Source organism: Lactobacillus sp. B3795 (assembly GCF_026535805.1).
GTDB classification, from domain to species: Bacteria; Bacillota; Bacilli; order Lactobacillales; family Lactobacillaceae; genus Apilactobacillus; species Apilactobacillus kunkeei_C.
The window spans coordinates 173,014-230,684 of the sequence record NZ_JAFNPE010000001.1 but is presented as its reverse complement, the minus strand read 5'-3'; the positions used below and the strand labels follow the sequence as shown (position 1 = coordinate 230,684).

Genomic DNA, 57,671 nt, shown 5'->3' with positions numbered 1-57,671 from the left:
TTAACCAACATTACTAATGAACAGGATCGTAATTCTGGTGATTACAACGCCTTTTGGAACAAGCGTAACTACCTAAACGCTGCTAAGAAGATAAAGGCCGACATGTTCTTCGTTCACGGTTTAAACGACGAAAACGTCAAACCAATTAATGTCGCTAACATCTGGCATGCCGTTGATTCATTAAACATCTCAAAGAAGATGATTTTACACCAAGGTCAACACATCTACATCAACGCATTCCAATCACTTGATTTCACTGACATGGTCAACCTATGGTTCACCAATAAGTTGATGGAAGTTGAAAACGACGCCGACAACCTAATCCCTAACATCTTGGTTCAAGACAATGCGACCGACCAAAACTGGTATGCAATCGATGAATTCGACGAAGATGAAAACCTAAAACGTTTTGAATTAGCTAAACCATCAGATGATTCTGAAGTTACTGACGACAAGGTTAGTTTCTCAGACTCACTAGATGAAAAGGCCTTTGAAGCATACTGCAATGACGTCAACAAGTGGGAAAACGACTTGGTAATTGGTGGAAGCGATGCTCCTATCAACGACAACCGTGTCATCTTTACCTTCGACAAACTTCTAAAGGATGTCACTATCAACGGTAAGGCTCACATCCACTTGACCGCATCATCATCAAAAGACTTCGGTATGCTAAGTGCTCAACTAATCGATTTAGGTGAAGACTTCAGATTAACCGCTCAACCAGAATCTGTTGACCACGCTAAGATTCAATTAGGCTATCTATGGCGTGAAGATACCCTTCGCGAATTCAAGATGAGTCGTAAGAAGACCACATTCAAGAAGATTGCTGAAGGTCACATCAACATGCAAAACAGAAACAATGCTTACCAAGTAAGCGATCTAAAAGCTGATGAATTCTACGAAGTTAACTTTGATTTACAACCAAACGTATACAAGGTTAAAGCCGGACATCAACTAGCTGTTGTCATCTACGCAACCGACTTCGACAAGTCAATTCGTGGTAACCAAGATGTGAAGTACACCATTGATTTATCAGACTCAGCGGTTGAACTACCCTTCAACAAGGACTAGTATTAATAATAATTTAGATTGAAACGAGGGATTGTCATGAAACAACAAACAAAAATTATCACTTTAGATAATGGATATCATTTATGGACCCACACTTCTGGTGAGGGTAAGATTAACTTACTTGCCCTACACGGTGGCCCTGGTGGAACCCACGAATACTGGGAAGACTCAGCTGACCAATTAAAGAAGCAAGGTCTAGATGTTGCCGTTACCTACTACGATCAATTAGGTTCATGGTATTCCGATACCCCTGATTTTTCAGACCCTAAGGTTGCTGACAAAATTTTAACTTACGATTACTACGTTGACGAAGTTGAAGAAGTTAGACAAAAATTAGGTCTAGATGACTTCTATTTAATCGGTCAATCTTGGGGTGGTGTGTTAGTTCAACTATACGCACAAAAATATGGTGACCACCTAAAAGGTGCCATCATCTCATCAATGGTCGATGACATTGACGATTACACTAAGCACTTAGACGAAATTCGTGAAAAGGAATTTGCTCCAGACGAATTAGCATTCATGAAGAAGTGTGAAGCCGAAAACGACTACGACAACGAACGTTACCAAAACGATGTTGACCAACTAAACAAGGGTTACATCGACCGTAAACAACCATCTAAGTTGGAACACTTAATCGGCGTATCCAACACTGATATTTACAACAAGTTCCAAGGTGACAACGAATTCGTTATCACTGGTAAATTAGGTGAATGGCACAACACTGATCACCTATCAGAAAACCATGTCCCTACCCTAGTTACCTTCGGTGAACATGAATCAATGCCTGTTGAAACTGGTAAGCGTATGGCTAAGATGATTCCAAACGCTAAGTTTGTATCAACTCCTAATGCTGGTCATCATCACATGATTGATAATGCTCCCGTTTACTACGATCACTTGGCTACTTTCATTCGTGAAGTAGAAAACGATACATTTAATAAGTAAGAACTCTCTGAAACTCTGAAGTTCTGAAAAAAGGCCCAAGGGGTTCTGAAAAAAAGACCTACGGGGTCTGAAAAAAGAACCCACGAGGTTCTGAAAAAAAGACCTACGGGGTCTGAAAAAAGAACCCACTGGGTTCTTTTTTTATATTATTTTTAATGTTTTCGTGGTATAACTATCTTTACTGAATTAAAGGAGTTCATCAAAATGCAAAACGTCTATAATATCGTGTTGAATCGAACCAACAGCAACAGTGTTGAACGATTCATCAACCTATTCAGAGAAGGCGCAATTATCCTTGTTGTCCTTGAAATCTTTGGATATCGAGTACCGTCTTTTCTAACTAATTCAATGAATAACTTCCTATTAAGTATCTTCTACTTAATTACTAGTTACAAAATTCCATTAATCTGTTTCATTCTATTGTGCGGATTATTCCTGGTATCAGAAGCTTCGATGCACCATCGCTATCTTGATAACTTGCATCACAACTTCTGGCGCCAACTAATCAAGCTATACAAATATGTGTGGATTATCGTCTTCACCGTTTGTTTGCTTGCTACTAACTTGGAAAGTCTAATCGACTTTAAGTTCATCGTCGAAGCCAGATCATTTGCGGCCGGTTCCAACTTCTGGCCAACCCTATTTAGAAACTGCTTCGCTTTATTCATGTTCTTCTTGAATATTTACTGGTTCTTAGTTTACTTCTGTAACAGCGATAACGCCCTTGCAGAAAAGCACCCCCGCCAAAATCAATTGAATTCCAAGGGATACATTAAGCTATCAAAACGTGAATTGGAATTCTCCAACCAACACGTTTACCTTCAAATATACGTAAGAAATAATGAATCACAGGCCCTAGATGATATTAAGGAATACTTCTTGGTCAAACAGGTCAACTATCGAAACGACAGACAACACAAAGAAGACATCACCATCATCAGTCAGTTTGCCTCATACAGTGACGCTAAGAACTTCATGAATGACTACGCTGACGAACCAAGTAACTTTATGTAAATAAAAAGAACCTACCATACTCTGGTAGGTTCTTTTTTGGTTTTAAAACAAACTAATTAAAATAAATAAAGCAAAACAGGCAGCTGTTATGACGCTGTATCTTGTATCAATTAATTGGCCATCGTCGATGTATAAATTTCGCCCACCAAAGAATAATACTAAGGCGATGAAAATAATTTTGACGGTTAACCATTCGATACATATAAGCGCCCAAATCAACATCATAATATCTGCGATGATTAGCCATACTTTTCGACTATTATAGATGTTGTCCGCCTCCTTATTGTAATTAGTTATTTACTTGTCCTTGTGCTTTCGCAATTTCGTCGGCATCCCTTAGACTTAGTTTTTCAACATCCAATACCTTGTCCACTAGTCCATTATAGAAGCTAGTTTCGTGAGATACGATAATTGCGTTTCCTGGGAAGTTGTTAATTGCGTGTTTTAGTGATTCCTTGGTTTCATCATCCAAGTGGTTAGTGGGTTCGTCCATGATCAAGAAGTTAGATGGAGTGAATTCCAACATCGCTAGCTTAACCTTGGTTTGTTCTCCCCCGGATAATTCACCGATTGGCTTAGAAGCATTTGCTGAATCCAAACCACACTTAGCAAGTTTTGTTCTGATTTCTTTTTGTTCCAACTTAGGGAACTTGTTTTGGATGATTTGCATTGGAGTTTCATTGTTGTTGCTCCATACCAAATCTTGGCTAAAGTAACTAACCTTAGCAGATGGTGAGAATGTTGCCTTTCCACCCTTTGGTTCTAGGATTCCTAGAATGGACTTGATTAGAGTTGACTTACCAACCCCGTTAAATCCTTGGAAACCAACCTTTTCATCAGTATTAACTGAGAAGCTAACTGGTTTTAGTAATGGTTTGTCATAACCAACTGATAGTTCGTCAACAACCAATGCATTTTGTGAGCCAGTGTCTTCGTATGGGAAGTTAAATGATGCGTGGATGTTAGTCGAAGGTGGATCAACCAATTCCATATGTGATAGCATCTTTTCTCTTGATTTAGCCATTGTTGATTTTGAACCGGCCTTGTTCTTTCTAATGAAGGCTTTGGCCTTTTCAATTTCAACTTGTTGCTTATCGTATTCTCTTTGTTGAACCATTTCACGTTCAGCCTTTTGACGCATGGCTGACTTGAAGTCACCACGGTACTTGGTAATCTTACCAAAAGCAATGTTTACGATACAGTTAGTAACGTTTTCCAAGAAGTCGTAATCATGGGAAATTACCATTACGGCACCGTCAAAACCATTGATGTAGTCTTCCAACCACGCAATGTGGGCAACGTCTAAGTAGTTAGTAGGTTCATCAAGTAAGATAACGTCTGGATCTTCTAGAATTAACTTAGCTAGGATAATCTTTGAACGTTGTCCACCTGACATGTTAGTGATTTGTTGATCACGTTTGACATCATCTAGACCTAAACCAGTGATTACTCGTTCAATTTCGGTCTCAATATCATAGAAGCGTTTTGCTTCTAGTTCTTCTTGAATTCTTCCCGCTTGTTCCAATAACTTGTCATCAAAGTTTTCCGCATATTGTTCATACAATTCTTGCATGTGCTTTGATTTATCGTATAAATCTTGGTAAGCCGTGTGTAGAAAATCAATCAATGTCATTCCTTCTGGAATATCAGCGTATTGGTCCAAGTAACCAACGCTCACATTGTTTTGCCACTTCACTGAACCTGAAATTGGCAATTCCACTCCGGTAATAATCTTAATCAAAGTAGACTTTCCTACCCCGTTTTGTCCAACAATTCCCATATGTTCACCCTTATTAAGGGTAAAACTTGCTTCATCGTATAGCTTTTTGTCGGCAAAACCCATACTGATATCTTTAACATCTAATAAAGCCACAGTCTTTTTCTCCTTTTTTCTATTCCGTACTTATATATAATTACAAAATTAACACATTTTAGGGCTAAACGTCAATTTTTCGGCGTTTTCAGCAACATTAAATCGTTCCAAATCCGTCGATAATGGTATAATTGAATGTGTAAAAATTTAAAAAAGGAATGATCATAATGAAGGTCAAAGATATTGACCATATTACAATCTTTGCCAATGATCTAAAGCTATGCATGCGTTTTTACCATGAAGTTTTAGATTTACCAATCATTAAATTCACAGATGACAGACTTGAATTTCAACTTGGCAAACAAAAACTAATCTTCCTTCAAAATGACAGTGACGATAATGTCCCGGAAAATCCTACGCCGGGTTCATCTAAATTCTGCATCATTGTGAAGGACTCATTAACGGACTTAAGTGCCCATTTAGCCAACTATGGTGTCACCATCATCGACGGCCCTAAAAAAGTTCATGGTTCAAATGGACCAATGAATTCACTTTTCATAAATGATCCAGAAAAAAATGTAATTGAGATTTGTGAATATTAATTAAGAATTATAATCAATATCACACTTTTTTTAATTATTTTTAAGTGCTAACAAACGTTATTATTATGCCCAATAAGCAGCAAAAACTGTGTCATGGTAGGTCTTTAAACATTTTACATGGACATGGATTTTTGTTAGTATACTCAAAGACCATGAAAGGAGTTTTATGAAAAAAAATAAGAAATCAAGAAAAGTAGGTTTATTTCAAATTGTAATGTTGGGACTTAGTTCCATTATTGGTTCAGGTTGGTTATTCGGTTCATGGGAAGCTTCCCGTGTTGCTGGTCCAGCCGCTATCATCTCATGGGTAATCGGTGCTATTGTTATCGGTGCTATCGCCTTTAACTACATCGAACTAGGTTCAATGTTCCCCGAAAGTGGTGGTATGAGTAAGTACGCTCAATACACCCACGGGTCTCTATTAGGTTTTATTGCTGCCTGGTCTAACTGGGTATCATTAGTTACCTTGATTCCAATCGAAGCCGTTGCCGCAACCCAATACATGGGTTCATGGCCATGGAAGTGGGCTCACTGGACTCACGGTTTTATAGTAAATGGAGAAATTTCTAATCTAGGTTTATTTGTCGTTTTTCTTTTCATATTAGTCTTCACGCTATTAAATTATTGGTCTGTTAATTTACTAGCTAAATTCACTAGTTTCATTTCCATTTTCAAACTAGGAATTCCGCTACTTACTATCATCATGTTACTCCTATCAGGATTCCATGGTGGAAACTTCGCATCACAAGGCTTCATGCCTTATGGTAGCGCCGCTATTTTCTCAGCTACAACAGCTTCAGGAATTATTTTCTCATACAATGCATTCCAAGTTGTTATTAACATGGGAAAAGAAATTAAGAACCCTAAACGTAATATCGCTTTAGGTATTACCATTTCATTGGCTATTAGTATTGTTATCTACGTTGCCCTACAATTTACATTCATTAGTGCCGTAGAACCATCAGTACTTGCCAAGGTAGGTTGGCATGGTATCAACTTTGAATCACCATTCGCCGACTTAGCAATCATGTTAGGTCTACACTGGCTTGCCGTATTGCTATACTTTGACGCATTCATTTCACCATTCGGTACAGGAGTTTCATTCGTTGCTCAAACAAGTCGTACTCTTGCTGCCATGGTACAAAATGAACACATGCCTAAGTTCTTAGGTAAAATGAATGAACGTTGGGGTGTCCCAAGAATCGCGATGGTTGTTAACATGATCATCTCTGTTCTATTAGTTTCTCTATTCAGAAGTTGGGGTACACTTGCTAGTGTTATCTCTACTTCAACTTTGATTGCTTACTTAACTGGTCCAGTTACAGTAACATCATTGAGAAAGATGGCACCTAATTTCAAACGTCCAATTAGAATGAGAATGCTACAATTCATGGCACCTTTCGCCTTTGTATTAGCTAGTTTAGCTGCATACTGGGCAATGTGGCCAACAACTGTTAAAGTTATTCTAGTTATTCTATTAGGTCTTCCATTCTACTTCTACTTCGAATGGAAAACTAACTGGAAGAAGACTAAGACCCAATTCACTGGTAGTTTCTGGATGATTGGTTACTTAGTATTCATCTCAGTAATGTCATACGTAGGTTCAACACCATTCGGTGGTCAAAACTGGATTCCATATCCATTGGACTTCGTTGTGATTATTATTGTTTCCCTAGCCTTCTACAGATGGGGAATTTCCAGTTCAATGGTAAGTACTGATCTTCATAATGCAAAAGTGGTCAATGACCAAATCAATCTAGACGCATATGAAGACGAACCAACTGACGAAAATAAAGAAGACAAATAAAGCATAAGAACACCATTTGGTGTTCTTTTTTATTTGCTCTGTGTTTTATTTCTTGACAATTGTAATTCTTAAACTTAAAATGAACTTAACTTAAATTGAGAGGAGAAAGAACCAATGAAGAATATTTTATCAACAAGTCTAAGTTCTCGTTGGCAAAGCTGGTGCCTATAGGTCGCATTACTAGTATAGATGCGACTTATGATGCAATCATTAAGCGCATCTGTACCGGCTTCTTTCTCACGAATAAATAAGCCTGTGCGGATATGATTCGAACACCACAGGCCATAAGAACGGGTAACCTGTAGTGTCTGGGTTGTCCGTTTTTTTATTGCATTTATTTACCATTTAAGCTTTATAACAAAAGGAGAATGAGTTATGAAAAGACTTTACACAGTCATCTTTGTCCTAGTCGTCTTACTAGGATTTGGTTTTTACCAAGAAAAACAACCACATAAGATCAGTCGTGATCACACCCCTACTGTTGGGATTTTACAACTTACAGAACATCCCGCTTTAGACGCTATTCATAAGGGAATTATTGATGGATTGAAGGAATCTGGCTACACCCCAGGAAAGAACATCAACATCGATTTTCAAAATGCCGAAGGTGATCAAGGAAACTTAAAGACAATGAGTTCTAAGTTTGCGACCGAAAACGTCGATATGTCAATCGGTATCACTACCCCATCAGCGCAAGTCCTAGCTAACACAGTTAAAAACGCCCCACTTATTCTTGGTGCAATTACTGATCCAAAGTCAGCTGGCTTGGTTGATTCAAACGAACACCCAGGACGCCAAGTTACCGGTGTTTCAGATTTTCCTCCAATGAAGGAAGAATTAAAACTAATCAAGGAAATTATGCCTAACTTACATACTCTAGGGGTAATTTACACATCAAGCGATGATTCAGCTACATCTCAATATCATCAATTCGTTGAACTATGCAAGAAGGAACACGTTAACGTTAAGGGCTACTCAATCTCAAACACTAACGACTTAAACCAAGTTGCTACTCAAATGGTGCAAAATGTTGACGCTGTCTACGTACCAAATGACAACACTGTTGCTTCAGCAATCCAAACACTAGTAAACGTTGCTAACACTAAGAACGTGCCAGTCTTCCCTACTGCTTCAACTGTTGTTAAGCAAGGTGCACTAGCTACCATTGGTTTGAACCAATACAAGCTAGGTGTGCAAACTGGTAAGATGGCCGCTCGTGTTCTAAAGGGTGCCAACCCAGCAGACATGCCAATCGAAAAGCTAAGTCATGGTGACCTAGCAATCAACTTAGGACAAGCTAAGAAACTTGGTATTAAGATTCCTCACTACCTAATTAAGGAAGCCAAAAGAAACGGAGTGATTTACAAATGAGTTTAATTATTTCAGCAATCGGACAAGGACTATTATGGTCCGTAATCGGAATTGGTCTTTACCTAACATTTAGAATTTTAGACTTCCCTGATATGACCGTTGAAGGAACTTTCCCAATGGGTGCTGCAACCGCCGTTACAGCAATCGCTCATGGTGTCAATCCTGTTTTAGCTACCATTCTAGCCTTCTTGGTTGGATGTGTCGCTGGTCTTGTTACCGGTCTTTTATACACTAAAGCAAAGATTCCAGTACTACTTGCCGGAATCTTGGTAATGACTGCTTCATACTCAATCGATCTTCGCATCATGGGTAAGCCTAACCAATCACTATTAGGTCTACCTACCTTACTAAGTGGTAAGTTCCTACAATCATTACCACCTTACTTCGATGGTGTCTTCGTTGGTTTCGTTGTCATCACCGTCGTAACTTTAATTTTGATTTACTTCCTACAAACTGATTTAGGCCAAGCCTTCATCGCCACTGGTGATAACGAAAACATGGCCGAATCACTAGGTATCAACACCGACAACATGAAAATCATGGGTGTGAGTGTATCTAACGGATTAATCGCCCTAGGTGGTGCTTTAGTTGCCCAAAACAATGGTTACTCAGACGTTAACATGGGTATCGGTATCATCGTTGTTGCCCTAGCATCAATCATCATTGGTGAAGTAATCTTTGGTGACTTAACTATGAACCAACGTCTAGTTGCCGTAATCGTCGGTAGTATTTTATACCGTTTAGTGTTACTACTAGTTCTACAACTTGGTTTCAACGCCAACGACTTGAACTTAATCTCATCAATCCTACTTGCGATTTTCATGGGTCTTCCCGCATTCGAAAGTCGTTTCCATCTAAAACATGTCTTGAAGAGGGGGCTAAAAAATGACTAAGACAATCTTTCAATTAAAAGACGTCGTAAAGACCGTTAACGAAGATACTCCAGAAGAATTAAACATCTTAGATCACGTTGACCTAGATATTCATGAAGGTGACTTCATCACTATCCTAGGTTCTAACGGTGCTGGTAAATCAACATTATTCAACACCATTGGTGGTAACCTTCGCCCTACTTCTGGCCAAGTTATCTACAAGGATAAAGACATCACTAACATGTCAGTTGTTAAACGCACATCATTTTTAAGCCGTGTCTTCCAAGACCCTAAGCTAGGAACCGCTCCTCGTATGACAGTTGCCGAAAACCTATTGCTTGCTGAAAAACGTGGTGGTCACCATCACCTTGTCCCTCGTAAGTTAAAGGGTGAAATGAAACGTTTCAAAGACATCACCGCTAAGATGAACAACAACTTAGATCATCGTTTAAACACCGCAACCGGTAGTTTATCTGGTGGTCAACGCCAAGCATTGAGTTTCTTAATGGCAACCATCAAAAAGCCCGGCATCTTACTACTAGATGAACATACCGCTGCATTAGATCCTAAGACATCCCAAAACCTAATGGACATCACTGATGAAACCATTAAGGAACAAAACCTAACCTGTCTTATGATTACCCACCACCTAGAAGATGCATTGAAGTATGGAAACCGACTATTGGTACTACACCAAGGAAAGATTTCATACGACATCTCTGGTGAAGACAAACAAAAACTAACCAAAGAAGAACTACTTACATTCTTCAATGATATTCAATAAAAAAAGAAGGCATCAATCGATGCCTTCTTTTTGTTTAGCTTATTTTTCGTAAATTTTGACAAGACCTTGGGTTCCGTCATCACCTAATTGATAATCGTTTACCATCTTATCATACAATTGTTTAGCTAGTTTAGTAGCTGGTAAATCAATGTGCATTTCTTCTGCACCTTGTAAAGCAATTCGTAAGTCCTTCAAGAAGTGCTTAGCTGAAAAGCCTGGCTTGAAGTCGCCCTTCAATACACGTGGACCGTAGTTTTCTAGACTCCAGTTGTCGGCACTTCCGCTTGAAACGGTGTCCATCATGGAAGCTAAGTCCAAACCAGCAGCTTTTCCGTATTCGTACATTTCGACCATTCCAGTCATAGTACCGGCAATCATGATTTGGTTTGCCATCTTAGTATGTTGACCTTTACCGGGACCACCAAATAGTTTTACTTGGCTGCCCATGGTATCTAGAATTGGTTTGACCTTATCAAAGGTATCTTGGTTACCACCGACCATGATGGTTAAGGTACCCTTTTTGGCACCGACGTCACCACCGGATACTGGTGCATCCAATGTTTCGATACCCTTCTTTTGGCCTTCAGCAAAGATTTCTTCGTCTAATTTTGGTGTTGAAGTAGTGGAATCAATCAAGATGGTGTCAGAATCGGCACCATTGAATAATCCGTTATCACCAAAGTAAATTTCTTTTACGTCATCAGGGAAACCAGCAATTGTGATCACAACATCTGAAGATTGAGCAATTTGTTCAGGCGTATCTAACCACTTTGCTCCGTTATCGATTACGCTTTGTGCGTGAGCCTTGGTACGGTTAAATACGTTGACCTCATATCCTGCTTTCAATAAATTATTAATCATTGAGGAACCCATTACACCGGTTCCGATAAATCCAATTGTCATGTTTCATCCCTCCTTGAATAAAACACTATAGCTATTTGTCGATATCTTCAAACATTTAGCTTAATTCCTATCGGGTCCAATATTTGTTATAATATAAATGCAAATCTTTTTTCCGAATGGAGGATTATTATTATGAATAATGGTGACAATGATAACCGTATTCGTAAATATACTTTCGATGATACATTTATGAACTCCGAAAATAATCAGTCAAACTCAAATCACATTTGGCCAATTATTATCTTTATCGTCGTTGTGGCAGCATTAATCTTAGGCGGAGTAAAGGCCGTTACCTACTTCACTAGCAGCCATGACAATCAAACCACTAAGATGACTCAATCAAGTAATCAAAGTAGTTCAAGTATGGATGAATCTAATACATCCGAACAAAGTAAGAATAACCAAACTAAGAGTAACTCATCAAACCAATCAAAGAAGAAAACCATGTTTGATGGTACTCATATCTTTAGTTCCGTTGCTGACGCGCAAAACTACGCTAAGGCAACACAAAGTCAGTGGATCCAGGCTGGTTATCAAACCTATACCGTTTCAGCCGATTCACAAGGTTATTACATCTTAAAATTCGTTAGATAGGAGACTTTTCATGAAAGTAAACGTTAAGTTAGACAACAACCGTCTACCAGACAAGTACACTCGTCATGCAGCTGAGGAATTTAAGCAAAACGATTTTCCTATCGTATCATTTCCCTTCTCAATTGAAGATGTTCCTGCCGACACCAAGGAAATCGCCTTTGCGCTAACCGATTTAGATTCAATTCCCGTGTGTGGTTTTGAATGGATTCACTGGTTAGTCGCTGGACTAGATGGTATGGACGTGGTTGTTCCTGAAAATGCCAGTCAAGAAAATCCATTTCACTGGACTCAAGGTAACAACAGTTCAGCCGGTCACATCTATAACCTAGGTGATCAACCTATCAGTCACAAGTACATGGGACCTAAGCCACCAAGTGGTGTTCATGATTACACATTGACCGTTTATGCGTTAGACCAAAAGCTAAACTTCAAGGATGGCTTCTGGTACAACGAACTACTTCATAACATCGAAGGTCATATTATCGAACAAGTAAAAGTCGATTTACCTGTTGAAAACTAATAAAAAAAGCGCTGCCAATTTGGCAACGCTTTTTATTTTTATAGTCGAGCAATTCGTTGGGCTTCGTCTTCTAGTCTAAAGCACAAGTCTAATGCGTCTTTTTTGAAGTCCTCAACAAAGCTTTCTCCATTTGATTTAAATTCAGCAATTTGACGACCACTGATACCAGTAACTGTGAAGGTTACTCCATCATCAGCTAGCTTAGAAGTGTCGTAGTGACCTTCTTCTGCTTCTTCTAGGTAATCTTGGAATAGATCAGCAACCGCTTGGAAGATTACTTCTTCTTCGGTTACCTTGTGTCCGTCGATTAGCATACGAGCCATCTTTAATTTTACTTCGTCCATGTTTTCTGGAATTAATTCACTCATTATTAACACCATCCTTAACTGCTATTTTATCATAATCCATAATCATTTTTAGAAAATAATGCGTTAAAAATGAAATCACTTTTTCAATCATGTTATTATCTTATTATAAAGGAGTGTTCGAAATGAAAATCGGAATTATCGGTGCAGGCCCTCGTGGTCTGTTAATGCTTAACAATTTGATTCAAAACTTTGAATCATCTGATCATGACAATTTAACAATTCATCTTTTCGATCGTGCCGTTGCAGGTGGCCGTGTCTGGAAAGTCAAACAACCAATTAGTCTAATTATGAATACCCCTGCCAATGAACTTTCATTATTCAATGATGGACAAGACGGTGCCCTATGCATTGCGCAATGGTGCCAATCAGATATCTCAAAAGAGTTTATCAACAGTCTAGATGTTGACAACAAGGACGAGTTACTAACAGCTGTTGATAAGATTAACGACAGAAGTTATGTACCTCGTGCCATTTGCGGTGCCTACTGCCAATGGTTCTTCCAACAATTAGTTGAACAAATCAAGGATAATGACAAGATCAATTTAGCTGTTCACTTCAATCAAAATGTGGATAACGTCGAAAAGGTCAAAGACGATTCTTTCGTCGTATCTGTGGGTGATGTGGATTACCCTGTTGATAAGCTAGTATTCAGTCTAGGTCAACAAGAAAATAAGTTAACCAATGACCAAGAATCACTGCAAAAATACGCTACGGACTACGATTTAACCTATATTTTACCTGGTGAAGCTGATGAAGCGGACTTATCAACAATCACCAGTGATCAAAATGTGATTATCCGTGGAATGGGCCTTAGTTTTAATGACTTCGTATCCCGTCTAACCGAAGGTCGTGGTGGATACTTTACCGACAACGGTGACGACACTTTAACCTACCACGCATCAGGTGATGAACCTACTATCTACGCTGGTTCTAGACGTGGGGTGCCTTACTATCCTAAGGCAATTAGCCAAAAGGCATTCAATGAAAACTATCCAGCTGTCTTTTTAACCAACGAAAATGTGGATAACCACCTAAAGGATGGTCACATCTCTTTTGAAGATTTCCACATGTTATTAAGATTGGACATCGAATATCGTTACTACAGTTTCTTATTCAGTCTAAAACATCCAGAAATCGATGTTGACGACTTCCAAAAGAAGTTCAAAGAAACCGACAACCACAACGCTTTAATCGGTAGTTACCACCTACCAACTGAAGAAGTCTTTGATTGGGATAGGATTTTAAATCCAGTCGCTGGTGTAAAGATATCCACACTGGATAACTATCAAGAACACATCAAGACTTGGTTAAAAGAAATGATTGACGACGCCCTACTAGGCTCTAAGACCGGTCCTGTTATCGGTTCACTAGAAATGCTACGTGATCTTCGTGACAACATCCGTTACGTGTTATCCAACCACTTATTCACAAACGATGATTTAGTGCATAAGTACCTAGGTCGTTTCTCTTCTGACATGAAGTTCCTATCACAAGGTGCTCCAGCAGTTCGAAGCCAAGAAATTTTAGCATTGATGGATGCCGGTATCGTTAAGATTATCGGCCCTCAAATGCAAGTCATCGGTGCCAACCACAAGTTCATCACCCGTTCAGCATTCTATGGTGAAGAAATTATCCACGGTGATGCTTTAATCGAAGCCCGTACCAACGCTCCTGTTACCAAGGTTTCCGCAAACCCTGTTATCACTAGTATGATGGACAAAGGCTTAATCAAGCCACTTCCAATCACCTTATCTGATGGTGAAACAGTGGATAACTCATCTGTGGATATCGATATTAAGACTGACCAAGTGGTCGGCCAACCAAACTTATACACATGGGGATTAAATACCGAAGGATTATACTTCGTTACCTCAGCTATCCCTCGTCCAGGTGTCAATGACTCAATCTTACGCGCCGGAGATGATATCGCTAAAGGACTATTAGACATCCCTGTTGAAAACCCAACCATTTACATGTAAACAAAAAAGCCATTCATTCGAATGGCTTTTTTTATTTTAGTTCTTCTTTTCTGTCGATGATGAACTTCGCAAAATGTTGGCTGGCGATTGGTAGTTCATCCTTACTCTTATACACAATTGCGACCGGTCTAGTCACGTTGGGCTCAACCGGTTTGCTGACGATGTTAAAGTCGGTGCGACGGTATACTAGTTCGGATAGGATGCTGACCCCTAGTCCCGCTTCGACCATCGCCATGATGGTGTAGTCATCTTGAATCTTATATTGCACGTTAGGTTTAACACCAGAGCGTTTAAATGCTTCAAGCGGTTCACTGTATCCACCACCCTCAACTAGGATGAATGGATCATCAGCAAGGGCTTCAATTGGCACAGCATCGGCGTTAGCATATGGATGGTCAACGGGAATAAATGCATTCATGTTGGTGTTGTGGACAATTGTCTTATTAAAGCCCTCTCCGTATTCAGCGGTCATGATGGCAAAATCAATTTGGTCGGTTTTCAACCAATCGATGATGGTTCCATAGTCACCCTGGTTTAAAACGAAATTAATCTGTGGATAAAGGGCCTTAAACTCCTTGAAGAGGTCTGGCAACCAGTAACAACTAACACTGGTAATAGCTCCGATTCTGACCGTTCCTGATTGAAGACCATTAATCGCGTTAGCGGTGTCGATTAATCCACGGTATTGACGTAGTGCTTGTCTGATATGTGGATAAAGTTTTTCCCCATCTGGTGTCAATTCGACTCCTGATCTGGAACGTTTTAGTATGTGCATGTTGAATTCTTTTTCCAGATTGGACATCATTTGACTGACTGAAGATTGGGTATAACCCAGTTGTTCGGCTGCTTTGGTAAAACTCTTATTCTGTAATACTGCTTCTAGTACAATAAATCGGTTCATCTTATATCATCTTTTCTTATGTAAATATTGAATTTATTAATTTTACTTATGTTGGTACTCATTATATAGTTAATAGTACAAATAAACAAGAAAAGGTGTTGATATCTATGCAAATTTTTAAAAAGGAATCGGTTAGCAATTATTTAGAGGCCGATTCACGATTATCCAAGTCTTTGACCACTAAAGACTTAATCGGCTTGGGTATCGGTGCCGTGATTGGTACCGGGATTTTCATCCTTCCTGGACATGAAGCAGCCAGTCATGCGGGTCCTGCCGTTGCGATTGCCTTTTTGATGGCAGCCATCGTTTCTGGATTAGTTGGTATGGCATACGCCGAATTTTCATCAGCCATGCCAATTGCCGGATCAGCTTATTCATTTGGTTCCGTTGTCTACGGTGAAATTGTTGGTTGGATTTTGGGTTGGGCCTTAATCCTTGAATACTTCTTGGCAGTATCGGCAGAAGCGACCGGATTTGCTGCTTACTTTAACAACAATATCTTAGCCGCCATCGGCATTCATTTACCAACTGCGCTACAAGCCAGTCCAATGGAAGGTGGCGTGATTAATATCTCAGCCGTTATCATTGTGGTGGTCATCGCCGGAATTCTTCTAATGGGTTCAGAAATGTCTAAACGTGTTGAAAACTTCGCCGTAATCGTCAAAGTCGCTATTATCATTATTTTCATCGTCATCGGTGCTTTCTACGTTAAGACAAGTAACTATGTTCCTTTCTACCCTGCTCAATTCCACTCAACTCCATTTGGTATGGGTGGTATCTTCACAGCAGCTGCCACTGTCTTCTTTGCTTTCATCGGTTTTGATGCATTAGCTTCTAACTCCGCTGAAACCATCGACCCAGGTAAGAACGTTATCAAGGGAATTATCGGAACTGTGGTTTTTGCCGTCGTTCTATACGTTGCATTTTCAATGGTACTTACTGGAATCGTTAACTACAAAGAACTAAACGTTGACGATCCCGCTGCTTACGCTCTTCAAATCATTCACTTGTCAGCATTCAACAAGCTAATTACTATCGGTGCTTTGTTTGGAATCTTTACCGCCATGGTGACTATGTTCATCGGTGGTTCTCGCCTAGTGTACGCACTTGGTAGAGATGGTCTTTTGCCTAAGTTCATCGGTCGCGTTAACGCCAAGCACTCAGTACCAAAGAATGCGATTATTATCGCAACCATCGTTCAAGCTGTCTTTGCTGGTTTGGTTCCATTGACTCAACTAGCATCATTGATTAACGCCGGAACATTGATTGCCTTTGCATTCATCTCATTTGGTGTTATCAAACTTCGTCGTAGAAAAGATATTAAAAACACAGGATTTAAGATGCCATGGTATCCATTCCTACCAATTGTAGCTGGAGTATTCAGCATCTTCTTTATCATCATGCTTCCAGACATTACCAAGATTTCCGTTGGTATCTGGATTGTGATTGGATTTATCTTCTACTTCGTTTACGGAGTTCACCATTCTAAACTACAAAAACAAGAATAAAAAAAAAAGACCAAGTCGAATCGACTTGGTCTTTTTTTATTTTTTATCTCGTGTTGTTAAGACAACCACGAATTGAATAATCATAATTATTAATAAGAATAGTAATGCGACCGCAAACCCAATCGTAGCAATACCCAAGTTTAGGTTGTCCACCTTGGTAATGATGGTGGCCACAATTACAGTTCCGATTGCTCCGGCAAACTGTTGAATTGTGGTTAGGATTGCATTCCCATCTGCTTGAATTTCGCTTTGTAAGAAACTCAATGCTTTCGTCATAATGTTTCCATATGATAAACCAATTCCAATCATGATTAGTGAATACAATGCTAAAAACATGCCATCACTAATATGACTTGATGCAAAAGTTAAAATCAACAATGAAATGATGATAAGTCCAGATCCGGAAAGAATTGGCTTCTTGGCACCTAGTTTATCAAGCAATGCACCGGATAACGGTGAAATAATTGCGCCCAAAATGGCACCTGGTAGCAGGATTAAACCAGCGACACTAGATGAACTATGGTTAATGATTTGCACGTAGTTTGGTACTATGAAAGCAAGGCCCAAGATAATTAATTGGTTAATGAAGAATGCTAATAAATACTTAGAATAAGCACCATTCTTCAAGATATTAACGTTTAATAATGGTTGGTGTTTTCTTGATTGGGTTATGATGAAGATCACCAAAGAGATGATACCAATCAAGATTGGCAATATTGTGTTCACACTAATAACGTCTGCAGTACTGATGTTGCTAATTCCGATAATCAAACCGAAGAATGTAATCACTACTAGAAGGAATCCACCGTAGTCAAAACGATTTTTGTATAAATCGCCCTGATTAATCTTAGGAATTGAATAAATTCCCAATGCCAAAGCAATCAATAGTACTGGAATTAAGAAAATAAAAATATAACGCCATCCCAGCGTATTTACGATAACTCCTCCAAAGGTTGGTCCGATGGCAGAGGCAGCCGCTGTGATTAACGATCCTACTCCCATCATAAATCCTAGTCGACTTATAGGGACGTTATCCAAAATGATGTTAAACATCAAAGGTAACGCAATCCCGGTTCCAATTCCTTGGATGATTCGACCTAACAATATAAACGCAAACGATGGTGCGGTGGCATCAACAATTAAACCAATCAAAAACATAATCCCGGAAAATACAAATAGTGATTTAACGGTATAACGTTCCTTTAAAAACTTAGAGATTGGAATAACACTTGATAGGACCAGTAGATAACTAGTTGTTATCCATTGAACCACATTCAAACCAATGTGGAACTCATTAATCAAGGTTGGGAATGTGATGTTCATGGAAGTCTCAACTGTGACCCCACCAAACGTCATCACACCAACGGCTAAAATCGATAATAATACACTTCTAGAAATTCTATCTTTCATTAAATAATCATTATATTTCTTCTCCTATAAAATTTGTATAAATGATAACGATTAAAAAGTATAATAGAAAAATTATAAAAAAGCAAACTTAAGACAAAAAAAAGCCCTGGTTGAAATCCAGCGGCTTTTTTTATTTTTCGTTATAAATAAATGAATTATCCGGAATTCGGATTAGAGTATAACTCTTGAACTTACGTCTTGCATGTAATCCGATTCCATTCCAAAAACTGTCTTTATACGTAACGGTTACGTCGGCAACCCACGCTCTTTGGTATTTCTTGTCTAGCGTCTTAGCTTCATTGTCATTCCATCTAACCGCTGACTTTTGAACATTAATTTCACTATTAGTACCAACTAGCACGCTTGATGCAGAACTTGATACTGATAGACGTTGTCCATTAACCAAATATGAGTAAGACTGATTCAAAGATGAATTATTCCCACTTTTGACCTTCACATAGTAAGAGCTGTTACCATTGGTATCCAAAATTAATGGCTTGAAGTCACGTGTTGTGACAACGTTTGATCCATTAACGTTTGGATAGAATGTCTCAAAAGACATAAATCCAATCCCAGCAAATAAAATGACGATTTGTAAAACCGTCTTTAAATGGTGAGTTAATGAAAAGTCGTAGTGCCCATTTATGATTAGCCTACTTCTTCTTACCCCGATGTTATGAATAATAAAAATTGCATAAATAACTAAAACTATCCAAAGAAGTAGGCCAACTATATTCCAGGCCGATTCCATAAATCTTCTCCTTTATACTAGTAATCAAAGATACTTTACTATTCTACACTATTTTCAGAAAAATACAAAATTCTTATGCTAACTATTATTATTTCAATGCTGAATCGTGGTTGTTAACCAATTTAATCAACTTGGCAGTGTCGGAAAATTCGGCATAGTCGTTAACCACAACGGTGATTACTCGATCTTTGCCAGGTTGTTGAGCAGTCGCAACTAGACATAGTCCAGCGGCAACAGTATAACCGGTCTTTAATCCATCGACGTGTAAACTCTCATCATAGAAAGGTCGACCGGGTAGTAAACTATTTTCATTGAATAAAGTTTGACCGTCAACTTTTTCATACACTTGTTTGGCATCATCGATTGCCTTTGGATAAATTGATAGGACGTGGTCGGCAATGACTGCAATACTCTTGGCTGAAATCATATTGGCGTCGTCCTTGCCACCGACTTGAGCGTAACCAAATTTTGCTAGATCGCTATTTTCAAGTCCTGATGATGACACAAAGGTAGCGTCTAGATGCCATGCCTTGGCTTGTTCATTCATCATCTTGATGAACTTCACATTAGATCCTGCCACCCATTGTCCCAATGCGATTGCCGCATTGTTGGATGATTGGACTAACGCAGCCTTATAAAGGTCTCGGACTGTGTATTTATGACCGTCTTTGAACTTAAATCCACCTAGTTCAACGTCGTCACCCAGTTTCTTTAGTCCCTTGTTACTGGTGTCGACAACTTGATTCCAGCCGTTGGTCTTTTCGGCCTTTTGAATCGCTAGGTATAATGTCATCAGTTTGGCTAATGATGCCACCTTAATCTTCTTGTCCCCGTTTTGTGAATAAACCACCTTATTCTTGGTAGCATCCAATGCCACAGCAGCACTCGCGTTCTTTACTTTATCCTGTGACACCTTAATTAAGTCGGTCTTATATGCTTGTGGATCTTGTTGGTAGTCTGGTTGATAACCATGTTTTGCATTTGTTATTTTGGTGTATTCTTCGCGAATAAATGAGAATGGATTATTAAATTGTTCGTATGCCCCTAATCCAATCGCCGCGACGAATATTATTGTTAGTCTTTTTACTGATTTCTTCATTCATTTTTACTTCCATTTATCATAATTTTACTATCTAAAGTTACCACGAAATCGCCGTTACGACAAGGTATCCAGATTTTTAAAAATGTTAATGAAAATATAAGCATTGCATTTAAATTTAATAAATAGTATAGTTAATTTAAATTGATAATTAATGTTTGGGGTGCCGGAATTCGGCTGAGATTCATACCCATAGTACCTGATTCAGGATAATCCCTGCGAAGGAAAACAACCCTTTTATTTTTTAATGCTTTACAAATTATAAAAATAAATTGGACTCCAAACACGTGTTGTTTGGGGTCCTTTTTTTCTGGAGGAAACTATGAAAAACACATGGTCACTTAGAAACATCATTTTACTTACATTAATCTCAATTATCTGTGGAATTATCTTTTTCGCCACAGGTTTTCTATACAACGCAGTAAGTCTTGCACTTACTCCTTATGGTCTAGCACCTCTTGCTAACGATCTACTACTTGGTCTTTGGGTAATGGCAGCTCCACTTGCTGGTTTTATCTTCAAACGTCCTGGTGCTCCATTCTTAGCTGAGGTCATCGGTGCCATCGTTGAAATGTTCTTAGGTGGACAATGGGGTGTCGAAACTATCATTGTTGGTATCGAACAAGGTATCGCAACTGAATTAGGTTTCGCTGCTACTAAATACAAGCACTTCGACTGGTTAGGTGTATTCGCTACTACCATCTCAACTACTGTCATCACATTTATCTATGACTGGTTCAAGAGTGGTTACAACGCATATGCTATCCACATGCTTATCATCTTATTCATCGTAAGATTCATTTCAATCTTCATCTTCGGTGGTGTGTTATCAAAACTAATCGCCAACATGTTGGAAAAGAGTCACGTTATCAAATAATAGGAGTGTCAATTTTTGAATAACTTATCAATTAACAATTTGACATACCAATATACTGGTACTTCGAAGCCGACTTTTAAAGGGGTTAGCCTGGCTTTCGAATCTAATCAAATGGCATTGATATACAGTCCTTCGGGTTCTGGTAAATCAACGCTTTTGAAAACAATCGCAGGATTTTATCCACAATATAACGACGGTACAATCGACGGCGTTATCAATTTTAATCACCAAGATATCTTGGAATTTTCAGAATGGGAATTGCGCGAAACTATTTCCATGATGTTCCAAGATCCAATGCAACAATTTTGTATGGCTACCGTAGAGGATGAATTTATCTTCACCCTAGAAAATCTTCAGATTGAACCTGATAAAATGGATCAAGTCATCGAAGATGCCCTTTCTTTCACTCATACCAATGACTTAAGAAAGCGCGAATTCAAAACTCTTTCCGGTGGTGAAAAACAAAAGGTTGCGCTAAGTATCATCGTAGCAATTAACGCTCCTGTTATTCTATTGGATGAACCATTTGCCAATGTCGATATCAAGTCTCGTCTGGAACTGATTAGTCTATTGAGCCAGCTAAAGGAATCAGGCAAGATTGTCATCGGTATCGATCATGATCTTATGGGCTACAAAAATCAAATCGACCAGTTAATCGGTTTTGATGAAGACAACACAACGTTTAAACCTTTAGATGATGCGGCAGTCAAAGAATTGTTCAATCAATTCAACGATTCCACAAATCGTCCACTATCAAACGAAGTTGTTGGAGAACCCATCGTTAACTGTTTTGATTTATCAATTGCCAACTACGACATGCAATTAATCAATCATTTAGATTTAGACTTGATGAAGCAAAAGACTACTTTAATTACCGGTCCCAATGGATGTGGTAAATCAAGTCTGTTTAAAACATTTATCAAGCAACATGATTTTGATGGAGAAATTAACTTCGACCACAAATCAATTCGCCAAATTCGTTTAAACAAGTACTTACAAAGCGTTGGAATGATTTTCCAAGAATCAACCAAGCAATTCATTAAAATCACCGTCGAAGACGAACTAGAACTATCCAAGAAGAATGCATTCAACAATTGGTTGGACGAAGCCCAAATCGCTGAATACACTCAAAAGCTTGGTCTAGATGAGCTATCCGATCGTGTCATCTACTCTTTAAGTGATGGCCAAAAAAAACGACTACAAATCCTAAGCATGGTCATGATGGGACACTCACTTCTTCTTCTGGACGAACCTTTTAATGGTATCAACATTGAATATGTTGCCGTGGTTGTTGATTTATTGAATCATGCAAAAGCTAAGGGACAAACCCAACTACTGATTTCTCACCAAACTCATGGTCTAGAGAACTTAGTTGATTACCATTTAGCATTTGATGATCACAAACTAACTTATCAGGAGGCCTTTTAATGAATCCCGTATTAAAACTACTGATGATGTTAGTGATTGCATTGGAGATTTCATTTACAACATCAGTTAGACTAAACCTAGTTATTTTCATTGTTAGTCTAATCTATCTAATATTCTTCGCTTCAGTTAAGCGAATTCTATACTTATTATTAGTTACCCTAATTCCTGCGGCCGGAATCTATTTCGCCCAAAAGATGAATGGTGACTATCAATACGGTATCTTATTGGTGACTCGTCTATACGCGTTTGTCACTCTAGGTGGAACTTACACTTGTAAGACCTCCATCGAGGATTTGGCTGGTAGTCTGGAACAAAACTTTCACGTGCCCAGCAAGTTTGCCTACGGAGTCATGGGTGCCTTTAACTTGATTGAAACCATCAAACAAGAGATTGTCGACATCAAGTTAGCTGCTAAAATGAGAAACGTCCACCTATCGTATGTTTCTCCAACCCTTTACTTCAAGTCAATCCTTGCTGCCATGAACTGGTCCACCCTACTTGCTCAGGGAATGAATTCACATTTATTCGTTGAAGGCAACAGTCGAACCCATTTCAAAAAGATCACAATCAAAGCAACAGATTATCTAATCTTTGTGGTTGTGGTTGTCGCTATCCAAATTATCCTAATTTTTTAGACTTTATTTTTCTACTTATACTAAAATAAGTTATAATGTAATTGTCGGATGGATTTTGTTAGGAGGGTTCTTATGAATCGTAAATTAAATAAGATTGCTGAAGAAATTGTTACTTATCAAAAGAATAATGATATGCCAGATACATTATTGGCTTATAACCTACATTTTAGTGTAGAGGAATTGCATGACATTAAGAGCATGCGCAGATCCCCAAATCAAGATGAAGTAGATATTATCAAACAAAAATTAGGCTAAGCAAAAAAGGAACCCGAAATATCGGGTTCTTTTTTTATTACATATCGCCTTTTCTTCTTAGACGTTGTTCGTCTAGATAAGCATAGATGTATTCAAAACCAACTTCAACGATGTCATTTAACGGAATCTTTTGTCCGTAAATGAAGAAGTTAACTGTTTCATCCAATAGACTGAACTTCATTGATTCAGGGCCAATCTTTTCCGGGTAACCCAAGAAGTTACTGCCGGACTTTAATTGCAAGCGAATCAATTGATGCTTGTTCATGGATTGCGTCAAGATGGCGTTTAAATTATCTTCGGTACTGTCGAATTCACGAGAATCGTTTAATACCGGTTGTGATGCATTATGATCTGCGATGTTTTGATCCTTCATTAGTTGAACCAATTCAAGATAATCGTTGCCAACGGTGACTCTTTGAATTCCATTCATTCGAATGAAGACATATCCACCGAATTGTCCTGGCATGTCGACCACCTTCAGGATGGCACCACTGTCGTTTAACATGATGACCTCACCGACATAGAAGAAGTGGTCATTGTATCGACAACGAACTTCGACTAGGTTGTGATGATGGAATGAATCGTTCAATAAATCGATGATGTTGTTGATTGATTCGGCGGTCTTGGCAATGTTTTGTTCCTTAACCTTGCCCATTACCTTACTCATGACACTTAGTTCACGACCTTGGAATTCAATGATCATGCTTTGGTTAAAGCCCATGGTGACCAATTCGTTTTGCATGAAGTCAAACTTGTTAATGCGTAAGAACTTAAAGGAATCATTGCTGATTTTCTTAACCATCCCTGTGTAGAAACGTTCCGCTTCATTGTCGTGAATTAGGATAACCTCTTGGTTTAAGTATGCTTGAATTAGAATTTGTGGGAACAAGTTGTTGTTGGAATCAAAGTGTAATTCGCTGGGTTTGGATTCCATTAATCCCTCGTCCTTTGCGATTAACATCTTTTCTTTGATGCTGTCTAGGTCTTCACTTTGGCGTTCCACACTCTCGATGATGGAAGTCTTCATTGCGACGTATCCATCGGCCAGACCACTGGATTCGTATGTGGCAATGATAACCTCGTCATCGTTATAAGTTTCAATATAGCCGGTGTAAAAAATATCACCAGTGTTTAGGTAGATATTCACCAGTTGTTTCTTGCTCATTGCTGCATTTAAATCTGCAATGATAGAGTTCATAAACATCCCTCACTCTATGATATTGCGTTACTCATAAATCTAGCTAACTCTTCACCAGACTTGTGCGCACTTAACGCAATGATTAATTTAATACGTGCTTTTTGGCCGTTTAGACCGTGACAGAATTCTAAGCCCATTTCTTCCAGTTGAATTCCTCCACCTTCGTAGGCGTAGATGTCTTGGGCAACCCCACTTAGACATCTGGAAACTAAAATGACTGGGATGTTTCTGTCGACTAAACGTTTTACTGAATCTAATGTTTCAGGAGGTAGGTTACCAGCACCTAGTCCTTCGATTACTAGACCGTTAGTTTGATCATTATCTAAAGCGTCAAACAAGGTGCCGTCCATGCCGGCAAAAGCCTTGATTAGATAAACGTGGTCCACTAGTGAATTAACGTTGACGACTTCACTTTGGATTAGTTCTTGGTAAAATGTTGGTTCATGTTTGGAAATAATTCCGATTGGACCAAATGTTGGTGTTCTAAAAGTCGCCACGTTGGTAGTGTGGGTCTTAGTAACGTATCTGGCGGTGTGAATTTCATCGTTCATCGCCACCAAAACACCCTTGTTCTTGGCTTGTGGGCTAGCAGCAGTTGCTGCAGCATTCAATAAGTTGTATAGACCATCTGAACCAATTTCGTTTGATGAACGCATGGCACCAGTTACGACAACTGGAAAATCATTGGCCAAAGTTAAGTCCAAGAAGTAGGCAGTTTCTTCTAGGGTATCGGTACCGTGGGTAACTACGACACCGTCGTATCCTTGCTTTCTTGCTTCCTTAATTCGATTAGCGATTTCAAGCATTCTATCAGGGGTCATATGTGGAGATGGTAAGTTAAAAATCTCCTCATTAGTAATATCGATTCCTTGATCTAATAAATTATCTTGTTGATTGGCGATTGGATTTTGTTCGTTTTGAACAACTTCCCCGCTTTCGTCTTGAGACATTGAAATAGTTCCACCAGTGTGAATTGCTAAAATATGCTTCAAGATTATCCCCCCTCGTTTCTATCAAATAGTACTTTCCATTGTACATTATAATCGTGAAAGTGAACAATTATATTCATTATAAGGATTGCTTTTTTTTCAAAATTCGTCTAATATTGAGTTACAAAATTAAATCAGTTATTGCCTATATATTTACCATAATAAGGTTGGTAAGTTTCTACCCGGAACCGTAAAGTTCGGACTATAAGCAAAAAGATGAAGGTCTCTTTGCTTTTTCTAGCATTGAGGCTTTTTTATTTTTCAGGGTAATAATTAAATATTAGGAGGAATTTTGTTTGGATAATCATGAAAGCAATTTGCAACAGGTATCCCAATTCAAGGCTGCCATTTTAGGTTTCCAACACTTATTAGCAATGTATTCAGGTGACGTTATCGTTCCATTGCTAATCGGTGCTTTCTTACACTTCAATGCAGCTCAAATGACTTACCTGGTTTCTGCAGATATTTTTATGTGTGGGATTGCCACACTATTACAACTTAAGAAGACCCCACTTACTGGGATTGGTCTTCCCGTTGTATTGGGATGTGCGGTACAAGTTATCACACCACTTGAAACTATCGGTGGTACTTTAGGTGTCGCATATATTTATGGAGCTATTATTTGTTCTGGTTTATTCGTATTTCTAATCTCAGGACTTTTCGCAAAACTACGTAAGTTCTTCCCACCAGTGGTTACTGGTTCACTAATTACCATCATTGGTTTCTCATTAGTACCAGTTGCCGTTCAAAACTTGGGTGGTGGAAATACTTCAGCAAAGAGTTTTGCCGACCCTCACGATTTAATCGTCGGTCTAATTACCATGGCCGTTATTATCTTGATTAACATCTTTGGAAAAGGTTTCTTCAGATCAATCTCTGTATTGGTTGGGATGGTAGTCGGAACTGTGATTGCTTATGCTCTTGGCATGATTTCATTTGCTTCAGTTGCTCAAGCTAGCTGGTTCCACTTCCCACAACCTTTCTACTTTGGTACACCACACTTCAGTTGGTCAGCTATTCTAACCATGATTTTAGTATCACTAACTACCATGGTGGAATCAACCGGTGTCTTCTTGGCACTTGCTGATTTAACTGGTCGTAAGCTAAGCGAAAAAGACCTAGCTAACGGTTACCGTGCTGAAGGTATCGCCGCTATGCTTGGTGGTGTCTTCAACACCTTCCCATACTCAACTTTCTCAGAAAACGTTGGTGTTGTTCAACTATCAGGTATTAAGACTAAACGCCCAATCTACTACGCCGGATTATTCCTATTAATCTTAGGTCTACTTCCTAAGGCTGGTGCTGTGGCAACCGTCATTCCAAGTTCAGTACTTGGTGGTGCCATGGTTGTAATGTTTGGTATGGTTGGGGTTCAAGGTATCCGTATTCTACAAAACGTTGACTTCAACAAGAATGCGAACCTATTAATTGTTGCCCTATCAGTTGGTACTGGTATTGGTGTAACAGTTTACCCACAAATCTTCAGATCACTTCCACAAGCTGCTCAAATCATCCTAGACAACGGTATCGTTGTTGGTGGTTTCCTAGCTGTCCTATTAAGTTTCTTATTCAGCTTAACTGGTCAAATTGAATTGGAAGACTAATCAATGTAAAATGATAACCATCATGTATAATATGCATGATGGTTATTTTTTTGGAGGCAATTATGGATAATAACGAAAGATTTTACGAACCCAAAAACTCAAAAGACGCAATGCGTTTTATCGAACGCCTATTCAACTCATACAAGGACTCTCCTTTGACCCAATCACTATTGGTCTACCACCAAAAGTTGATCAATCAATTGAGAGATAATATCGAACCAGCTGCTAAGACCGAAGGCATTGAAAGCCGAGTGAAAGCAGCGCAAAACATGCAACGAATCATGGCTGATTGGGTGCAAATCAAGATGGCTGGCAAACCTTACAACGGTCGTATGCACCACTTTGATTTCCAACCAGATTCAGCTCAACAAAAGTTCAAACGAAACAACATTAAACTTTCAAATAACGGTGGTCACCAATCAAGTCGCCACTAAAAAAAGCCGCTTTTAAAAGCGACTTTTTTATTTACTCTTTTTGTTTCTTACACATAACAAGATGTAGCAAAGAATTCCGGCAACGATAAAGATGAAACCATCTGTAACCGCCACGCTATCAATTCCTCGATAAAAGGCATTGTGGACAATCGATAACAATGATGAGTTATGCATCTTTTCAGCGATTTCACTTCCAGCAAATGGTCCAGCGTTTTGAAACACGTGCATCAATGAATCACCCATCTTAGATGTAACTAAGTGATCGTTATAAGTGTCGGTTAAGGCTAATCCTAATACGACTAGTCCTAGACTGGTTCCGAATTGCTTCCCAACGTTTAGTAATCCAGATGTCATCCCAATTTCCTTTGGTTCAACGGAACTAACGGCAATGTTAGATGATAGCGGATTAACGAACGCATTGGCCAAACCTAGTGTTACGAATGTAGGAATCAAACCGTACCAATGGTTTTGGTTACCCAAGAAGATTGGTAGGACAAACATCCCGACACCGGCTAAAATTAATACAAAACTGATGATTAGTCCCGGATTAATCTTAGTGGCAATCTTTCCTGAAATGGGGCCAATCACAAGTGAAAACGCACTAATTAACATTAGTTGCGCCCCACTTTGTAGTGCGGAATAGCCCATGTAGTTTTGTGATAGCACGATGATGTAGCTAAATGCTGCATAGATGGCAATTCCCAATGTTAAATTGGAAATGGCACTTCCAACTACCTGTCTGTTTTTTAGCAAACTTAGATCTAGCATTGGACTTGAAAAGTGCTTTTCCCAAACGGCAAAAATGGCGATTAGAATAACCCCAGCTGCCAACAAGGCAAATACGTGCATATCGAACCAAGAGTATCCATAGTGGGTTTCTTTTTGAATTAAACCTAAAATAATGCAGAACATAAAGGCAAATGATAATAGCATTCCAATAAAATCGATTTTGCCACTATTGAATGTCTTGGAGGTTGGAATGTATCTGGCACTCATAAATAGTGCGATCACTCCGATTGGGATATTCATCCAAAAGATGGATTCCCAACTAAAGAAGCTAAGTAGAATCCCCCCGAACAATGGGCCAAGTGCGGTGGATAGCCCAGCGACACTTCCCCAGATTCCAAGAGCTAGTCCTCTTGATGGGCCTTCAAAGATGTCGGCAATGATACTCATGGAAAGGCTAAGCATTCCGGCACCACCGATTCCTTGAATACCACGGAAGATGATTAACCAAGTAATACTTGGTGCGACACTACATGCTAGTGAGAAAGCAGAGAACAATACCAAACTAATGATAAAAATGCGTTTTCTCCCTATTAAGTCCCCTAACTTAGAAATTAGGAACAACACGGCCGCAAACATTAATGTGTAAGCATTAATGACCCATTGCAATTGACTAAAACTACTGTTAAAGCTAGTTTGAATGGTTGGTAGAGCAACGTTTACAACGGTCACGTCCAAAAGACCCATGAAGAATCCTAGACAGACTGCGACCAATGCAAACCATTTATTTCGACTTTGCATAACAAGTCTCCTTCGTATAGTATTTCCTTCGCGCCTATCTAACGCGAGCCCACCTGTCGATATGCCTATCGATTGTTCCCGCCGAGGAATACCATACTAATTTAACTAATATAATATATTACCGTATTATTATATTTTCGACTAGTAAAAGCTATTTGCTAGCAAGTTTTCCCACCTATTTGTATAATAATCTTCTATTAAAGATTAGGTGGTGGATTGATGAATTACGACAAATACTTGGATGATTTAAATTACGAGGACGCCGATACTGTCTTGGGCAGTGTCATGAGTGCGGCTGGTTTTCCAACAATTGAAAACATCGAGGATGCCTGTGACGTCGCCTATCTATCGGGAAACGTTTCCGATCGTAAAATCATCGAACAACATCAACCTATGTTTTATAACACCTTAGAACACCGTCTCGTGAACAAACAAGACGTTATCAACATCATTAACCAACTAAACGCAAACAAAAAGTGAAACCAAGAAATGATTTCACTTTTTATCTGATATGGTTTTAATTTTATTGAGATTAGTGATAATGTATCAGTTGTAGACAGCTAAAGGAGGGATGGAAATGAAACTATTATTAGGCGAATTTATCGGAACCTACATAATGTTATCCTTGGGATTAGTAACCAGTGTTATCATTAACTACTTCCTATTCCCCAAAGGACAAAACCGTTTTATTACCGGATTTTACTGGGGTATTAGTATCCTGCTTCCATCCCTTCTAACGACTTTCTTCTTTGGGACCGCCGAATACAATCCGGTTGTATCTCTCACCCTAGCCGTTAACCACCAAATTCACTGGTGGCTAATGATTGGTGAAGTGCTTACCCAAATCCTCGGTGCCTGGCTAGCATCACTAACCGTTAAGGCCGTTTGGTCAAAATGGTTGGCTAGTCTTCCCTTGAACTTGAACTTCTATGCGACCGTCCCTCGCGACGTCAACAATTGGAAGCGTAACTTCAAGTGGGAAATCATCGGGACCTTCTTGATTATCGTTAATACAGAAATGCAAAATGACATCAATGCTCAATGGTGGATCAAGACCTTATTCTCATCATTACTAATGATGATTATCATAAGTATCGTTGCTCCAATCACTGGGGCCGCATTTAATCCAACTCGTGATTTAGTTCCTCGTTTCTTCTTTTCCAGAACTTACGATAAACGCCTATCACAATGGAGATATGCAGTGGTCCCTTTCTTAGGACCTATCATTGGTGCCATTTTAGGAATTATCTTTTCAGTTATCTTTAGTCATCTTGTTTACAAATCATGATGGCAAATGCATTTTCACCGGTATGAACTGAAACAATTGATGAAGTATATTGAACTAATACGTCGACGTTTGGGAATTGTTCTTCCAGACGTTTTTTTAATGCCATCGCAAATTCGTCACTACCAGTGTAGCTGATACCAATGAACTTGTAGTTGGTGTTAGCGTTAGTTTCAAAGAATTGGTCTAACCACTTGGTGATGGTCTTCTTACCGCGACCCTTTAGTTGTAGCTTTAGGTCATCTGGTAGTAGTTTGAAGACAACGTGTAGGTTCATCATCTTTGAAATGATACCAGTTGCCTTACTGATACGACCACCCTTTACTAGATTTTCCAATGTACTTACACCGATGTATAGTTCGGAGTTTTCAATGTCGTGGTTCACGTGGTCGATGATTTGATCACGGGTGTAATCACCTGATTGAGCCATCTTAGCTGCTTGAACCACTAGGAAACCTAGACTTTGGTCGATGTAGTGAGTGTTAACCACTTTAACGTCGCCGTCAGCAATTTCACTAGCTTGACTAGCGGCGTGAACAGTTCCACTTAATAAATCGGTCATGTGTAGTGATAAGACAGTGTCGCCATCCTTGGTTAGTTCGTTGTATACTTCAACGAATTGACCGATTGAAGGTTGACTGGTAGTTGGAAAGTCACCCTTGGGATTGTCTTTGATGTATTGAATTAGTTTTTGACCATCCATATCAATGCCATCTTGGTAAGCTTGAGTACCAATGTTGACGTTCAATGGGATTACTTTAATGTCGTACTTATTAACAGTTTCTTCTGGAATTAGAGCTGTTGAATCCGTCACAATTTTAATCATGTTATATCTCCTCGAATTCTTATTCTACCTATATAATAACGGTATTTTGAATATTTTTCAGTAATTATTTATCTAAATTTAGATTTAATCAAGGAAATAAAAAAAGCCACCGTATATCCGGTAGCTTTTCATGATTATTTTTCATCAATTGCGGCTTGAATCTTACCTAATAGTAAGCGACAGATTGGTCCAACAATCACTAATTGTAGTGGTAATGCTAGGCATAGGTTTAAGATCCATGCACGACCATACATTGCCCATGTGATGTTTTCAAAACCAAAGGTAACGATGATACCAAATAGTGACATTAAGGTCACCATGCCAAGTACCATCATGGTTGAAATGCATAGCGCAATCTTAATTGGTGTTTGTTCCCATTCTGGTTTGAATATATAATTGAAAAAGATAGCTTTAACGACTGGGCCAACTAACACTAAATCTAAGATGGCGGCAACTACTAATGCAAGTGGGTAGCCCACTAGTACTTCGACGATAAAACCGGTGTGAATTCCGCTGGCCATCGCGATGTTATATGCTTCCATAACGATAACCATAAGTCCGGCCATCATCCCTGTAAACATTAATTCTTCTTTAAATCCTCTAGGCATAAATATACCCCTTTCTTTTATCTCTATAATTTAGCCTAGCACATCAAAAATTTTTTCATAAGTTACAATTCTGTTACAAATTACATATCAATGCTAAACGAAAGGAGGAACCATCTTGAATCGAATCGGAATCAGAGACTTAGTCGAATTCACACTACGTAGTGGTGACCTAAACGCCCGTTTGAATAGCTCCAATACCGCGCGAAAAGGCGCCCAAATTCACCGCAAACTCCAAAAGAGCAAGTACATGCACTTTGAGAGTGAATACTATTTGGATACCAAACTCAAAATTAACGACATCGACTTTCACATCGAAGGCCGTGCCGACGGTGTCTTAATCGACGGTAAGGATGCCGAAATCGTAGAGATTAAGACGTCCGACGTTGAATTTAAGGACCTACCAAAAAGCATCATGACACTCTACTGGGGGCAAGTGAAGGTCTACGCTTATTTCTTGATGCAAAAATTCGACGAACTAGATGCGGTCAAGCTAACCCTTACCTACGTTCAAACGCCAGATGAAATCATCACTGATAACGAAATCACCATCAGTCGAGATGAGGCCCAAAAGTTCTTCGACAACCTTATCAGCGAATACGAAGAATGGTTGAAGTTAAGAACCGATATCATCAAGGAGAGAAACAAGACCGCCAATCAAATGGCCTTTCCGTTTAAAGAATTCAGATACGGCCAACGCAACTTTTCCGCAGTCGTCTACAAAACAATCGCCAATCACAAGCACTTGTTTGCCCAAGCCCCTACTGGAACCGGGAAGACGATTTCGACACTCTTTCCCGCCGTTAAGTCAATGGGCCAAGAACTAGCCAACCGCATTTTTTACCTGACCGCTAAACAAAGCACCCGTATCGTCGCCAAGGAAGCGATGGACTTAATGATGGATAAAGGGCTAAAAGCCAAGACCATCACACTAACCGCCAAAGAAAAGATTACCTTTGAGGCCGAAAAGGATTTGAAACCCGAGGATAATCCCTACATGATTGGTTACTACGACCGTTTGAAACCGGCCATCAAGGATGTCTTGGAACACGTTGATCAAATCGACTTTGACGTCATTCAACAATACGCCGAACAGTACAAGATTGACCCGTTCGAATTCTCCCTCGACCTCAGTCAATTCTGTGACGTCATCATTTGTGACTACAACTACCTATTTGATCCACAAGTGCACCTCCAACGTTTCTTCACGGTCGAAGATCCCGACAACATCTTTTTAATCGACGAAGCCCATAACCTGGTCAACCGCTCCCGTGACATGTACTCAGCGGCAATCTCCAACAAGGTGTTGCCCGACTTAATCAAGGCCACCAAGGACCGAGAGGACAACGAAAGACTGCATAAGGCATTGAAATCATTCCGCCGTTCATACACATTAAACGTCAAGCCGCTAACCGAAAGTGACGAAGAATACGTCCACTTGGATAATCCACCCAGTGCGTTTGTCAAACAGCTCAATAAGCTTTGTGATGTCATCTCAGATTGGCTGGGTAAGGACGAAAAAGATGAAGAATTAAACGACGCGATTGTCGATTACTACTTCACCTTGCTTAGTTTTCAACGAATCGCAGAACTATACGACGATACGTTTAAGACCAGAATGTTTTACGACCGTGACCAAAACGTTATCATCAAACTATTCTGCATGGATCCCAGCCCATTTATCGGTGAGTCACTCAAACTCGGTGGTAGTGCCGTCTTGTTCTCAGCCACCCTTTCACCAATGGACTACTATCAACGCGTCTTGGGGGATGAGAAAGACAGTCTGGTCTATGAAATCGATTCACCGTTTGATCCTAAAAACCAACAGGTGATTATTACCAACTACATTCAAACCACCTACGCCAAACGAAAGAGCAGCATTCAACCAATTGTCGATACTATCAATGCCATGATTAGCAGCAAGAACGGTCATTACCTCATCTTCCTGCCCTCTGGTAAGTATCTAAACGATGTCGTCGAAGCATTTGAAAAACAGAATCCAACCGTCGACGTTTTAGTTCAGGAAAGTGACATGAGTCAAGAAGAGCGCCAATCATTCATCGATACATTTAAACGTGATGACAATGACACTTTGGTCGGCTTTGCCCTACTGGGTGGTATTTTCTGTGAAGGAATCGACCTTAAGGGTAGCCACCTCATTGGGGTCGGGATTGTCTCAGTTGGATTACCTGGATTAAATCCAGAAAACGACCTCATCAAGTACTTCTTCGATGCCGAAAACGGTCATGGCTTTGACTTTGCATACCAACTACCGGGATTAAACAACGTTTTTCAGGCGGCCGGTCGTTTGATTCGAACCAATCAGGATGTCGGAAACGTCATTTTAATGGATCAACGATTCAAACAAAATCGTTACCAAAAGTTATTCCCAAGAAATTGGCACCAGGGTCAACTATCGACTGCATTTAACATCAATCAAACCAAACAAAAATTGAATCATTTTTGGCAACAACACTAAAAAAGACTTACGGAAAATCCGTAAGTCTTTTTATTAATTCATTATTTTTCGCGTGCGACACAGACACCTTCTGGAACATGAACGTCTTTTTGCACAACAGTTAACTTACCGCTGTTAGCATCACGTTCGTATAAGGTAGCGTCGTTAGTGTTTTGGTTAACAACAACCATGAACTTTTCATCGCTACTGAAGTTAAAGTCACGTGGGAAGTCACCTTCAGTGCTTGCTAGTTGAATTAGTTCAACCTTGCCATCGTCTTTAACTTCAAAGACCGCAATACTGTTGTTACCACGGTTTGAAACGTAGACAAACTTACCATCACTTGATAGACGAATGGCAGCGGCACCGTTGTGTTCTGTCCAGTCATCAGGGATAGTTGCGACGATGTGGTCTAAGTGGAAGCTACCGTCATTTTGATCGTAGTTCACAACGGCTAGCTTACTGCTTAATTCACCAACGATGAATGCAACATGTTTTTGTTCATCGAAGACAACGTGACGAGGACCAAAACCAGCTTCCATCTTTAATGTAGAAACTTCTGTTAGTGCACCATCGTCTGCGATGTCGTATACGTAAACCATGTCTTGACCTAAGTCGACAACCACTAGACGGCCATCTGGAGTTAGGTCAGCATAGTGGGGATGAGCACCACTTTGTTGTTCTGGACGTGGACCCACGTTTCCTTCATGAACAACCTTGTTTAAGTAAGTTAGTGATCCGTCTTCTTCAATCTTGTATACCATTACTTCACCGGTGTGGTAGTTGGCGGTGTAGACAAATTGACGACCTTCATCAACAGTGATGTATGCTGGGTTGGTATCTTCGTTTAAACAAACGTTGATTTCCTTAGCAGGACGAGTTGAGTTATCTAGTGCTAATGCACCACCCTTACCGTTTTCGCCCTTATCGATGGCGTATAAACGGTTGGCCTTTGAAACAGCTACATAGGTTGGGTTACCGGCTTTGGCAACCAATTGTAGGTTTTGTAATTGCTTTTTGTTTTCATCTAATTCGATTTCATAGATTCCTTCACTTGTATCTCTAGTGTAAGTACCAATTAAGAATTTTTCAGTCATAATTAAATCTCACTTTCGCTTAAAATTTAATATCTCCCCTCTATTATTGCATATTTTGCCAATAATGCTAAACAGTTATTTCAAAAAATTTACCCTTGAAAAATTTTATAATGTATCTATAATTAAAAATACATAATAATATATTAGGTTTTGATGAGAAAAGTACATAACGAATGATTGCCAAGAGAGTTCATGGTTGGTGGAAATGAACGTTTCAAAGTTATCGAAAATGGTCTCTGAACCTTCGGGGGTGAATTGTTTAGCTCTCGACATTTGTGTATGTTACAACACGAAGGAATCAACAGGTTCTAGATAAGATAGTTAATGATATTAATGTATCATTTTAGCTATAAAACTAAGGTGGTACCGCGAAGCATTCGCCCTTTTTGTAAGGGCGGGTGCTTTTTTTATTTCTAAGGAGGTTTATTTATGAGTTCGCATCAGTTTTCAAAAAATCTAAAATCCAGAAATCTTATCACCATGTCACTAGGTGGCGTGATAGGAACTGGTATCTTCATGAGTACCGGATACTCAATCCAAACTGCAGGTCCAATTGGGACCATTTTCGCCTACGTGATTGGTTCAATTCTGGTCTGTATGGTAATGGCATGTCTGGGTGAATTATCCGTTCACGATCCAAACACGGGAGCATTTCATACATACGCAAGTAAATACATAAATCCCGGTGTTGGTTTCATTACCGCATGGATGTATTGGTTAACCTGGACAATTGCGCTGGGTTCTGAATTCATCGCCCTTTCAACGATTGGCCAACAATACTTCCCAAGCATCCCCGTTTGGGGCTTTAGCCTAATCTTCACCGTTATCATTTTGTTATTAAACATTATCAACATGAACCTATTTTCTTCCAGTGAATTCTGGATGTCATTGATTAAGGTACTTGCGTTAGTCGTATTTTTAGGCCTTGGGATTCTAATCATCTTTAAGATTGTTCCAATTCACCACACCCATTTCAAACCATTCTTCGGACAACTAACCGCTAATGGGATTTTTCCAAATGGTTTAATCCCCGTTATCTCAATCGTGCTATCAGCCAACTTCGCCTTCTCAGGGGCGGAAATGATTGCCGTCGGTGCCGGTGAAAGTCAAAACCCAGAAAAGACAGTGCCACAATCAATCAAGCACACCCTAATCATCTTGGTAATTTTGTTCATCGGAACCATCGTGGCGTTGGGTTCCATCTTGCCACAAAGTGATTCATCACTCGCACAAAGTCCATTTGTAACTATCTTATCCAATATCAACATCCCATACGCATCAGACATCATGAACCTAATCCTATTTATCACCATCTTCTCTGGTGCTAACTCAGGGGTCTATGCCGCTTCTAGAATGCTTTGGTCACTAGCCGACAAGAACACCCTACCAAAGGGACTAGCGAAGTTATCCAAGAACGGAATTCCCGTCTATGGACTAATCCTAACCATTGCCGGTGGACTATTAGCATTGTTCTCAAGCATCTACGCACCAAACACTGTTTATCTTGCATTAACCGCGATTTCAGCGTTTGCCGTTGTCTTCGTCTGGTTGGTGATTGGTTGGGCCCACTTCAACTTCAGACGCCAATTTATTAAGGCTGGTCACTCCACTAGCGAGTTGAAATACAAAGCACCACTATTCCCACTCCTACCAATTTTAGTCATCATCATCTGTTTGCTTTCATTGGTCGGAATCGCGTTTGACCCCAACCAACGGATTGCCATCATTATCGGAGTGCCATTCGCCATCATCTGCTACATCTGGCACGCATTAATATATAGAAAGAAGGATCATCATGAATAAAGTAACTAATTGGATTAATCAACAAGACCACATCTTAATCGACAGCTCCATGTCAACCGGTTTGGAAGAACGTGGATTAAAACTAAACTCAGACCTATGGACCGCAGCTGCCTTAGAATCACACGAAGACCTAATTGTCGACGTTCACAAAAAGTACTTTGACGCCGGGTCATCAATGACTACGACTAACACATACCAAGCCAGTGTGCCTGGTTTGGTCAAGGCCGGATACAGTGAAGATCAAGCCATCTCATTAATTAAAAAAGCCGTCGAATTAGCCGACCGCGGCCGCAATGAATCAACTAATACTAACCCCAAGTGGTTATTGGGCGGTGTCGGCCCTTACGGTGCCTTTCTGGCCAACGGTTCAGAATACACTGGTGACTACTCATTGACCGATGAAGAATACATCGCCTTTCACGAGGGTCGTATCAAGGCCATGGTAGAAGCTGGCATCGATGTGTTAATCTTGGAAACATTCCCTAACATCAACGAACTAAAGTCAATCACCGAATACACCAAGCAATTCGATATTCCGGTGATTGTGGCGGCGTCATTGAGGGATGAATCACATCTAGCAGATGGTAGCTCACTAACCGATGTGGCGTCATTCTTGGAATCACAAGAACACGTGATTGCTTATGGTTTGAACTGTACCAAACCACAACTAGTGACCCCTGCTCTAAAGGTGTTGAAACAAAGTCACCCTGCGCACAAACCTTTCATCGCCTTTCCTAACTCTGGTGCGACCTACAATCCAGAAATTAAGGAATGGAATCACGACGATTTATCATTTGAAGAATTCGACGACCTAATTGCTCAATGGTTCGACTTAGATCTTAAGTTTGTCGGTGGCTGTTGTTGCATGACAGAAGCCCAAGAACAACACATCTACGACAAGTTTTTCAAGTAGTTTTCTCGGCTGATTTCTTTGAAATTTAGTTTTTCTCTACTATAATAAAGTCTAGTAAATTTAAGGAGACTTATTATGCGTAGTTTTGAAGGATTAAGACCAATCATCACTGAACACTTTTATATGGATTGGTTAACAGAATTTAAGCTTCAATCAGTAATCGATTTTCAAAAGCAACAAGATGAAAAAGCAGATATCATGAGCACTTCCAACTTTATCAATGCCATCATGAACGACATCATGAGTCAAAAGGGCTTGCTATGGATAAGGAAACTAAACATTTCGTCGGTGTCGCTGGTATCTCAAACCTACAAAGCGATGCTCCAATCGTCTACGTGAATGTTTTAAACATTTCTACTGATGCCGAATTAGAATTAATTAGACGAATTGTCCAATTCAAGCATCAATACTGGCCTGACAAGACTTCTCAATTCAACATTTCACCATTAAATGATGAAATTAAGGCCGCAATTGACGCTTTATAGTTGATTTTATTTGCTTTATTTACTTTTTAATCTTATTATTAGGATAGAATAGTTATAAAGTAATAATCAAAGGAGGTAGAGTGTTTGTCTAACGAAATGTACGAAAAGGCCTTAGAAACCTTACGCGATAATAATGTAAGAATTACACCTCAAAGACAGATTATCCTAAAGTATTTAATTAATCATGATAATCACCCTTCCGTAGACACTATCTACGAAGCTTTGAAGCAAGAATTTTCTAACCTAAGTATTGCAACCATTTACAACACGTTACAATTATTTGAAAAGTTAGATATTATCATTGCACTACCTGCTGAAGATGGTGGAATTAGATATGATTTCTTTGGTTCTCCTCACTTCCACGCTATTTGTGATAATTGCGGTGAAATCGAAGATATCGACTTCCCTAACTATAAGCAATTAAAACAAGAACTAGCCAAGGAAGCGATGGATCAAGCCGGTTTCCAAACCAACAAGATTCATATTGAAGTCTTTGGTCTTTGCAAGAATTGCAGAGAAGAATTAACTAAAAAAGATAATTAATAACAACAAAAAAGAGTCACATTCGATTGAATGTGACTCTTTTTATTTACCCTTTTTTAACCACGGTAGTAGTCTTCTGGGACGCGAACTAAATCACGCTTTACTAATTCTTCAGCGTTTTGAACAGTGTTCCAAGCGGCACCCTTTAACAAGTTATCCGCTACCACCCACATGTTAAAGCATCCAGGATTTTCTTGGTCTGCACGAATGCGACCAACGAAAGTTGAACGCTTGCCTTCTGCGGTAATTGGTTGTGGATATACTTGATGATCTGGATCGTCTTGTAGGACTGCACCATCGAATTGATCGATAACGCGTTGAATATCTTCCTTAGTAGCTGACTTGTCTTCTACTTCGAAGTATACTGATTCACCGTGAGAAATGGCAACCGGTACACGAACACAGGTAGCGTTAACCTTGATGCCAGTAGCATCCATGTCGTTTAACATAATCTTCTTAGTTTCGTGAACCATCTTCCATTCTTCATGAGTAGAACCGTCTTCTTCAAAGACGTCAATTTGTGGTAATAAGTTAAATGCTAGTGGATAGTGCTTCTTATCACCCTTGGTAGGTAAGATGTCTGCGCTCATTTCCTTACCATCTAGGTAGTCTTGAGCTTGGCCGTAAAATTCATTTAATGCTGATTGTCCAGCACCTGAAGCGGCTTGGTAAGTGGATACAACGATTTGGCTTAAACCAAACTTTTCAAAGACAGGTTGTAAGGCAACCACCATTTGAATGGTTGAACAGTTAGGGTTGGCAATAATTCCGCGATGGTTAGCTAATTGATCAACGTTTACTTCTGGAACAACTAGTGGGACATCTGGGTCCATACGGTATGCACTGGTGTTATCGATACATACAGCACCGCGCTTTACAGCTTCTGGTAGGAACTTCTTGGAAGTACTACCACCGGCTGAAGCTAGCACAATGTCGACTCCTTCAAATGAATCTGGAGTAGTTTCTTCAACTTCGATTTCTTCACCCTTGAATTCAATCTTAGTTCCAGCTGAACGGCTTGAAGCAAGTAACTTCAAGTTCTTAACTGGGACGGTGGAGTCCTCTAGTTGTCTGACCATTCTCATACCTACTGCACCTGTTGCTCCTAAAATTGCTACGTTATACTCTCTCATTTTTTACAAACCTCACTTTTTATCTATTTTGAATAGACATCTGTCTTTTATATGCATACACTTTATTATTAATATACTTTATTTTTCAGATTTGTCAATTCATTTTCCTAATAATTGAATAAATTTATTTAGTCGATCGAGACCGGCTGTTAGTTTTTCTTCACTAGCGGCGAAGGAAATTCTGATGTAGCCTTCACCACTCTTGCCAAACATGCGACCGGGAATTACCCCTAGGCCAACCTTTTCGGCTAGGTCTAAACCAAATTGATAGTCATCTTTACCATAACTATCATCGATTTTGATGAAACAATAGAATGTTGATGTTGGCATCACGTATTCAACACCCATTTCGTCTAACCTAGTTGAGACTAAGTCACGACGTTTTTGATAAATCGCCTTAGCTTCATAGGCGTCTTCTTGACCGTTTGTCATTGCTTCTAGCGCTGCGTCTTGCACGTTGTCGGCAACACAGGTTACCATGTAGGCGTTAATCATTTTAACTCGTTGCATAATTTCGCTTGGACCACATATGTATCCAAAACGCCATCCTGTCATCGCATGTGATTTTGATAAACCATTGATGTATAGCACTTGGTCTGGAATTTCGCGTGCCAATGAGTAATGGTCGTGATCAAAGGTTAATTCACCGTAAATTTCATCTGAAAGTACCCAGATTGGTGATTTTGCGATAACTTGTCCTAACTGTTTAACTTCGTCTGCGGTGTAAGATACACCGGTTGGATTATTAGGGTCGTTAATTACTAATGCAACGACACCTGGATGTTGTTTTAGGGCATCTTCTAGCAATGCTGGTGTCAATTTAAAACCAGTGTTACTGGTATCAACATCAACCACGTGACCACCCAAGATTTCAATGATTGGTTCGTACAATGAAAAGATTGGGGCTGGAATGATAACTTCATCCCCTGGGTTCACGATTGCTTGTAGCGCTGAATAAATTGATTGAGTCGCACCGTTGGTAACCACGACTTCTTCAGCATCGTATTCTAGGTTCCAGCGGGTAGATAAGTAATTGGTAATTGCTTGTCTTAATTCGACCTTCCCAGCTTGGGCTGAGTAATGTGAGTCATTGTCGTTAATTCCTTGAATCGCAGCTTGTTTGATATGTTCAGGGGTATCTAAATCAGGTTCCCCTAAAGTTAACTTGATTAAGTCTTCGTTTTTTGAAATCGTGTCATCGAAATGACGAATTCCAGATGGTGCGATTCCGTTTAAACGGTGGTTATAAGTTCTCAAAAGCTGTGGATTGGTTCTTGGCATACAATCACTTCCTACAAAATATTTTCTAGACCATCGACTAAGCCGTGTAGTTCTGGAAGCTTTTCTAGTGCTACCCATACCCCTTGCATGAATGATTCACGATCAAATGAATCTTGTCGAATGGTTAATGCTTCACCGGGACCACCGAATAATACTTGTTCGTGGGCCACGTAACCAGGTAGTCGAACAGCGTGAACGGGAACACCCTTGTAGTACATCCCTCTAGCTGGTTCATCTTCTTGGTTGATGTTGTCACCTTGTTTGGTTTCACTCATCATGTCGACTGTGTGAATGGCAGTTCCTGATGGTGAGTCAGTCTTGTCTTCGTGGTGCATCTCAATTACTTCTACATCTGAGAAGTATTTAGCAGCTTGTTGAGCAAATTGCATTAATAGGACTGCTGATAAACCGAAGTTAGCGGCGATTAGACCGTTAACGTTTTCACCGTCAGCTAGACTGATTAGTTCTTGTTTTTGGTCTTCTGATAATCCACTGGTCCCAACGATTGGTGAGATTTGGTGTTCAATTGCGTATTTGACGTTATCGAAGACAACGTTGGGTTGAGTGAAATCAATCCAGACGTCATAGTCACCTTCGATTGCATCTAAACTGTTAAAGACTTTAACATCGTCAGATAGGTTGTAGTCACTTGGGTTCACGTCAGTTTTAGTGGTTAGAATCCCTGTGATGTCGTATCCTGGTTTATCCGCTAGTAAATGAACCACCTTTTGGCCCATTGATCCGGTTGCTCCTGCTAGAAAAATATTCATTAGTTTCTCATCTCCAAACCTAAGTCATGTAGTAATGCGTCTTCTGGTAGTTCCAAATGACGCGCTAAGTTTCTACGTTCTTCGTCATCCAATGGCAAGATTGGTAGACGACATCCCCCAACTGCAAAACCTTGTGCGTTTAACACGGCCTTAACTGGTGATGGTGATGGATACATGAATAATGCATTCATACGTGGGGTTAACCATCTTTGTAATTCACCGGCATGACGGTAATCTCCGTTTTCTAGTGCTTCATACATTTCACGCATTTGAGCGCCATAGATGTGTGAAGCTACAGAGATGATTCCATCTGCGCCGATAGCCTTGGCGAATAGTGATTGAGCATCTTCACCACTGTATACGTGGAAACCATCTTCGGTATGGTCAACCAAGTATTCTAGGTCTTCCATTGATGTACATTGCTTTACACCGATGATGTTTTGGTGGTGTGATAGTTCAACGACTGTGTCGTTAGCCATGGTTACTCCGGTTCTGCCAGGGATGTTGTAGATGTAAATTGGTAGTGTTGCTTGATCAGCAACTAAGGTAAAGTGAGCAATCATTGAACGTTGGTCGGGCTTGTTGTAGTAAGGAACAACTACTAACAAGGCGTCGATACCGTCGATAGTTTGCACTTGGCGGTTAAATTCGATGGTCGCTTCTGTGTTGTTACTACCGGTTCCGGCGATTACGTATGCGCTATCGCCAACCATTTCACCGAAGCGAGTGTATAGTTCAATCTTTTCTTCAGTGGTAAGTGTTGGTGTTTCACCTGTGGTTCCACCAATCACAAATCCACGACTGCCATTTTCTAGACAGTGTTGAGTGACTCTTTCTAATGCAGCGTAATCAATGTTGCCATTGTCATCAAACGGTGTGATGATGGCGGTCATAATATCAATATTTTGTGTCATTTTAATCGTCTTCTCTCATTTCGAATTCTAAAAATGAACTAATTGCGTTAATTCCCTTTTCAATGCAGCTTTCATCAGGATTGAAAGTGTCGGTGTGAAGTGCTGATGTGTTACCAACACCTAGCCAAAACATGGTTCCATCGAAGTGATGAAGAATGTAACCGAAGTCTTCTCCGGTCATTGCTGGCATTGTGACTGTGAAATCCACATCTGGATTTGCTTGCATAAAGTTCATAAAACGGTCGGTCAACTTTTGGTTATTGTTAACTGGGTAGTAACCACCTTGGTTGATATCAACCTTAACTTGGCAGTTGAACCCAACTTCAATTCCCTTACATATTTCAATAATTCTGGTCTTAACAGTTTGAATCATTTCTTGGTTCAAACCACGAATGGTTCCTTTAATATCTACCCTACCGGCAATTACGTTTCTGATGGTTCCACCGTTGATTTGGCCAAAGGTTAGTACTGCTCCTTGGATTGGATCAACGTTTCTTGAAACGATGGTTTGTAGTTGGGTGATTAGCATTGCTGAAGCCACCACCATGTCGTTTGCTTGGTGTGGATAAGCAGCGTGCCCACTCTTACCGATTAAGGTAATGTCGACTTCACTGGTTCCGGCAAACAAGGTTGGATAACAGCATCCAATGGTTCCGGCTGGTAGTTCTGGCGTGTCGTGTAATCCGTAGAATTCATCGACATGCCAATCACCTGAAAATAGGTTACTGTCGACTGCTACCTTGGCGCCACTTTCACTTTCTTCAGCTGGTTGGAAGAAGAAAATCAAGTCGTCGACTGGTTGGTGTTGAGCAAAGTGTTCCAACAATCCGATTGCAACCGTCATGTGGATATCATGTCCACAGGCGTGCATCACATCATCGTGCTTTGATGAAAACTCTAACCCAGTTTTTTCACTAACCGGTAGGGCATCCATATCACAACGGTAACCAATTGTTTTACTTGAATTGCTTCCGTGAACCTTTACCAAAATCGCAGTTGGTAATTGTTCTGGAGTAAAAACTTCCATATTATCTGTAGCAAATTCGTTGATTAATTCTAATAGGTATTGATGGGTTTGACTTTCGTGCATCGCCAATTCTGGAATCTGATGCAAGTGGCGTCTCACCGCAATTAAATCTAAGGTCATATCATCACAACTTTCTTAGTGCGTCTTCTAATTGAGTCTTTCCCTTGGTTTGATCGTCAATATCTTTAATTTTTCGTGCTGGGTTTCCGGCAACTAATGTGTTTGGTTCAACGTCGTGTAAAACAATTGATCCGGCTGCAACAACGGCACCTTCACCAACGTGAACTCCTTCGATTACAACGGCGTTAGCACCGATCAATACATTGTCGTCGATGCGAACTGGAGTAGCTGAAGCTGGTTCGATTACTCCTGCTAGGACTGCACCGGCACCGATGTGACTATGCTTACCAACGATGGCACGTCCTCCCATGACAACTCCCATATCAATCATGGTGTCTTCACCGATTTCACAACCGATGTTAATAACAGCACCCATCATGATAACGGCGCGGTCACCAATCTTAACTTGGTCTCTGATAGTAGCACCGGGTTCGATACGAGCGTTAATGTTTTTAATGTCTAATAATGGTACGGCTGAGTTTCTAGCATCGTTTTCCAATTCATATTCAGTCACTAAATCTGATTTCAAGATTGGTTCGATGTCTTTCCAGTCACCGAAGACGGTTGCGCTTTGATCATTTCCGAATACCTTTACTGATTGTGGAAAATCAATTTGTGCAATTCTTCCATTAATATATGCCTTAACTGGTGTCTTCTTTTCTGCGTTTTGAATGTAGCTAATAATTTCTTGTGCGTTTAGTTCTGCCATAATAATTAATCTCCTAATTCTAAGTTATTATCTAGTTCGTATAAGTTTTCAAATGATTGACGCTTTGTTACTAATTGAGCCTTACCATTTTCAACAAAGACAATTGCTGGCTTTAGGTTCAAGTTGTAGTTGGAAGCCATTGAGTATCCGTAAGCTCCGGTATCTAAGACAGCGACAACGTCACCGGCGTTTAGACTTGGCACGGATGCGTTCTTGATTAAGACGTCTCCTGATTCACAGTACTTACCAACTAGGCGAACCTCTTCAACGGGTTGTGCGCGTGGGTTGTTTGCTGAAACAACTTCGTATTCAGCATCGTATAACATTGGTCTGATGTTATCGCCCATTCCACCGTCGACTGCGACGTATGGCTTGATGCCGTCGACTCTCTTTTGTGATCCAACGGTGTAAAGGGTTAGACCGGACGAACCGACAATGCTTCGACCTGGTTCAATCCAGATAGCTGGAATTTGTAGGTTATATTGACTGGCTTGTTCCTTAATGGTGTTGATGATACTTTCAACAAACTTTTCAGGAGCTAGATAGCCGTCGGTTGAAACATATTGAATTCCAAATCCGCCACCCAAGTCCAAGACTTCGGTAGTGAAGTCGTATTCTGTGTAGAACTTGTTAGCTAGTTGCATCATCTTAACGGCTAGTGCGTTAAAACCATCTGGTGATGAAATTTGTGAACCGATGTGAGCGTGGAAACCTAATACGTGAACTCGTGGGTTCTTATGTAGTAGTTCAAACCCTTCCTCAACTTGTCCAGATGCAAGATCAAAACCAAACTTGCTATCGACCTGACCTGTTTGGATAAATTCATGAGTATGAGCTGTAATTCCTGGAGTAATTCTCATGATGACGTTGGTGGTTTCATCCAACTCTTCAACGACTTGGTTGATTAGTTCGATTTCATGGAAGTTATCAACCATGATGACACCGACGTGATTTTGAATTGCTAGTCTTAATTCTTCTAAAGACTTGTTGTTACCGTGGAAACTCATCTTTGCTGCTGGGAAACCGGCATGCAAAGCAACTGCGATTTCACCTCCGGAAACAACATCGATATGTCCGCCCTCTTGGTTCACCAATTGATACATCGCTGTATTGGCGAATGCCTTACTGGCGTATGAAATTTCGTAATCAATATCGTTTTGTTCAAAAATCTTATTGAACTGATGGAATTGATCGCGGATAGCTGAAACGTTGTAAACCATCAATGGAGTTCCAAATTGGTGAGCAAGTTCAACTGCATCGCAACCATCTATTTGCAAATGTCCATCTGCATTAATGTCATTATCTGTAATTTGATTTGTCATAATAAACAGCCTTTCTAATCGAATGATCTTTAGGTCGTTTTAAACTCGACAGATTGAAAACAAAAAAGGTTCTTTTGGATGAGTGGGCACACTATCCAAAAGAACCTTTAAAATTTTTATTAATCAATTTCTAATTTTAGGATTCAATTGTCGAAAGCGCTCCACAAGACATATTTTCTTGTGACAGTCCGTGCATTCTTCACACACGTCCCAGAAAATGATCTCTGCAAAAAATCATTAACTTCGGCAAGTTCACCTTTCAATAAAGCTCGTAGTCATTGCAGTGACTGACTTTATCTACTAATCTCGCTTGCGACCTCTTCGATTACTTTTAATAATATTCTAATAGTTGGATTACGTCAAGGAGTTTTTTAAATAAAATTTTTAAAGTTTTTTATTACCATATGAGCGACTGAAATTTCGTTTAAATTTCAAAAATGATAGCTTGTCTAATTATTTTTTAATGTTAAAATACAAATCAATAATTTAAGATTGCGAGTTGATTTACATGTCCAAGTTAGTAAAATTTGGTGGAAGTTCACTAGCCAATAGCGAACAATACGCCAAGGTTATAAACATCATTTCAGAAGATGAGCAACGTAAAGTCGTTGTCGTTTCCGCTCCCGGAAAACGTTTTGATGATGATGTCAAAATCACAGATTTATTAATTCAATACGCAACCCAAGTAATCAACAAGGAAGACTATCAAGCTACCCTAGATGAAATCATTAGCCGTTACGCTGAAATTGCTAACGCCTACGACGTTGATGAAGGTGAATTTGCCGGCATCAAGGACACATTCACCAACCTAGCAAAGAACGATTACAAAGACGACGAATACCTAATGGCCGCATTCAAGGCCAATGGTGAAAGAATGAACGCTAAGTTGATGGCAGCGGTATTAAACAGTCGTGGAATGAAGGCTCGTTTCGTCGATCCTAAGGAAGCTGGAATCGTTTTAGACGACATTAATCCAAACGCAGCTAACCTACTTGATGAGACCTATACCAATTTAGAAAACTTCGAATATTCTGACGATGAAAAATTAGTTTTCCCTGGTTTCTTTGGATACACCAAGGAAGGAAATATCGCTACATTCGCTCGTGGTGGTTCAGATATCACTGGTTCAATTGTCGCTACTGGTTTACATATTGATGTATACGAAAACTTCACCGACGTTAGTTCCATCTATGCGATTAACCCCCACCTAGTGGATAACCCATACCCAATTACTAAGATGAGTTATCGTGAAATGCGTGAATTGGCCTACGCAGGTTTTTCAGTCTTTAATGACGAAGCAATCATTCCCGCCATCAAGGGTCACGTGACCATCAACGTTAAGAATACTAACCGTCCAAACGACAAAGGAACATTGATTGTCCCTGAAGATGAAGTAAAGCATTCACACGTCATCACCGGGATTTCAGCTGATGATCGTTTCTCAGCTTTATACCTTCACTCATACCTATTAAACAAGCAAATTGGTGCTACCTTAACCATCCTTTCCATTTTCAAGAAGTACGGGATTTCATATGAACACATGCCATCAGGGATCGATGACTTGACTATCATCTTCGATAGAAACCAAGCTTCCGATGACACTATTCATGCCTTATGTAAGGAAATTTCAGAAGCCATCCATCCTGACAAACTAGAATGGATTCACAACTACGCACTAATCATGGTAGTTGGTGAAAACATGGCCGTATCAGTTGGTTCAATCAGCCAAATCATCAAGCCATTAGCCGAAAAGAAGATTCCAATTAACATGATTAACCAAGGTGCTTCCAAGATTGCGATTATGATTGGAATCGACCAAGAATACACAGATGAGGCTGTTGTAAGCATCTACAACCAATTCTTCAAGGAGGATTAATATTATGACAAAGTTACATTATGTACACGGTTCAGAGAACCATTTCTTCTTATTGGATGTCGATGAACTAAAAGATTCACTAGATGACACTCAATTAAGTCACCTAGCCCAAAAGCTAGCACAAAGCGACGTTTTACCATACTCAGATGGTTTGTTAGTCGTTGATCACTCAGACCATGCTGAATGCATCGGTCAAATGAAGGTCTTTAACTCTGACGGAAGCGTTGCTTCAATGTGTGGTAACGGTCTTCGTTGTGTTGGCCGTTACTTAGCCGAAAAATTCAACCAAACTGACTTTAAGGTCCAAACCATGCAAGCGGATTTAAACGTTCACGTCTTTGACGACATCGCAAAGGGTGTTTCATGGGTCGGCGTTCAAATCGCTCCAGTTAAATTTGCACCCGCAGATTTACCCTATACCAATTTAGATTTTGACCAAATTATTAACGAAGAAATTCCAGTATTTAGTGACCATCTAAAGTTCACTTCAATGGCTGTTCCTAATCCACACCTAATTAGTTTTGTCGAAGATGATAACGATTTAGAAGAACCCCTATTCAATCTAGGAACTTATCTAAACCAACCAAACGACTACTATCCAGACGGCGTCAACGTTAACTTCGCCAAGATTTTAGGTAAGAACAAAATATTCGTTAGAACTTTCGAACGTGGTGTTGGTTTCACCAACGCCTGTGGAACCGGAATGTCCGCCACTTCAATGGCTTTTGCGATGAACTACCCCGAATTAGTCGACGTTAACGAACCAATCGACGTCTTCAATCCCGGTGGTAAGGTCCAAACTAGAGTCCACACCGAACCCGACAACCGTTGGATTCAACTAATGGGAAACGCGACATTCGTTGGTTACATTGAAGCAGACGAAGTCGACTTATTATCTCAACCAATTCAAAACAACTTAAAAGAATCCGGTGAAGAAGCTGATTACCTCGCTTTCATCGATACCATTAAGCAATAAAAAAAGACTAGCTGATGCTAGTCTTTTTTAGTCTTTAAAGTATAAATGTTCATGCAGTTCACACTTCGGATTAAACTGTGCGAAACAATGTGGGCATACCTTATCTTGGTATTGTCGAAAGGTTAGTTTATGTTTACAACGGCCGCACATGACCGGCTTAGTATCCTTGGTACTAATTGGCACAAAGTCGTGATCAACCACTAAATTATGGCATTGATAACACGCAAAGTATTGGTGACACTGACCACATTCCATGGCCGCAATGTCGTGAGGCTGATGGTAGTGAATGCAGCGACTATCACTATCTAATTGAATTCCGTAAATCATTGAATCATCTCGATTTCTGTTTATTTATTATTTGATTCTGGTTTTTTTAACAAATACTGCTCGTATAAATGATTGTTCTTACTCAAGAAGTTAATCTCGGTGGTCTTATTAATTCTAATTGTCGTATTACAGTTCTCGTGCTCGTTTAAATCAGCGAGGTACTCGGATTCATTGAGCGTCATGACGTTGTCAGTTAATAGGACAATCTTGCCATGCTCGACGTATTCGCCCTCTAATACGCAAACGCTTATCACCTTTTCGGCCTCAAAGCAGTTCAATAAGACCTGTTGGATTGTGTTGGCGTTAAATGTATCCCACTGGTTCATTAAATGATAAGGATCGTATAAATCACTTTCCATATTCTGTTCAATATAGGAATTCAGCATGTCGGTATAAGCCGTTTCATACCTTATTTCTAAAATGTCACTTTTTAAAAATGCTGTCACTGTGTCTAACGCACCATTCAAATCGATGGTCTTCACAACAACAAAATCACCTAAGTCTTTTAAAAAATAACCTAATGAAAAGCTGTCTAACTCATATCCATCCCTGGATTTGAAGTACCATTCAGCTAATCGGCTATCTCCGATATATTCATCGTTTGTGACTATGTCCATGGCGACACCTTCTTTTTATCATTTACGATACTATACTCCATAATTTTTCTTTTGTCGCTCATCTGATACAATTAATATTATCAATTAAAGGAAGTGTACATATGAATCGCAAACAGTTTTTCATCATCCTGTCAGTGGCATTAGTTTCCTTTCTAGGAACCGTTGACATGAGTATCGTAAATACCGCTTTACCGCAGATATCTAAAGACCTACATATTCCAATGAACCAAGCAGAATGGATATCTTCAGCCTACTTAATTATTATCTGTATGTCGCTTATTTTATTCGGTAAACTAGGGGATCAAATCAGCAAGGCGAAAATATTTCAACTTGGAACTTTAATCTTTACCATCAGTTCACTAATCTGTGGACTTTCGGAAAACTTAATTATCTTATTGATTGCTCGTTGTCTACAAGGGCTAGGTGCTTCCATGACCATGGCAACTAATTTGGGAATTATCACCGAATCGGTACCGTTTAACCTTCGTGGTCGTGCATTAGGAATCAACACTACCATCGGTCAGCTAGGATACATTGCCGGTCCTGCCGTTGCCGGAATTATTCTTTCCATCGCTAATTGGAACTGGATTTTCCTATTCAACGTGCCAATCGGCATCTTTGCCTACGTCTTTGGTGAATTCGTCTATCAAAAGAAATCAATGAAGGAACGCCAAGTCATTCATATCGATTGGCCAGGTTTCATTATTTTGGCCGTCTTAATCGGTTTATTCTTTATTGGTATATTTACTGGTCAACAAATTGGCTTCGCTAATACCAGCGTTATTTTGGCATTTATCGCTAGCCTAGTTCTACTAATCGCATTTATCGTAGTAGAACGTCGTGTTGACGATCCAATTCTAGCATTGAGCCTATTTAAGAACCCCGGTTTTTCAATCAGTATCATCGCTTTGATGTTCATGTACATCATCATCTACTTCAATAACGTCTTGCTTCCTTTCTACATTCAAGACACCTTAAAGTTCTCACCATCACACACCGGACTACTAATGAGTGTCCTACCGGTGGTAAACGTCTTTACCGCCTACTTAGGTGGTGTGCTATGTGATAAGTATGGTGCTGTCATTATGTCACTTCGTGCTTCACTTGTTTTTGTGGCTGCCGAAGTCATTTTTGCCATCATGCAACCTAACTGGACATTAATGGTCATGCTATTAGGATTCGTGGTCTTCTCCACTGCCAACGGTTTATTCCAAAACAACCCAATGGTAATGGAAAACGCAACCAAGGATCAACAAGGCATTGCCGGTTCAATCTTAGCGTTAAGTCGAAACATTGGTTTCACCCTGGGATTATCAATCTCGACATCAATCCTATACGGTGCAATGAGCTTTAAGAACGGTAAAAAGATTACCACCTACCCATTTGGTAATGATTCCCTATTCGTTTATGGAATGCACTTCACCTACTGGGTTGCAGCAGTAATCATGTTAATTGTTACTGTCATGTTAATCTGGCTATTAAAACACAATCAAAATAAATACGCATAATAAAAAAGCTAGTGAGTAAATTCTCACTAGCTTTTTTGTTTGGAATTAACCTAAGAAATGTCTTAGACGTCCCATCTTTTCAATTAAGATTTCACGAACTTCTTGGTCATCAATACGAACTAAATCGTTTGCTAACTTAGCGTGTTCTTTTTCTTCTTCGTTAGTAGGGCCAGCCTCGATATCGAATGCATCTTCGATGGCTTGGATATCTTCTTTAACACCCTTCCATGCAGCATTCTTTTCGATTAATGACTCTAGAGCATCAGCACTGTAGTACTTCAAGACATGAGCAAAGTCATGCTTCATGTTTGGATAGTATTGCTTCAATGCTCTGATTTCATCATCAGTTAATTGGCTTAACACACGACCAGTACCTAATACTTCAGGTGGAACCCCAACTGAGTATAGTGAACCAGTAAATGTGATGGCTCTTGGCATCTTGTATCCATCAACATCTCTAGAGTATCCGATGATACCAACGTGTTGGTGTCTATCACGACGCTTAGGGAATGAATCAAAGACTGATTGTAAGTCGTTGATTAGTGGATCTAGAGTTTCATGGTATTGTTTTGCCGCCTTATCAGCAACTGATAACAATGTCTTTTGGTCATCGTCGTTGATGATTCTAAAGGCATTGTGTTGTAGACCATCACGTAACTTAGCTACGGCTGGTTTTACAACAGTTTCTAAGTCAAAGTCATATCTGAATGCTGATTGGATGGTAGCAGTCTTTAGACCTGGGAATTCTTCTAGGTATCTGTCGACCATTAGTGGAGATAGTCCCCCTCTAAAGATGGCACTACCAGTACCTGCGATTGGGTATACATCGATCCCTGTTTCGTTTTCGAATTCACCTAATTTAGTTAGGGCTAACTTGTTACCAATGATACTGTTTAAGAAACCATTTGATAAAGCTGAATCTGATCCGGCTAAGAACACACGTAGGTATGTTAAGTCTTCGCCAAATTCGTCTTTGTAAATTTCAACGTACTTCTTCAAAATGTCTGGAGCGTTAAATTGAGCTTCAAAACTTTCGAATAATGGAATCATTCTTAAGCGGTCGTTGTTTTCGTGACCATTTTCAAATTCCTTTGATTTGAAGTGAGCTAAGCTTGAGAATTTTTCTTCCATGTTAACCAATTGTTCAGCTGTTCTAGCCATTGGTAAGATTGCTTCGAACAATGGACGGTCTTTGAAACCTAAGTCTTGAGCAAAATCTTCAGCTAATAAGATAGTAGTCATAGCTTGCATTAAGCTGTAACCAGTTTCTTCCCAGATGTTTGGTAAACGGAAAGTTAAGAACCTGTCGTTACCAAGTGGATGTTTACTGAAGTAATCGTAATGTTCAGAATACAAGCGATCAATTACGGAAGAGTCAGCATGTTTTCCTTCCCAATCCCACATATATTCATCTGCATCTAATGTGGAATAGTTTTGATACGCTTCGTTAATTTCATTGAATGCGGACACGAACTTGTCGTTATCGTTCTTAAAAAATGGAACGTTAGCGTTGTCCGGGTGTTGAGTCCCCATGATGTTTGGAATTCTTCTGTCCATGTTAATTACCCCTTTATTTCATAAAAATTTGTAATCGTTTTAGCGCTTCTAAAATAACTTCTTTAGATGAAGCATATGACAATCTGATGTAACCTTCTCCACCAGGTCCAAATGCACTACCTGGAATAACACCAATCTTAGCTTTCTTAGCTAATTCTAGTGCAAAGTTTTCATCGTCTTTACCGTATTGTGCTGGAATCTTGGCGAACATGTAGAATGCTCCCTTTGGTTCTGGCATTGAGAAACCTAATTCAGTTAAACCTTTGTATAAGATATCTCGTCTTTCTTGGTAAATCTTAGCCATTTCAACGGGATCATTTTCACCGTTGATTAATGCTTCAGCCGCCGCAACTTGGGCAGAATTTGTAACTGATGTAACTACGAACGCGTGAACCATTCCAACCTTCTTAATGAATTCTGCTGGTCCACAAATGTATCCAACTCGGTAACCTGTCATCGCATGTGATTTTGATAAACCACTTAGATAAATTGTTTGTTCAGGTAACATGTTGGCAATTGAGTAGTGCTCTACTCCATATGTTAAGTCGCTATAGATTTCATCTGATAAAACATACATCGGATGTTGTTTAATTACTTCTGCAAGTCCGGCTAAGTCTTCTTTAGAATATTCAACTCCGGTCGGATTACTTGGATAGTTCAATAGTAAGGCCTTCACTGAGTCACCATGTTCATCTAGGATGGCCTTTAGTTTTTCTGGTTTTAAGATGAAGTCGTCTTCAGATACATCGACCTTAATGACTTCTCCACCTAGGATTTCGATAATTGGGAAGTATAAAGCAAATGTAGGTGTTGGAACAATTACTTTATCTCCCTTGTTAATAATTGTTTGAAATGTTGAGTATAAGGCTTCTGTGGCACCAACTGTCACAATCACTTCACTATCAGCATCATATTTTAAATCGTACTTATTTGATAAATGATTGGAGATTGCATCTCGCAATTCTTTTTTACCAGTTTGATCAGCATAATGGGAATCGTTATTCTTAATGCTATCGATTCCTGCTTGTTTAACGTGTTCTGGAGTATCCAAGTCTGGTTCTCCAATTGTCAATTTAATTAAACCATCAATGGAAGAAATCTTTTTATCAAAGCTTCTAATTCCTGATGGAGCTAATGCATTCAATCGTTGGTTATGTCTACCAACAAGTGATGATGATAAGTTGGGCATTACAATTCCTCCTAAATATGCAAAAAAGGACCAATTGATTGTTTCTAATCAATTAGTCCAATTTTCAATGAGCATCATATTGTTAAATACTATAATATAACTTCATTAAAATTACAATATAATTTTTAATCATTTTCTAATTTTATCAATCATATAAGATATTGATATATCAATATCTCAGATAAATATTTTGTTAGTTATTGAAAAAATAATTGTTCGGTAGTACCTTAAAAATGAAGGGTTTACTTTATGAAAAAAGTGAATTATAATTATTATTAATTAATAACCATTCTAAACTAGAAAGGGCCTTCAATATGAAAAAACAAACTTTAGCACAACGTATTAATATCATTCGTGCCGGTGTGATGGGTTCTAACGACGGAATCCTATCGGTTGCCGGTATTGTTATCGGTGTTGCCGGTGCCACTAGCAACACCTTCTCAATTTTTATTTCAGGAATTGCCGGCATGATTGCCGGAACCGTTTCAATGGCCATGGGAGAATATGTCTCAGTTAATTCTGAAAGTGATTCTCAAAAGAACGCCGTTGAAAGACAAAAGGTTGCCTTAAGAGACAACTATGACTCAGAATTCAAGATCGTCAAGGAAAAATACATGAATAGTGGTATCTCAGACGAACTGGCTACTAAAGCCACTACCGAAATGATGAACAAAGACGCTTTGGTGACAACCGTTCGTGAAAAATACGGTTTCAACGTCAACCAATTCACCAGTCCATACGCGGCTGCCATCGCGTCAATGATTTCATTTCCAACCGGATCAATCCTACCGCTAGTCGCTATCTCCCTTTTCCCTGCTAACATCAAGGTTGTAGCAACATTTATCGCGGTTCTAATCGCCCTATCGCTGACCGGGTACACCGCCGCAATGTTGAGTAACGCCAACCGTTTGAAATCAACATTAAGAAACGTCGCATCTGGAATGTTAACCATGCTAGTAACCTATCTAATCGGTTTGCTAGTCGGAAGTCTAGCCTAGGGAGGAATAACAATGGAAAAGAAAAAACAAACCGCCACAATGGACGAAAAGCTAAACACCCTTAGAGCTGGGGTATTGGGTTCTAACGATGGAATTCTTACCGTCGTTGGTGTCTTGTTCTCAGTTGCCGTGGCCACACCAAACATCTTCACAATTTTTATCGCCGGGCTATCCGACCTATTAGCCTGCGCCTTCTCAATGGCATCCGGTGAATACGCATCCGTTAGTTCACAACGTGACGCCGAAAGCTCATCGGTAGAAAAGGAACGTTACCTATTAAAGAACGATTTAGCAGGTGAAAAGAAGATTGTTCAAGAATTCTACATGAGTCGTGGAATTACCGAGGAAACTGCCAAAGAAATCGCCGATGAATTGATTGCTAAAAAGCCATTGGAAACAATGGTTAGCATCAAGTACAACATCGAATTAAACCACTACATGAATCCGTGGTCAGCCGCCTTCTCATCCCTATTCTCAGCCGCACTAGGTGGATTGTTCCCACTTCTTGCAATGAGTCTAACTAGTGGAATTTACCGCTGGCCAGCAACGATTTTAGCTGTTATTGTCTCAGTTGGTCTAACTGGTTTTATGAGTGCCAAACTGGGTGACGGTAAGGTCAAAGTCGCAGTAATCAGAAACATCATCATCGGAATTCTAACCATGATCATTCACTATGCCATGGGGAAATTAATGAACGAATTCTAAAACAAAAAAGCCTAAGCATTGCGCTTAGGCTTTTTTATTTACTTTAAATAGTTAATTGCAATTTGTTTATATAGACGTATGAATGAATATAATGATTCTAAATCAACGTATTCATCCGTTTGATGCGCAGTGTCATTTCCGGGGCCTAGGATGATAACATCCAGGTCTTGATTACGTTCCTTAAATTGAGAAGCATCGGTTCCCATTGATAAGGTCTTCAAGTCGAGTTTGTTGCCCAGGATTTCTTCACTGGCAGCTTGAGCAGCGTTGACAATTGATGAATCGGCATCGTTTTTGACTGGATAACCGCTGAAGTTTACCTCTAATTCTAAGTTATAGCCATCCTTTTGATTAAATGAATCAACCAATTCTTGCAAGTCAGCAATGATTTGATCGTTATTTAATTGTGGAATGGTTCTAACCATGACCTTTTGATAGGCGAAATCAGGAATTGAGTTAACCTGTTTACCACCTTCAAAGATATCAGGTGTGTAGATGGTTTTACCCAAAATATCATCCTCGCCGGTTTGTTTAGCAAAGTATTGCTTTTCTGCCTGGCGATAGTTGATAAGGTTATCAATCGCATCGATTCCTAATTCTGGAGTAGAACTGTGCGCTGCCTTTCCGACACTCTTAACGGTGTAGATAAGTGCTCCCTTGTGAGCATAGACAATGTAATGGTGGTTTTGATTGCCTTGTCTTTGACCGGTTGGTTCACCAATCACGATGGCATCGACGTCGTCAACATCCCCTCTTTTTGAAAGGAAGTTGGCACCACCCTGGGTTAATTCCTCAGAGATGGTTGCTAGAAATCTTAGCTGACCGGATAAGTCAGCATGTTCTTCTTTTAGTTCGATTAAAGCAATAACTTGGGCTGCTAGACCTGACTTCATGTCAGTCACACCACGGCCATAAATTTTGCCGTCTTCGACGTATGGGATAAATGGATCGTGGGTCCAATCAGCCAAGTTATTTTCATGAACGGTATCCTCATGACCAGCAAAGGCCAAAACCTTTTTCGAAGAACTACCAATGTGAGCAACTAGATTACTTCTATTATCAAATTGGTCCACAATTTCACTTGCGATTCCGTGCTTTTTAAATAGTTGGCTTAAATAATCCGCGATGTCTCTTTCGTTGGCATCTACCGTATTAAAGGCGACTAGGTCCTTTAATACCTGTAATTGTTCTTCTTTTTCCATTAGTATCTACCTTCTTATTTTGCGTTTTCGTGATCAGTTAATCTGGCTAAGATATCACCGATAATTTGAATGACGAATACCAAAATCAAAATTAAGATTAATGATACAAAGGTAACGTCATTTTCATATCTTTGGTAACCAACCATGACGGCTAGGTTACCAA

At 39.6% G+C, this 57,671-nt stretch carries 56 protein-coding genes, 3 riboswitches and 1 other annotated feature (2 of these 60 only partly in view); of the genes, 30 read left to right on the top strand and 26 right to left on the bottom strand.

All coding sequences use genetic code 11. From position 1 onward, the window contains the following. The 3 genes from J3U50_RS01095 to J3U50_RS01085 all read left to right on the top strand — a co-directional run. Positions 1-1,071 carry the 3' portion of a Xaa-Pro dipeptidyl-peptidase gene (locus tag J3U50_RS01095; protein ID WP_301945405.1) on the top strand. 1,350 nt of this gene lie to the left of the window's left edge, so the window shows 1,071 of its 2,421 coding nt (coding positions 1,351-2,421); its start codon lies beyond the left edge, outside the window; the stop codon is at positions 1,069-1,071. A gap of 36 nt (positions 1,072-1,107) precedes the next feature. Then, on the top strand, positions 1,108-2,019 hold the full coding sequence (locus J3U50_RS01090) for a proline iminopeptidase-family hydrolase (RefSeq protein WP_053792903.1): 912 nt from the start codon (positions 1,108-1,110) through the stop codon (positions 2,017-2,019). A gap of 204 nt (positions 2,020-2,223) precedes the next feature. Then, positions 2,224-3,033, top strand: a complete 810-nt coding sequence (locus J3U50_RS01085) for a hypothetical protein (RefSeq protein ID WP_034535201.1) — start codon at positions 2,224-2,226, stop codon at positions 3,031-3,033. Between the two features lie 289 nt (positions 3,034-3,322). On the opposite strand, the gene J3U50_RS01080 is transcribed toward J3U50_RS01085, so the two are convergent. Beyond that, positions 3,323-4,876: an ABC-F family ATP-binding cassette domain-containing protein gene (locus J3U50_RS01080; protein ID WP_034535214.1), complete on the bottom strand. Its 1,554-nt coding sequence runs from the start codon at positions 4,874-4,876 to the stop codon at positions 3,323-3,325. Positions 4,877-5,073: 197 nt separating this feature from the next. Here J3U50_RS01080 and J3U50_RS01075 point away from each other — a divergent pair, with 197 nt between their 5' ends. The 5 genes from J3U50_RS01075 (at position 5,074) to J3U50_RS01055 (ending at position 10,282) form a co-directional block, all read left to right on the top strand. Then, a complete protein-coding gene (locus tag J3U50_RS01075; RefSeq protein ID WP_301945404.1) occupies positions 5,074-5,448 on the top strand; it encodes a VOC family protein in 375 nt (124 codons plus the stop codon). Positions 5,449-5,614: 166 nt separating this feature from the next. Further along, positions 5,615-7,255, top strand: a complete 1,641-nt coding sequence (locus J3U50_RS01070; RefSeq protein ID WP_054483762.1) for an APC family permease — start codon at positions 5,615-5,617, stop codon at positions 7,253-7,255. Between the two features lie 375 nt (positions 7,256-7,630). Next, positions 7,631-8,626, top strand: coding sequence for a tryptophan ABC transporter substrate-binding protein (gene trpX, locus J3U50_RS01065; protein ID WP_301945403.1), 996 nt, complete (start codon positions 7,631-7,633; stop codon positions 8,624-8,626). Further along, a complete protein-coding gene (locus J3U50_RS01060; protein WP_053795734.1) occupies positions 8,623-9,519 on the top strand; it encodes an ABC transporter permease in 897 nt (298 codons plus the stop codon). Before trpX ends, J3U50_RS01060 begins: the two co-directional genes overlap by 4 nt. Next, a complete protein-coding gene (locus J3U50_RS01055; protein ID WP_301945402.1) occupies positions 9,512-10,282 on the top strand; it encodes an ABC transporter ATP-binding protein in 771 nt (256 codons plus the stop codon). Before J3U50_RS01060 ends, J3U50_RS01055 begins: the two co-directional genes overlap by 8 nt. A 39-nt stretch (positions 10,283-10,321) precedes the next feature. Here the strand turns inward: J3U50_RS01055 and J3U50_RS01050 are convergent, their stop codons facing one another. Beyond that, entirely contained in the window at positions 10,322-11,185 is an 864-nt protein-coding gene (locus tag J3U50_RS01050; RefSeq protein WP_301945401.1) for an NAD(P)-dependent oxidoreductase, read from the bottom strand. Between the two features lie 132 nt (positions 11,186-11,317). Here J3U50_RS01050 and J3U50_RS01045 point away from each other — a divergent pair, with 132 nt between their 5' ends. Next, positions 11,318-11,779 carry a hypothetical protein gene (locus J3U50_RS01045; RefSeq protein ID WP_057175907.1) on the top strand — a complete coding sequence of 154 codons (462 nt, stop codon included), beginning with the start codon at positions 11,318-11,320 and terminating at the stop codon, positions 11,777-11,779. Between the two features lie 10 nt (positions 11,780-11,789). Then, complete coding sequence (locus tag J3U50_RS01040; protein WP_301945400.1) at positions 11,790-12,299, top strand: YbhB/YbcL family Raf kinase inhibitor-like protein; 510 nt, start codon at positions 11,790-11,792, stop codon at positions 12,297-12,299. Positions 12,300-12,337: 38 nt separating this feature from the next. Here the strand turns inward: J3U50_RS01040 and J3U50_RS01035 are convergent, their stop codons facing one another. Further along, positions 12,338-12,667: a hypothetical protein gene (locus J3U50_RS01035; RefSeq protein ID WP_041152962.1), complete on the bottom strand. Its 330-nt coding sequence runs from the start codon at positions 12,665-12,667 to the stop codon at positions 12,338-12,340. Positions 12,668-12,789: 122 nt separating this feature from the next. Here J3U50_RS01035 and J3U50_RS01030 point away from each other — a divergent pair, with 122 nt between their 5' ends. Further along, positions 12,790-14,646: an FAD/NAD(P)-binding protein gene (locus J3U50_RS01030; RefSeq protein WP_301945399.1), complete on the top strand. Its 1,857-nt coding sequence runs from the start codon at positions 12,790-12,792 to the stop codon at positions 14,644-14,646. Positions 14,647-14,677: 31 nt separating this feature from the next. Here J3U50_RS01030 and J3U50_RS01025 read toward each other — a convergent pair whose 3' ends face one another. After that, the gene (locus J3U50_RS01025) at positions 14,678-15,547 is read right to left on the bottom strand and encodes a LysR family transcriptional regulator (RefSeq protein ID WP_301945398.1); all 870 of its coding nucleotides are present in this window, start codon (positions 15,545-15,547) and stop codon (positions 14,678-14,680) included. A gap of 107 nt (positions 15,548-15,654) precedes the next feature. Here J3U50_RS01025 and J3U50_RS01020 point away from each other — a divergent pair, with 107 nt between their 5' ends. Beyond that, the gene (locus J3U50_RS01020; RefSeq protein WP_301945397.1) at positions 15,655-17,055 is read left to right on the top strand and encodes an APC family permease; all 1,401 of its coding nucleotides are present in this window, start codon (positions 15,655-15,657) and stop codon (positions 17,053-17,055) included. Between the two features lie 36 nt (positions 17,056-17,091). Here the strand turns inward: J3U50_RS01020 and J3U50_RS01015 are convergent, their stop codons facing one another. The 3 genes from J3U50_RS01015 to J3U50_RS01005 all read right to left on the bottom strand — a co-directional run bounded on the left by J3U50_RS01015 (position 17,092) and on the right by J3U50_RS01005 (position 20,315). Beyond that, complete coding sequence (locus tag J3U50_RS01015) at positions 17,092-18,465, bottom strand: MFS transporter (protein ID WP_301945396.1); 1,374 nt, start codon at positions 18,463-18,465, stop codon at positions 17,092-17,094. 130 nt (positions 18,466-18,595) lie between these two features. Further along, positions 18,596-19,216, bottom strand: a complete 621-nt coding sequence (locus tag J3U50_RS01010) for an LVIS_2131 family protein (protein WP_301945395.1) — start codon at positions 19,214-19,216, stop codon at positions 18,596-18,598. 88 nt (positions 19,217-19,304) lie between these two features. Next, entirely contained in the window at positions 19,305-20,315 is a 1,011-nt protein-coding gene (locus J3U50_RS01005) for a D-alanyl-D-alanine carboxypeptidase family protein (RefSeq protein WP_301945394.1), read from the bottom strand. A gap of 149 nt (positions 20,316-20,464) precedes the next feature. Continuing rightward, a riboswitch (TPP riboswitch) is annotated at positions 20,465-20,559 on the top strand. Positions 20,560-20,637: 78 nt separating this feature from the next. Between J3U50_RS01005 and J3U50_RS01000 the strand changes: the two genes are divergently transcribed. The 4 genes from J3U50_RS01000 (at position 20,638) to J3U50_RS00985 (ending at position 23,510) form a co-directional block, all read left to right on the top strand. Next, entirely contained in the window at positions 20,638-21,192 is a 555-nt protein-coding gene (locus tag J3U50_RS01000; RefSeq protein ID WP_054605768.1) for an ECF transporter S component, read from the top strand. Positions 21,193-21,207: 15 nt separating this feature from the next. Then, the gene (locus tag J3U50_RS00995) at positions 21,208-22,620 is read left to right on the top strand and encodes an ATP-binding cassette domain-containing protein (protein ID WP_301945393.1); all 1,413 of its coding nucleotides are present in this window, start codon (positions 21,208-21,210) and stop codon (positions 22,618-22,620) included. Continuing rightward, on the top strand, positions 22,620-23,255 hold the full coding sequence (locus J3U50_RS00990; protein WP_301945392.1) for an energy-coupling factor transporter transmembrane protein EcfT: 636 nt from the start codon (positions 22,620-22,622) through the stop codon (positions 23,253-23,255). Before J3U50_RS00995 ends, J3U50_RS00990 begins: the two co-directional genes overlap by 1 nt. A gap of 72 nt (positions 23,256-23,327) precedes the next feature. Beyond that, entirely contained in the window at positions 23,328-23,510 is a 183-nt protein-coding gene (locus J3U50_RS00985) for an LBP_cg2779 family protein (protein WP_034530908.1), read from the top strand. A 37-nt stretch (positions 23,511-23,547) separates the two neighbouring features. Here the strand turns inward: J3U50_RS00985 and J3U50_RS00980 are convergent, their stop codons facing one another. Both J3U50_RS00980 and J3U50_RS00975 read right to left on the bottom strand, forming a co-directional pair. Next, positions 23,548-24,708 (bottom strand): hypothetical protein, encoded by a 1,161-nt coding sequence (locus J3U50_RS00980; RefSeq protein ID WP_301945391.1) that lies wholly within the window; start codon positions 24,706-24,708, stop codon positions 23,548-23,550. A 14-nt stretch (positions 24,709-24,722) separates the two neighbouring features. Further along, positions 24,723-25,703: an asparaginase gene (locus tag J3U50_RS00975; RefSeq protein ID WP_272946488.1), complete on the bottom strand. Its 981-nt coding sequence runs from the start codon at positions 25,701-25,703 to the stop codon at positions 24,723-24,725. A 119-nt stretch (positions 25,704-25,822) separates the two neighbouring features. Beyond that, a riboswitch (purine riboswitch) is annotated at positions 25,823-25,922 on the top strand. Between the two features lie 71 nt (positions 25,923-25,993). Between J3U50_RS00975 and J3U50_RS00970 the strand changes: the two genes are divergently transcribed. Together J3U50_RS00970 and J3U50_RS00965 are read left to right on the top strand one after the other, a co-directional pair. After that, entirely contained in the window at positions 25,994-27,301 is a 1,308-nt protein-coding gene (locus J3U50_RS00970) for a nucleobase:cation symporter-2 family protein (RefSeq protein WP_301945390.1), read from the top strand. A 62-nt stretch (positions 27,302-27,363) separates the two neighbouring features. Then, positions 27,364-27,735 (top strand): hypothetical protein, encoded by a 372-nt coding sequence (locus J3U50_RS00965; RefSeq protein WP_053791993.1) that lies wholly within the window; start codon positions 27,364-27,366, stop codon positions 27,733-27,735. 27 nt (positions 27,736-27,762) lie between these two features. Here J3U50_RS00965 and J3U50_RS00960 read toward each other — a convergent pair whose 3' ends face one another. Then, entirely contained in the window at positions 27,763-29,262 is a 1,500-nt protein-coding gene (locus tag J3U50_RS00960; protein ID WP_301945389.1) for an MFS transporter, read from the bottom strand. A gap of 219 nt (positions 29,263-29,481) precedes the next feature. On the opposite strand from J3U50_RS00960, the gene J3U50_RS00955 reads away from it, so the two are divergent. Together J3U50_RS00955 and J3U50_RS00950 are read left to right on the top strand one after the other, a co-directional pair. Further along, on the top strand, positions 29,482-29,742 hold the full coding sequence (locus J3U50_RS00955) for a hypothetical protein (RefSeq protein ID WP_301945388.1): 261 nt from the start codon (positions 29,482-29,484) through the stop codon (positions 29,740-29,742). 97 nt (positions 29,743-29,839) lie between these two features. Beyond that, positions 29,840-30,550 (top strand): MIP/aquaporin family protein, encoded by a 711-nt coding sequence (locus J3U50_RS00950; protein ID WP_301945387.1) that lies wholly within the window; start codon positions 29,840-29,842, stop codon positions 30,548-30,550. Here J3U50_RS00950 and J3U50_RS00945 read toward each other — a convergent pair. Continuing rightward, on the bottom strand, positions 30,525-31,373 hold the full coding sequence (locus J3U50_RS00945) for a DegV family protein (protein WP_301945386.1): 849 nt from the start codon (positions 31,371-31,373) through the stop codon (positions 30,525-30,527). The genes J3U50_RS00950 and J3U50_RS00945 overlap by 26 nt on opposite strands. Positions 31,374-31,507: 134 nt before the next feature. After that, positions 31,508-31,981, bottom strand: coding sequence for a DUF2798 domain-containing protein (locus J3U50_RS00940; RefSeq protein ID WP_054608382.1), 474 nt, complete (start codon positions 31,979-31,981; stop codon positions 31,508-31,510). A 115-nt stretch (positions 31,982-32,096) separates the two neighbouring features. Here J3U50_RS00940 and J3U50_RS00935 point away from each other — a divergent pair, with 115 nt between their 5' ends. Beyond that, positions 32,097-34,457 carry an ATP-dependent DNA helicase gene (locus tag J3U50_RS00935; RefSeq protein ID WP_301945385.1) on the top strand — a complete coding sequence of 787 codons (2,361 nt, stop codon included), beginning with the start codon at positions 32,097-32,099 and terminating at the stop codon, positions 34,455-34,457. A 41-nt stretch (positions 34,458-34,498) separates the two neighbouring features. Here J3U50_RS00935 and J3U50_RS00930 read toward each other — a convergent pair whose 3' ends face one another. Then, positions 34,499-35,533 carry a lactonase family protein gene (locus tag J3U50_RS00930; protein ID WP_054608384.1) on the bottom strand — a complete coding sequence of 345 codons (1,035 nt, stop codon included), beginning with the start codon at positions 35,531-35,533 and terminating at the stop codon, positions 34,499-34,501. A gap of 141 nt (positions 35,534-35,674) precedes the next feature. After that, positions 35,675-35,921: a binding site (T-box leader), on the top strand. A 41-nt stretch (positions 35,922-35,962) separates the two neighbouring features. On the opposite strand from J3U50_RS00930, the gene J3U50_RS00925 reads away from it, so the two are divergent. The 4 genes from J3U50_RS00925 (at position 35,963) to J3U50_RS00910 (ending at position 39,277) form a co-directional block, all read left to right on the top strand. Further along, complete coding sequence (locus tag J3U50_RS00925; protein WP_301945384.1) at positions 35,963-37,336, top strand: amino acid permease; 1,374 nt, start codon at positions 35,963-35,965, stop codon at positions 37,334-37,336. Continuing rightward, on the top strand, positions 37,329-38,249 hold the full coding sequence (mmuM, locus tag J3U50_RS00920; protein ID WP_301945383.1) for a homocysteine S-methyltransferase: 921 nt from the start codon (positions 37,329-37,331) through the stop codon (positions 38,247-38,249). The genes J3U50_RS00925 and mmuM overlap by 8 nt, the downstream gene beginning before the upstream one ends. A 260-nt stretch (positions 38,250-38,509) precedes the next feature. Then, positions 38,510-38,734: a hypothetical protein gene (locus J3U50_RS00915; RefSeq protein ID WP_301945382.1), complete on the top strand. Its 225-nt coding sequence runs from the start codon at positions 38,510-38,512 to the stop codon at positions 38,732-38,734. A gap of 84 nt (positions 38,735-38,818) precedes the next feature. Beyond that, positions 38,819-39,277, top strand: coding sequence for a Fur family transcriptional regulator (locus tag J3U50_RS00910; RefSeq protein WP_301945381.1), 459 nt, complete (start codon positions 38,819-38,821; stop codon positions 39,275-39,277). A 56-nt stretch (positions 39,278-39,333) separates the two neighbouring features. Here J3U50_RS00910 and J3U50_RS00905 read toward each other — a convergent pair whose 3' ends face one another. The 7 genes from J3U50_RS00905 to lysA all read right to left on the bottom strand — a co-directional run bounded on the left by J3U50_RS00905 (position 39,334) and on the right by lysA (position 46,553). Then, entirely contained in the window at positions 39,334-40,410 is a 1,077-nt protein-coding gene (locus tag J3U50_RS00905) for an aspartate-semialdehyde dehydrogenase (RefSeq protein WP_054605781.1), read from the bottom strand. Between the two features lie 99 nt (positions 40,411-40,509). Beyond that, positions 40,510-41,691: an aminotransferase class I/II-fold pyridoxal phosphate-dependent enzyme gene (locus tag J3U50_RS00900; protein WP_301945380.1), complete on the bottom strand. Its 1,182-nt coding sequence runs from the start codon at positions 41,689-41,691 to the stop codon at positions 40,510-40,512. An 11-nt stretch (positions 41,692-41,702) separates the two neighbouring features. Next, complete coding sequence (gene dapB / locus J3U50_RS00895; RefSeq protein WP_301945379.1) at positions 41,703-42,461, bottom strand: 4-hydroxy-tetrahydrodipicolinate reductase; 759 nt, start codon at positions 42,459-42,461, stop codon at positions 41,703-41,705. Then, the gene (gene dapA, locus J3U50_RS00890; protein ID WP_301945378.1) at positions 42,461-43,375 is read right to left on the bottom strand and encodes a 4-hydroxy-tetrahydrodipicolinate synthase; all 915 of its coding nucleotides are present in this window, start codon (positions 43,373-43,375) and stop codon (positions 42,461-42,463) included. The genes dapB and dapA overlap by 1 nt, the downstream gene beginning before the upstream one ends. 1 nt (position 43,376) lies before the next feature. Continuing rightward, positions 43,377-44,522: an N-acetyldiaminopimelate deacetylase gene (locus tag J3U50_RS00885; RefSeq protein WP_054608392.1), complete on the bottom strand. Its 1,146-nt coding sequence runs from the start codon at positions 44,520-44,522 to the stop codon at positions 43,377-43,379. A 4-nt stretch (positions 44,523-44,526) separates the two neighbouring features. After that, positions 44,527-45,231: a 2,3,4,5-tetrahydropyridine-2,6-dicarboxylate N-acetyltransferase gene (gene dapD / locus J3U50_RS00880; protein WP_301945377.1), complete on the bottom strand. Its 705-nt coding sequence runs from the start codon at positions 45,229-45,231 to the stop codon at positions 44,527-44,529. Between the two features lie 5 nt (positions 45,232-45,236). After that, positions 45,237-46,553 (bottom strand): diaminopimelate decarboxylase, encoded by a 1,317-nt coding sequence (lysA, locus tag J3U50_RS00875; protein WP_301945376.1) that lies wholly within the window; start codon positions 46,551-46,553, stop codon positions 45,237-45,239. Between the two features lie 145 nt (positions 46,554-46,698). Beyond that, positions 46,699-46,883, bottom strand: a riboswitch (Lysine riboswitch). 178 nt (positions 46,884-47,061) lie between these two features. Here lysA and J3U50_RS00870 point away from each other — a divergent pair. Together J3U50_RS00870 and dapF are read left to right on the top strand one after the other, a co-directional pair. Further along, positions 47,062-48,429: an aspartate kinase gene (locus J3U50_RS00870; RefSeq protein ID WP_301945375.1), complete on the top strand. Its 1,368-nt coding sequence runs from the start codon at positions 47,062-47,064 to the stop codon at positions 48,427-48,429. Between the two features lie 4 nt (positions 48,430-48,433). Further along, on the top strand, positions 48,434-49,405 hold the full coding sequence (dapF, locus tag J3U50_RS00865) for a diaminopimelate epimerase (protein WP_054608395.1): 972 nt from the start codon (positions 48,434-48,436) through the stop codon (positions 49,403-49,405). A 27-nt stretch (positions 49,406-49,432) separates the two neighbouring features. On the opposite strand, the gene J3U50_RS00860 is transcribed toward dapF, so the two are convergent. Continuing rightward, entirely contained in the window at positions 49,433-49,732 is a 300-nt protein-coding gene (locus tag J3U50_RS00860; protein ID WP_301945374.1) for a CHY zinc finger protein, read from the bottom strand. A gap of 20 nt (positions 49,733-49,752) precedes the next feature. Next, a complete protein-coding gene (locus J3U50_RS00855) occupies positions 49,753-50,349 on the bottom strand; it encodes a hypothetical protein (protein ID WP_054608396.1) in 597 nt (198 codons plus the stop codon). A gap of 101 nt (positions 50,350-50,450) precedes the next feature. Between J3U50_RS00855 and J3U50_RS00850 the strand changes: the two genes are divergently transcribed. Continuing rightward, positions 50,451-51,857, top strand: a complete 1,407-nt coding sequence (locus J3U50_RS00850) for an MFS transporter (RefSeq protein WP_301945373.1) — start codon at positions 50,451-50,453, stop codon at positions 51,855-51,857. Positions 51,858-51,902: 45 nt separating this feature from the next. Here J3U50_RS00850 and ppcA read toward each other — a convergent pair whose 3' ends face one another. Together ppcA and J3U50_RS00840 are read right to left on the bottom strand one after the other, a co-directional pair. Then, positions 51,903-53,414, bottom strand: a complete 1,512-nt coding sequence (gene ppcA, locus J3U50_RS00845) for a phosphoenolpyruvate carboxylase (protein WP_301945372.1) — start codon at positions 53,412-53,414, stop codon at positions 51,903-51,905. Positions 53,415-53,427: 13 nt separating this feature from the next. Next, positions 53,428-54,603 carry an aminotransferase class I/II-fold pyridoxal phosphate-dependent enzyme gene (locus tag J3U50_RS00840; protein WP_054608398.1) on the bottom strand — a complete coding sequence of 392 codons (1,176 nt, stop codon included), beginning with the start codon at positions 54,601-54,603 and terminating at the stop codon, positions 53,428-53,430. Between the two features lie 314 nt (positions 54,604-54,917). On the opposite strand from J3U50_RS00840, the gene J3U50_RS00835 reads away from it, so the two are divergent. Both J3U50_RS00835 and J3U50_RS00830 read left to right on the top strand, forming a co-directional pair. Next, positions 54,918-55,601: a VIT family protein gene (locus J3U50_RS00835; protein WP_301945371.1), complete on the top strand. Its 684-nt coding sequence runs from the start codon at positions 54,918-54,920 to the stop codon at positions 55,599-55,601. A 12-nt stretch (positions 55,602-55,613) separates the two neighbouring features. After that, complete coding sequence (locus J3U50_RS00830) at positions 55,614-56,306, top strand: VIT family protein (protein WP_054605793.1); 693 nt, start codon at positions 55,614-55,616, stop codon at positions 56,304-56,306. Between the two features lie 38 nt (positions 56,307-56,344). Here the strand turns inward: J3U50_RS00830 and J3U50_RS00825 are convergent, their stop codons facing one another. Further along, positions 56,345-57,508, bottom strand: a complete 1,164-nt coding sequence (locus J3U50_RS00825) for an ArgE/DapE family deacylase (protein WP_301945370.1) — start codon at positions 57,506-57,508, stop codon at positions 56,345-56,347. Positions 57,509-57,522: 14 nt separating this feature from the next. Beyond that, positions 57,523-57,671: the 3' portion of a methionine ABC transporter permease gene (locus J3U50_RS00820; RefSeq protein ID WP_034532587.1), read on the bottom strand. 544 nt of this gene lie beyond the right edge of the window; 149 of the gene's 693 nt are visible here — the last part of the coding sequence; its start codon lies off the right edge, out of view — the gene reads right to left on this strand; its stop codon occupies positions 57,523-57,525.

What these genes read in the sequence shown, in the direction of transcription:
- J3U50_RS01090 (WP_053792903.1), top strand. Translation starts at nt 1,108, where the DNA reads ATGAAACAACAAACAAAAATTATCACTTTAGATAATGGATATCATTTA.
- J3U50_RS01085 (WP_034535201.1), top strand. Translation starts at nt 2,224, where the DNA reads ATGCAAAACGTCTATAATATCGTGTTGAATCGAACCAACAGCAACAGT.
- J3U50_RS01080 (WP_034535214.1), bottom strand. Translation starts at nt 4,876, where the DNA reads ATGGGTTTTGCCGACAAAAAGCTATACGATGAAGCAAGTTTTACCCTT.
- J3U50_RS01075 (WP_301945404.1), top strand. Translation starts at nt 5,074, where the DNA reads ATGAAGGTCAAAGATATTGACCATATTACAATCTTTGCCAATGATCTA.
- J3U50_RS01070 (WP_054483762.1), top strand. Translation starts at nt 5,615, where the DNA reads ATGAAAAAAAATAAGAAATCAAGAAAAGTAGGTTTATTTCAAATTGTA.
- trpX (WP_301945403.1), top strand. Translation starts at nt 7,631, where the DNA reads ATGAAAAGACTTTACACAGTCATCTTTGTCCTAGTCGTCTTACTAGGA.
- J3U50_RS01060 (WP_053795734.1), top strand. Translation starts at nt 8,623, where the DNA reads ATGAGTTTAATTATTTCAGCAATCGGACAAGGACTATTATGGTCCGTA.
- J3U50_RS01055 (WP_301945402.1), top strand. Translation starts at nt 9,512, where the DNA reads ATGACTAAGACAATCTTTCAATTAAAAGACGTCGTAAAGACCGTTAAC.
- J3U50_RS01050 (WP_301945401.1), bottom strand. Translation starts at nt 11,185, where the DNA reads ATGACAATTGGATTTATCGGAACCGGTGTAATGGGTTCCTCAATGATT.
- J3U50_RS01045 (WP_057175907.1), top strand. Translation starts at nt 11,318, where the DNA reads ATGAATAATGGTGACAATGATAACCGTATTCGTAAATATACTTTCGAT.
- J3U50_RS01040 (WP_301945400.1), top strand. Translation starts at nt 11,790, where the DNA reads ATGAAAGTAAACGTTAAGTTAGACAACAACCGTCTACCAGACAAGTAC.
- J3U50_RS01035 (WP_041152962.1), bottom strand. Translation starts at nt 12,667, where the DNA reads ATGAGTGAATTAATTCCAGAAAACATGGACGAAGTAAAATTAAAGATG.
- J3U50_RS01030 (WP_301945399.1), top strand. Translation starts at nt 12,790, where the DNA reads ATGAAAATCGGAATTATCGGTGCAGGCCCTCGTGGTCTGTTAATGCTT.
- J3U50_RS01025 (WP_301945398.1), bottom strand. Translation starts at nt 15,547, where the DNA reads ATGAACCGATTTATTGTACTAGAAGCAGTATTACAGAATAAGAGTTTT.
- J3U50_RS01020 (WP_301945397.1), top strand. Translation starts at nt 15,655, where the DNA reads ATGCAAATTTTTAAAAAGGAATCGGTTAGCAATTATTTAGAGGCCGAT.
- J3U50_RS01015 (WP_301945396.1), bottom strand. Translation starts at nt 18,465, where the DNA reads ATGAAAGATAGAATTTCTAGAAGTGTATTATTATCGATTTTAGCCGTT.
- J3U50_RS01010 (WP_301945395.1), bottom strand. Translation starts at nt 19,216, where the DNA reads ATGGAATCGGCCTGGAATATAGTTGGCCTACTTCTTTGGATAGTTTTA.
- J3U50_RS01005 (WP_301945394.1), bottom strand. Translation starts at nt 20,315, where the DNA reads ATGAAGAAATCAGTAAAAAGACTAACAATAATATTCGTCGCGGCGATT.
- J3U50_RS01000 (WP_054605768.1), top strand. Translation starts at nt 20,638, where the DNA reads ATGAAAAACACATGGTCACTTAGAAACATCATTTTACTTACATTAATC.
- J3U50_RS00990 (WP_301945392.1), top strand. Translation starts at nt 22,620, where the DNA reads ATGAATCCCGTATTAAAACTACTGATGATGTTAGTGATTGCATTGGAG.
- J3U50_RS00985 (WP_034530908.1), top strand. Translation starts at nt 23,328, where the DNA reads ATGAATCGTAAATTAAATAAGATTGCTGAAGAAATTGTTACTTATCAA.
- J3U50_RS00980 (WP_301945391.1), bottom strand. Translation starts at nt 24,708, where the DNA reads ATGAACTCTATCATTGCAGATTTAAATGCAGCAATGAGCAAGAAACAA.
- J3U50_RS00965 (WP_053791993.1), top strand. Translation starts at nt 27,364, where the DNA reads ATGGATAATAACGAAAGATTTTACGAACCCAAAAACTCAAAAGACGCA.
- J3U50_RS00960 (WP_301945389.1), bottom strand. Translation starts at nt 29,262, where the DNA reads ATGCAAAGTCGAAATAAATGGTTTGCATTGGTCGCAGTCTGTCTAGGA.
- J3U50_RS00955 (WP_301945388.1), top strand. Translation starts at nt 29,482, where the DNA reads ATGAATTACGACAAATACTTGGATGATTTAAATTACGAGGACGCCGAT.
- J3U50_RS00950 (WP_301945387.1), top strand. Translation starts at nt 29,840, where the DNA reads ATGAAACTATTATTAGGCGAATTTATCGGAACCTACATAATGTTATCC.
- J3U50_RS00945 (WP_301945386.1), bottom strand. Translation starts at nt 31,373, where the DNA reads ATGATTAAAATTGTGACGGATTCAACAGCTCTAATTCCAGAAGAAACT.
- J3U50_RS00940 (WP_054608382.1), bottom strand. Translation starts at nt 31,981, where the DNA reads ATGCCTAGAGGATTTAAAGAAGAATTAATGTTTACAGGGATGATGGCC.
- J3U50_RS00930 (WP_054608384.1), bottom strand. Translation starts at nt 35,533, where the DNA reads ATGACTGAAAAATTCTTAATTGGTACTTACACTAGAGATACAAGTGAA.
- J3U50_RS00925 (WP_301945384.1), top strand. Translation starts at nt 35,963, where the DNA reads ATGAGTTCGCATCAGTTTTCAAAAAATCTAAAATCCAGAAATCTTATC.
- mmuM (WP_301945383.1), top strand. Translation starts at nt 37,329, where the DNA reads ATGAATAAAGTAACTAATTGGATTAATCAACAAGACCACATCTTAATC.
- J3U50_RS00915 (WP_301945382.1), top strand. Translation starts at nt 38,510, where the DNA reads ATGGATAAGGAAACTAAACATTTCGTCGGTGTCGCTGGTATCTCAAAC.
- J3U50_RS00905 (WP_054605781.1), bottom strand. Translation starts at nt 40,410, where the DNA reads ATGAGAGAGTATAACGTAGCAATTTTAGGAGCAACAGGTGCAGTAGGT.
- J3U50_RS00900 (WP_301945380.1), bottom strand. Translation starts at nt 41,691, where the DNA reads ATGCCAAGAACCAATCCACAGCTTTTGAGAACTTATAACCACCGTTTA.
- dapB (WP_301945379.1), bottom strand. Translation starts at nt 42,461, where the DNA reads ATGAATATTTTTCTAGCAGGAGCAACCGGATCAATGGGCCAAAAGGTG.
- dapA (WP_301945378.1), bottom strand. Translation starts at nt 43,375, where the DNA reads ATGACACAAAATATTGATATTATGACCGCCATCATCACACCGTTTGAT.
- J3U50_RS00885 (WP_054608392.1), bottom strand. Translation starts at nt 44,522, where the DNA reads ATGACCTTAGATTTAATTGCGGTGAGACGCCACTTGCATCAGATTCCA.
- dapD (WP_301945377.1), bottom strand. Translation starts at nt 45,231, where the DNA reads ATGGCAGAACTAAACGCACAAGAAATTATTAGCTACATTCAAAACGCA.
- lysA (WP_301945376.1), bottom strand. Translation starts at nt 46,553, where the DNA reads ATGACAAATCAAATTACAGATAATGACATTAATGCAGATGGACATTTG.
- J3U50_RS00870 (WP_301945375.1), top strand. Translation starts at nt 47,062, where the DNA reads ATGTCCAAGTTAGTAAAATTTGGTGGAAGTTCACTAGCCAATAGCGAA.
- dapF (WP_054608395.1), top strand. Translation starts at nt 48,434, where the DNA reads ATGACAAAGTTACATTATGTACACGGTTCAGAGAACCATTTCTTCTTA.
- J3U50_RS00860 (WP_301945374.1), bottom strand. Translation starts at nt 49,732, where the DNA reads ATGATTTACGGAATTCAATTAGATAGTGATAGTCGCTGCATTCACTAC.
- J3U50_RS00855 (WP_054608396.1), bottom strand. Translation starts at nt 50,349, where the DNA reads ATGGACATAGTCACAAACGATGAATATATCGGAGATAGCCGATTAGCT.
- J3U50_RS00850 (WP_301945373.1), top strand. Translation starts at nt 50,451, where the DNA reads ATGAATCGCAAACAGTTTTTCATCATCCTGTCAGTGGCATTAGTTTCC.
- ppcA (WP_301945372.1), bottom strand. Translation starts at nt 53,414, where the DNA reads ATGGACAGAAGAATTCCAAACATCATGGGGACTCAACACCCGGACAAC.
- J3U50_RS00840 (WP_054608398.1), bottom strand. Translation starts at nt 54,603, where the DNA reads ATGCCCAACTTATCATCATCACTTGTTGGTAGACATAACCAACGATTG.
- J3U50_RS00835 (WP_301945371.1), top strand. Translation starts at nt 54,918, where the DNA reads ATGAAAAAACAAACTTTAGCACAACGTATTAATATCATTCGTGCCGGT.
- J3U50_RS00830 (WP_054605793.1), top strand. Translation starts at nt 55,614, where the DNA reads ATGGAAAAGAAAAAACAAACCGCCACAATGGACGAAAAGCTAAACACC.
- J3U50_RS00825 (WP_301945370.1), bottom strand. Translation starts at nt 57,508, where the DNA reads ATGGAAAAAGAAGAACAATTACAGGTATTAAAGGACCTAGTCGCCTTT.